The 56,568-nt window shown below is 61.0% G+C and carries 53 protein-coding genes (1 of these 53 only partly in view); 38 read left to right on the top strand and 15 right to left on the bottom strand.

Annotated features, from left to right (window positions below; all coding sequences use genetic code 11):
• From cobT to ACVWVP_RS15430, 6 genes are all read left to right on the top strand, one after another.
• Window positions 1–684, top strand: partial view of a nicotinate-nucleotide--dimethylbenzimidazole phosphoribosyltransferase gene (gene cobT, locus ACVWVP_RS15455; RefSeq protein WP_457406990.1) — the 3' portion only. It extends 372 nt beyond the left edge of the window; 684 of the gene's 1,056 nt are visible here — the last part of the coding sequence; its start codon lies beyond the left edge, outside the window; it ends in the stop codon at window positions 682–684.
• Entirely contained in the window at window positions 681–1,256 is a 576-nt protein-coding gene (gene cobC, locus ACVWVP_RS15450) for an alpha-ribazole phosphatase family protein (RefSeq protein ID WP_457406987.1), read from the top strand. Before cobT ends, cobC begins: the two co-directional genes overlap by 4 nt.
• Before the next feature lie 2 nt (window positions 1,257–1,258).
• Window positions 1,259–1,987, top strand: a complete 729-nt coding sequence (locus ACVWVP_RS15445) for an adenosylcobinamide-GDP ribazoletransferase (RefSeq protein WP_457406984.1) — start codon at window positions 1,259–1,261, stop codon at window positions 1,985–1,987.
• Between the two features lie 42 nt (window positions 1,988–2,029).
• Complete coding sequence (locus ACVWVP_RS15440; protein ID WP_178919822.1) at window positions 2,030–2,434, top strand: MarR family winged helix-turn-helix transcriptional regulator; 405 nt, start codon at window positions 2,030–2,032, stop codon at window positions 2,432–2,434.
• A gap of 53 nt (window positions 2,435–2,487) precedes the next feature.
• The gene (locus ACVWVP_RS15435) at window positions 2,488–3,696 is read left to right on the top strand and encodes an MFS transporter (protein WP_372339900.1); all 1,209 of its coding nucleotides are present in this window, start codon (window positions 2,488–2,490) and stop codon (window positions 3,694–3,696) included.
• A gap of 150 nt (window positions 3,697–3,846) precedes the next feature.
• Window positions 3,847–4,398 carry a glutathione peroxidase gene (locus ACVWVP_RS15430; RefSeq protein WP_457406979.1) on the top strand — a complete coding sequence of 184 codons (552 nt, stop codon included), beginning with the start codon at window positions 3,847–3,849 and terminating at the stop codon, window positions 4,396–4,398.
• Between the two features lie 65 nt (window positions 4,399–4,463).
• Here ACVWVP_RS15430 and ACVWVP_RS15425 read toward each other — a convergent pair whose 3' ends face one another.
• The 4 genes from ACVWVP_RS15425 to ACVWVP_RS15410 form a co-directional block, all read right to left on the bottom strand.
• Window positions 4,464–5,750, bottom strand: coding sequence for an OmpP1/FadL family transporter (locus ACVWVP_RS15425; protein WP_457406976.1), 1,287 nt, complete (start codon window positions 5,748–5,750; stop codon window positions 4,464–4,466).
• Between the two features lie 146 nt (window positions 5,751–5,896).
• Window positions 5,897–6,379 carry a hypothetical protein gene (locus ACVWVP_RS15420; protein ID WP_176996221.1) on the bottom strand — a complete coding sequence of 161 codons (483 nt, stop codon included), beginning with the start codon at window positions 6,377–6,379 and terminating at the stop codon, window positions 5,897–5,899.
• Window positions 6,380–6,655: 276 nt separating this feature from the next.
• Window positions 6,656–6,880 carry a hypothetical protein gene (locus tag ACVWVP_RS15415; RefSeq protein WP_005790139.1) on the bottom strand — a complete coding sequence of 75 codons (225 nt, stop codon included), beginning with the start codon at window positions 6,878–6,880 and terminating at the stop codon, window positions 6,656–6,658.
• A 444-nt stretch (window positions 6,881–7,324) separates the two neighbouring features.
• A complete protein-coding gene (locus ACVWVP_RS15410) occupies window positions 7,325–7,630 on the bottom strand; it encodes a hypothetical protein (RefSeq protein ID WP_178919818.1) in 306 nt (101 codons plus the stop codon).
• A gap of 454 nt (window positions 7,631–8,084) precedes the next feature.
• Between ACVWVP_RS15410 and ACVWVP_RS15405 the strand changes: the two genes are divergently transcribed.
• Both ACVWVP_RS15405 and rmuC read left to right on the top strand, forming a co-directional pair.
• Entirely contained in the window at window positions 8,085–8,408 is a 324-nt protein-coding gene (locus ACVWVP_RS15405; RefSeq protein WP_457406971.1) for a sel1 repeat family protein, read from the top strand.
• A 61-nt stretch (window positions 8,409–8,469) separates the two neighbouring features.
• Window positions 8,470–9,948, top strand: a complete 1,479-nt coding sequence (rmuC, locus tag ACVWVP_RS15400; protein ID WP_372339899.1) for a DNA recombination protein RmuC — start codon at window positions 8,470–8,472, stop codon at window positions 9,946–9,948.
• A gap of 105 nt (window positions 9,949–10,053) precedes the next feature.
• Here rmuC and ACVWVP_RS15395 read toward each other — a convergent pair whose 3' ends face one another.
• The 3 genes from ACVWVP_RS15395 to ACVWVP_RS15385 all read right to left on the bottom strand — a co-directional run bounded on the left by ACVWVP_RS15395 (window position 10,054) and on the right by ACVWVP_RS15385 (window position 14,658).
• A complete protein-coding gene (locus tag ACVWVP_RS15395) occupies window positions 10,054–13,524 on the bottom strand; it encodes a hybrid sensor histidine kinase/response regulator (RefSeq protein ID WP_178919817.1) in 3,471 nt (1,156 codons plus the stop codon).
• A gap of 136 nt (window positions 13,525–13,660) precedes the next feature.
• Window positions 13,661–14,050 carry a YbaN family protein gene (locus ACVWVP_RS15390; protein ID WP_178919816.1) on the bottom strand — a complete coding sequence of 130 codons (390 nt, stop codon included), beginning with the start codon at window positions 14,048–14,050 and terminating at the stop codon, window positions 13,661–13,663.
• Window positions 14,051–14,070: 20 nt separating this feature from the next.
• The gene (locus ACVWVP_RS15385; RefSeq protein WP_178919815.1) at window positions 14,071–14,658 is read right to left on the bottom strand and encodes a UPF0149 family protein; all 588 of its coding nucleotides are present in this window, start codon (window positions 14,656–14,658) and stop codon (window positions 14,071–14,073) included.
• A gap of 275 nt (window positions 14,659–14,933) precedes the next feature.
• Here ACVWVP_RS15385 and recQ point away from each other — a divergent pair, with 275 nt between their 5' ends.
• Window positions 14,934–17,060 carry a DNA helicase RecQ gene (recQ, locus tag ACVWVP_RS15380; protein ID WP_178919814.1) on the top strand — a complete coding sequence of 709 codons (2,127 nt, stop codon included), beginning with the start codon at window positions 14,934–14,936 and terminating at the stop codon, window positions 17,058–17,060.
• Between the two features lie 121 nt (window positions 17,061–17,181).
• A complete protein-coding gene (locus ACVWVP_RS15375; protein WP_457406966.1) occupies window positions 17,182–17,616 on the top strand; it encodes a MarR family transcriptional regulator in 435 nt (144 codons plus the stop codon).
• 135 nt (window positions 17,617–17,751) lie between these two features.
• On the opposite strand, the gene ACVWVP_RS15370 is transcribed toward ACVWVP_RS15375, so the two are convergent.
• Window positions 17,752–19,941, bottom strand: coding sequence for a patatin-like phospholipase family protein (locus ACVWVP_RS15370; RefSeq protein WP_178919812.1), 2,190 nt, complete (start codon window positions 19,939–19,941; stop codon window positions 17,752–17,754).
• An 84-nt stretch (window positions 19,942–20,025) separates the two neighbouring features.
• Here ACVWVP_RS15370 and ACVWVP_RS15365 point away from each other — a divergent pair, with 84 nt between their 5' ends.
• Window positions 20,026–20,313, top strand: a complete 288-nt coding sequence (locus ACVWVP_RS15365; RefSeq protein WP_176996213.1) for a SelT/SelW/SelH family protein — start codon at window positions 20,026–20,028, stop codon at window positions 20,311–20,313.
• A gap of 35 nt (window positions 20,314–20,348) precedes the next feature.
• On the opposite strand, the gene ACVWVP_RS15360 is transcribed toward ACVWVP_RS15365, so the two are convergent.
• The 3 genes from ACVWVP_RS15360 to ACVWVP_RS15350 form a co-directional block, all read right to left on the bottom strand.
• A complete protein-coding gene (locus ACVWVP_RS15360) occupies window positions 20,349–20,630 on the bottom strand; it encodes a hypothetical protein (protein ID WP_259172915.1) in 282 nt (93 codons plus the stop codon).
• A 127-nt stretch (window positions 20,631–20,757) separates the two neighbouring features.
• On the bottom strand, window positions 20,758–21,642 hold the full coding sequence (locus tag ACVWVP_RS15355; protein ID WP_178919810.1) for a DMT family transporter: 885 nt from the start codon (window positions 21,640–21,642) through the stop codon (window positions 20,758–20,760).
• A gap of 99 nt (window positions 21,643–21,741) precedes the next feature.
• Entirely contained in the window at window positions 21,742–22,491 is a 750-nt protein-coding gene (locus ACVWVP_RS15350) for an AraC family transcriptional regulator (RefSeq protein ID WP_457406960.1), read from the bottom strand.
• Between the two features lie 137 nt (window positions 22,492–22,628).
• On the opposite strand from ACVWVP_RS15350, the gene ACVWVP_RS15345 reads away from it, so the two are divergent.
• On the top strand, window positions 22,629–23,438 hold the full coding sequence (locus tag ACVWVP_RS15345) for a UDP-2,3-diacylglucosamine diphosphatase (RefSeq protein ID WP_178919808.1): 810 nt from the start codon (window positions 22,629–22,631) through the stop codon (window positions 23,436–23,438).
• A 126-nt stretch (window positions 23,439–23,564) separates the two neighbouring features.
• Here the strand turns inward: ACVWVP_RS15345 and ACVWVP_RS15340 are convergent, their stop codons facing one another.
• The 3 genes from ACVWVP_RS15340 to phhA all read right to left on the bottom strand — a co-directional run bounded on the left by ACVWVP_RS15340 (window position 23,565) and on the right by phhA (window position 26,003).
• Complete coding sequence (locus ACVWVP_RS15340; protein ID WP_259172914.1) at window positions 23,565–24,758, bottom strand: amino acid aminotransferase; 1,194 nt, start codon at window positions 24,756–24,758, stop codon at window positions 23,565–23,567.
• A complete protein-coding gene (locus ACVWVP_RS15335) occupies window positions 24,758–25,114 on the bottom strand; it encodes a 4a-hydroxytetrahydrobiopterin dehydratase (RefSeq protein WP_105523117.1) in 357 nt (118 codons plus the stop codon). The genes ACVWVP_RS15340 and ACVWVP_RS15335 overlap by 1 nt, the downstream gene beginning before the upstream one ends.
• Window positions 25,115–25,211: 97 nt before the next feature.
• Window positions 25,212–26,003 (bottom strand): phenylalanine 4-monooxygenase, encoded by a 792-nt coding sequence (phhA, locus tag ACVWVP_RS15330; protein WP_178919806.1) that lies wholly within the window; start codon window positions 26,001–26,003, stop codon window positions 25,212–25,214.
• Window positions 26,004–26,260: 257 nt separating this feature from the next.
• Between phhA and ACVWVP_RS15325 the strand changes: the two genes are divergently transcribed.
• The gene (locus ACVWVP_RS15325) at window positions 26,261–27,814 is read left to right on the top strand and encodes a sigma-54-dependent transcriptional regulator (protein WP_178919805.1); all 1,554 of its coding nucleotides are present in this window, start codon (window positions 26,261–26,263) and stop codon (window positions 27,812–27,814) included.
• Between the two features lie 72 nt (window positions 27,815–27,886).
• Here the strand turns inward: ACVWVP_RS15325 and ACVWVP_RS15320 are convergent, their stop codons facing one another.
• Window positions 27,887–28,921 carry a hypothetical protein gene (locus ACVWVP_RS15320; RefSeq protein ID WP_457406955.1) on the bottom strand — a complete coding sequence of 345 codons (1,035 nt, stop codon included), beginning with the start codon at window positions 28,919–28,921 and terminating at the stop codon, window positions 27,887–27,889.
• 596 nt (window positions 28,922–29,517) lie between these two features.
• On the opposite strand from ACVWVP_RS15320, the gene ACVWVP_RS15315 reads away from it, so the two are divergent.
• The 25 genes from ACVWVP_RS15315 (at window position 29,518) to ACVWVP_RS15195 (ending at window position 56,351) form a co-directional block, all read left to right on the top strand.
• Window positions 29,518–30,258, top strand: coding sequence for a flagellar basal body rod protein FlgF (locus tag ACVWVP_RS15315; protein ID WP_178919803.1), 741 nt, complete (start codon window positions 29,518–29,520; stop codon window positions 30,256–30,258).
• 68 nt (window positions 30,259–30,326) lie between these two features.
• Entirely contained in the window at window positions 30,327–31,112 is a 786-nt protein-coding gene (gene flgG, locus ACVWVP_RS15310) for a flagellar basal-body rod protein FlgG (protein WP_176996204.1), read from the top strand.
• 53 nt (window positions 31,113–31,165) lie between these two features.
• Window positions 31,166–31,861 (top strand): flagellar basal body L-ring protein FlgH, encoded by a 696-nt coding sequence (gene flgH, locus ACVWVP_RS15305; protein ID WP_176996203.1) that lies wholly within the window; start codon window positions 31,166–31,168, stop codon window positions 31,859–31,861.
• 27 nt (window positions 31,862–31,888) lie between these two features.
• The gene (locus ACVWVP_RS15300) at window positions 31,889–32,977 is read left to right on the top strand and encodes a flagellar basal body P-ring protein FlgI (protein ID WP_176996377.1); all 1,089 of its coding nucleotides are present in this window, start codon (window positions 31,889–31,891) and stop codon (window positions 32,975–32,977) included.
• Between the two features lie 4 nt (window positions 32,978–32,981).
• The gene (flgJ, locus tag ACVWVP_RS15295) at window positions 32,982–34,250 is read left to right on the top strand and encodes a flagellar assembly peptidoglycan hydrolase FlgJ (RefSeq protein WP_178919802.1); all 1,269 of its coding nucleotides are present in this window, start codon (window positions 32,982–32,984) and stop codon (window positions 34,248–34,250) included.
• Between the two features lie 10 nt (window positions 34,251–34,260).
• Window positions 34,261–36,297, top strand: coding sequence for a flagellar hook-associated protein FlgK (gene flgK / locus ACVWVP_RS15290; protein ID WP_178919801.1), 2,037 nt, complete (start codon window positions 34,261–34,263; stop codon window positions 36,295–36,297).
• 14 nt (window positions 36,298–36,311) lie between these two features.
• Entirely contained in the window at window positions 36,312–37,895 is a 1,584-nt protein-coding gene (locus tag ACVWVP_RS15285; RefSeq protein ID WP_178919800.1) for a flagellar hook-associated protein 3, read from the top strand.
• Between the two features lie 277 nt (window positions 37,896–38,172).
• Entirely contained in the window at window positions 38,173–39,102 is a 930-nt protein-coding gene (locus ACVWVP_RS15280; protein WP_178919799.1) for a ketoacyl-ACP synthase III, read from the top strand.
• A 267-nt stretch (window positions 39,103–39,369) separates the two neighbouring features.
• Window positions 39,370–40,815 carry a flagellin N-terminal helical domain-containing protein gene (locus tag ACVWVP_RS15275; RefSeq protein ID WP_176996198.1) on the top strand — a complete coding sequence of 482 codons (1,446 nt, stop codon included), beginning with the start codon at window positions 39,370–39,372 and terminating at the stop codon, window positions 40,813–40,815.
• 75 nt (window positions 40,816–40,890) lie between these two features.
• Window positions 40,891–41,250 (top strand): flagellar protein FlaG, encoded by a 360-nt coding sequence (locus ACVWVP_RS15270; RefSeq protein WP_178919798.1) that lies wholly within the window; start codon window positions 40,891–40,893, stop codon window positions 41,248–41,250.
• 81 nt (window positions 41,251–41,331) lie between these two features.
• A complete protein-coding gene (fliD, locus tag ACVWVP_RS15265; RefSeq protein WP_457406947.1) occupies window positions 41,332–42,735 on the top strand; it encodes a flagellar filament capping protein FliD in 1,404 nt (467 codons plus the stop codon).
• Between the two features lie 137 nt (window positions 42,736–42,872).
• Window positions 42,873–43,262: a flagellar export chaperone FliS gene (gene fliS / locus ACVWVP_RS15260; RefSeq protein ID WP_176996195.1), complete on the top strand. Its 390-nt coding sequence runs from the start codon at window positions 42,873–42,875 to the stop codon at window positions 43,260–43,262.
• 24 nt (window positions 43,263–43,286) lie between these two features.
• Entirely contained in the window at window positions 43,287–43,583 is a 297-nt protein-coding gene (locus ACVWVP_RS15255) for a flagellar protein FliT (protein WP_176996194.1), read from the top strand.
• Window positions 43,584–43,752: 169 nt separating this feature from the next.
• Window positions 43,753–45,228 (top strand): sigma-54 dependent transcriptional regulator, encoded by a 1,476-nt coding sequence (locus ACVWVP_RS15250; protein WP_135310053.1) that lies wholly within the window; start codon window positions 43,753–43,755, stop codon window positions 45,226–45,228.
• 110 nt (window positions 45,229–45,338) lie between these two features.
• A complete protein-coding gene (locus ACVWVP_RS15245; RefSeq protein ID WP_457407271.1) occupies window positions 45,339–46,550 on the top strand; it encodes a sensor histidine kinase in 1,212 nt (403 codons plus the stop codon).
• A gap of 6 nt (window positions 46,551–46,556) precedes the next feature.
• The gene (locus tag ACVWVP_RS15240; RefSeq protein WP_178919796.1) at window positions 46,557–47,933 is read left to right on the top strand and encodes a sigma-54-dependent transcriptional regulator; all 1,377 of its coding nucleotides are present in this window, start codon (window positions 46,557–46,559) and stop codon (window positions 47,931–47,933) included.
• Window positions 47,934–48,063: 130 nt separating this feature from the next.
• Window positions 48,064–48,393 (top strand): flagellar hook-basal body complex protein FliE, encoded by a 330-nt coding sequence (gene fliE / locus ACVWVP_RS15235; protein ID WP_017134937.1) that lies wholly within the window; start codon window positions 48,064–48,066, stop codon window positions 48,391–48,393.
• 16 nt (window positions 48,394–48,409) lie between these two features.
• Window positions 48,410–50,185 carry a flagellar basal-body MS-ring/collar protein FliF gene (gene fliF, locus ACVWVP_RS15230; RefSeq protein ID WP_178919795.1) on the top strand — a complete coding sequence of 592 codons (1,776 nt, stop codon included), beginning with the start codon at window positions 48,410–48,412 and terminating at the stop codon, window positions 50,183–50,185.
• Window positions 50,178–51,197 (top strand): flagellar motor switch protein FliG, encoded by a 1,020-nt coding sequence (gene fliG, locus ACVWVP_RS15225; RefSeq protein WP_016972027.1) that lies wholly within the window; start codon window positions 50,178–50,180, stop codon window positions 51,195–51,197. The genes fliF and fliG overlap by 8 nt, the downstream gene beginning before the upstream one ends.
• A gap of 10 nt (window positions 51,198–51,207) precedes the next feature.
• Window positions 51,208–51,972 (top strand): flagellar assembly protein FliH, encoded by a 765-nt coding sequence (gene fliH / locus ACVWVP_RS15220; protein WP_176996191.1) that lies wholly within the window; start codon window positions 51,208–51,210, stop codon window positions 51,970–51,972.
• The gene (fliI, locus tag ACVWVP_RS15215; RefSeq protein ID WP_178919793.1) at window positions 51,962–53,320 is read left to right on the top strand and encodes a flagellar protein export ATPase FliI; all 1,359 of its coding nucleotides are present in this window, start codon (window positions 51,962–51,964) and stop codon (window positions 53,318–53,320) included. Before fliH ends, fliI begins: the two co-directional genes overlap by 11 nt.
• A 3-nt stretch (window positions 53,321–53,323) precedes the next feature.
• Window positions 53,324–53,773, top strand: a complete 450-nt coding sequence (gene fliJ / locus ACVWVP_RS15210) for a flagellar export protein FliJ (RefSeq protein WP_065909807.1) — start codon at window positions 53,324–53,326, stop codon at window positions 53,771–53,773.
• A gap of 182 nt (window positions 53,774–53,955) precedes the next feature.
• The gene (locus ACVWVP_RS15205; RefSeq protein ID WP_178919792.1) at window positions 53,956–54,261 is read left to right on the top strand and encodes an STAS domain-containing protein; all 306 of its coding nucleotides are present in this window, start codon (window positions 53,956–53,958) and stop codon (window positions 54,259–54,261) included.
• Window positions 54,258–55,976, top strand: coding sequence for an ATP-binding SpoIIE family protein phosphatase (locus ACVWVP_RS15200; RefSeq protein WP_457406939.1), 1,719 nt, complete (start codon window positions 54,258–54,260; stop codon window positions 55,974–55,976). The genes ACVWVP_RS15205 and ACVWVP_RS15200 overlap by 4 nt, the downstream gene beginning before the upstream one ends.
• Window positions 55,977–56,006: 30 nt before the next feature.
• The gene (locus ACVWVP_RS15195) at window positions 56,007–56,351 is read left to right on the top strand and encodes an Hpt domain-containing protein (protein ID WP_259174303.1); all 345 of its coding nucleotides are present in this window, start codon (window positions 56,007–56,009) and stop codon (window positions 56,349–56,351) included.
• Window positions 56,352–56,568 lie beyond the last annotated feature (217 nt).

Below are 56,568 nucleotides of genomic sequence, written 5' to 3'. Positions count from 1 at the left end.
GTGCGCCACCTGAACATCGGTGCGGGCACTGCCAATTTCGTCAACGGCCCGGCAATGTCCGAGGCTCAGGGACGGCTCGCCCTGCAAGCCGGCCGCGACAGCGCACACCGTGCGCTGGAAAGCGGTGCCCAGCTGTTTATCGGCGGTGAGATGGGGATCGGCAACACCACGGCGGCAAGCGCGCTGGCGTGTGCGTTGCTGGCGTGCCAGGTCAGCGACCTGACAGGCCCAGGCACCGGCTTGAACGCCCAGGGTGTGAGCCACAAGGTGGCGGTGATCGAGCGTGCATTGGCCCTGCATGCGGGGCAGCGCGGCGATGCGTTGCAGACCCTCTTCAACCTGGGTGGTTTTGAAATCGCCGCGTTGGTTGGCGCTTACCTGGCCTGTGCCCAGGAAGGCATCGTGGTGCTGGTGGACGGGTTTATCTGCAGCGTGGCGGCGCTGGTCGCGACTCGCCTGAACCCCGCATGTCGCGAGTGGCTGGTGTTTGGCCATCGGGGTGCCGAACCGGGCCATCGTCATGTGCTGCAAACCCTTGAGGCGGCGCCACTGCTGGACCTGGGCCTGCGCCTGGGCGAAGGCAGCGGTGCGGCGCTGGCGGTGCCGTTGTTGCGCCTGGCGTGTGCGTTGCACGGGCAGATGGCGACCTTCGCCGAAGCCGCCGTGGCAGACCGCCCGGCATGACCTTGCACCTGGACCTGCTGCGTCACGGCGAAACCGAACTGGGCGGCGGCCTGCGCGGCAGCCTGGACGATGCGTTGACGGCCACCGGTTGGACGCAGATGCGTGCCGCCGTGTTGCAGCAAGGGCCGTGGGACCGTTTGGTCAGTTCGCCGCTGCAACGCTGTGCGCGTTTCGCCGAGGAATTGGGCGAACGCCTGAACCTGCCGGTGAGCCTGGAGCCAGACCTGCAAGAGCTGCACTTCGGCGCCTGGGAAGGGCTGAGTGCTGCGGCGCTGATGGACACGGATGCTGAAGGGCTTGGGCTGTTCTGGGCCGATCCTTATGGCTTCACGCCACCTGATGGGGAACCGGTGAGTGACTTTTCCCGCCGGGTCCTGGGCGCCGTCGCACGCTTGCATCAGGCCTATGCCGGGCAGCGGGTGTTGTTGATCAGCCACGGCGGGGTGATGCGTTTACTCCTGGCGCAGGCGCGGGGTTTGCCTCGTGAACAGTTGCTGAATGTCGAAGTCGGCCATGGCGGATTGTTCCGCCTGCAGGTCGCGGCAGGCGGCCAGCTCAAGGAAGTGGAGTAGACATGCTGCCGTTCTGGATCGCCTTGCAATTTCTCAGCAGCCTGCCGATTCGTCTGCCGGGCATGCCGCAGCCTCAGGAAATGGGGCGTTCACTGCTGTTTTATCCGGTGGTCGGCTTGCTGTTCGGCGTGCTGCTGTGGGGGCTGAATGCGGCGCTGATGGGCGCGCCACTGTTGTTGCACGCCGCGTTGTTGCTGACCGCCTGGGTCCTGCTCAGCGGCGGCCTGCACCTGGACGGTCTGGCCGATAGCGCCGACGCCTGGCTCGGCGGCTTTGGTGACCGCGAGCGCACGCTCACGATCATGAAAGACCCGCGCAGTGGCCCGATTGCCGTGGTTACCCTGGGGTTGGTGTTGCTGCTTAAGTTCACTGCGTTGGTGGCGTTGATCGAGCAGCATAACGGCGCGGCGTTGATCCTGGCTCCGTTGATCGGGCGTGCATCGCTGTTGGCGTTGTTCCTCACCACGCGTTACGTGCGGGCCGGCGGATTGGGTCAGGCGCTGTCGGATCATTTACCCAGGCTGGTCGGTCACCAGGTGCTGATTCTCAGCGGCCTGGCGTGCATCCTGATCGGTGGTTTCAGCGGCGGGATTGCCGTGCTGCTCGCTGCCCTCTGCTTCGTGGGGCTGCGCCAATTGATGGTCAATCGCCTCGGTGGCACCACCGGCGACACAGCCGGCGCGCTGCTGGAGCTACTGGAAGTGGCGGTGCTGGTCGGCTTGGCCCTGTAACACTTTCTTGCATTTCCTTAATCCCGGGTATATACACGCTCCATGCTTGCCTCCCAATGTTTATGCACAAACCTGCGTCGCGCCGCCCGTGGCGTCAGCAGGTATTACGACGGCGCTCTCGACGGCTTCGGGATCAACGTTGCCCAGTATTCTTTGCTGTGTAACTTGCAGCGTCTCGACCAGCCGAGTATTTCCAGCCTGGCCGAAGCCATGGGCCTGGACCGCAGCACCCTGGGTCGAAACCTGCGGGTGCTGGAAGGTGAGGGCCTGGTGCAGCTGGTTGAAGGCGATGATTTGCGCAACCGCCTGGTGCTGTTGACGGACGCCGGCATCGAACGGCTGGCGGCGGCATTGCCGGCGTGGGAAGCGGCGCAGCAGAAATTGATCGATCAACTGGGCGCGGAAAAACGCGAAACCCTGTTGGCCTTGCTGGACGAACTCGCTTGAAGGCGGGTTTGTTCGAACACAAGCGGGTATATACCCGCGGCGGAGAATAAGAAATGACCTCGATGTGGCGCACCAGTGGCTGGGTTCTTTTGGGGAGTGCGCTGATCCTGGCGTTGTCCTTGGGCGTGCGGCACGGCTTCGGCCTGTTCCTGGCACCGATGAGCAGCGAATTTGGCTGGGGTCGCGAAACCTTTGCTTTCGCCATCGCCTTGCAGAACCTGATCTGGGGCCTGGCGCAGCCGTTCACCGGTGCCCTGGCCGACCGATTCGGTGCGACCAAGGCGGTGTTTGTCGGGGGCGTGCTGTACGCCGCAGGCCTAGTGTTGATGGGCATGTCCGACTCGGCGTGGTCGTTGTCCTTGAGTGCTGGTTTGTTGATCGGTATCGGCCTTTCCGGCACATCGTTCTCGGTCATTCTGGGCGTGGTGGGGCGTGCCGTGCCACCGGAGAAGCGCAGCATGGCCATGGGCATTGCAAGCGCGGCCGGTTCTTTCGGCCAGTTCGCCATGGTGCCGGGCACCCTCGGTTTGATCGGCTGGCTGGGCTGGTCGGCGGCGCTGTTGGCGCTGGGCATGATGGTCGCGCTGATCCTGCCGCTGGTGGCCATGCTCAAGGACCGGCCGCTGCCCGTGGTGGTCGGTCAGCAGACGATGCGCGAAGCCTTGAAAGAGGCCTGCTCCCATTCCGGGTTCTGGCTGCTGGCCTTCGGCTTTTTCGTGTGTGGTTTCCAGGTGGTGTTTATCGGCGTGCACCTGCCGGCTTACCTGGTGGACCAGCACCTGCCGGCGACCGTCGGCACCACAGTGTTGGCGTTGATCGGCCTGTTCAACGTGTTTGGCACCTACACCGCGGGTTGGCTGGGCGGGCGCATGTCCAAGCCGCGCTTGCTGACCGCGTTGTACCTGCTGCGCGCGGTGGTGATCGTGTTGTTCCTGTGGGCGCCGGTGACCGAAGTTACGGCCTACCTGTTTGGCATGGCCATGGGCTTCTTGTGGCTGTCCACCGTGCCGCTGACCAACGGCACGGTTGCGACGTTGTTTGGTGTGCGAAACCTCTCGATGCTCGGTGGGATCGTGTTCCTGTTCCACCAGTTGGGTTCGTTTCTCGGCGGCTGGTTGGGCGGGGTGGTCTATGATCGAACCGGCAACTACGATTTGATCTGGCAGGTGGCGATCCTGCTGAGCCTGCTCGCTGCCGCGTTGAACTGGCCAGTGCGTGAGCGGCCAGTGGCGCGCTTGCAAACCCAACTGGAGGCGGCATGAGTGTAGCGTTGCGGTTTCTGCTGCCTGTGGCGGCCGTGCTGTTGCTGCTCCTCGCTTGGTGGGGTTGGCAGCACGGCGGGCTGGCGTTGATGCAACTGGGTATGTCGATCTGTTAAGTTCATTGCCTGAACTCTTGCAAGGACACTCCCCATGCTGAAGCGTTGGCTCGCTGTACCCGTCCTGATGGCTGCGTTTGGCGGCGTGGCCATGGCCGCCGATTGCCCGCCGTTGCTGGAAGGCCAACTGCCCAAGTTACGCGCCAAGGAATCTATCGACCTGTGCCAGCGCTTCGCCGGCAAGCCGCTGGTGATCGTCAATACCGCCAGCTTCTGTGGTTTTGCGCCGCAGTTCAAAGGCCTCGAAGCCCTGTACCAACGCTACAAGGGCCAGGGGTTGGAAGTGATTGGCGTGCCGTCCGATGACTTCAAGCAGGAAGCCAAGACCGGCGAAGAGACGGCCAAGGTGTGTTACGTGAACTACGGCGTGACCTTTACCATGACGGAGCCGCAGAAGGTCAAGGGGCCGGATGCGGTGCATCTGTTCAAGATCCTGGCGCAGCAGACCAGTGCGCCGAAGTGGAATTTTTACAAGTACGTGGTGGATCGCCAGGGTAAGGTGATTGCCAATTTCTCCAGCCTGACCAAGCCGGACAGTCCGGACCTGATACAGGCGGTGGAGCAGGCGTTGGCTTCAAAACCCTGATCATCGACCACTAAAAAGCCCCGCCTCCTTTGCAGGAGAGCGGGGCTTTTTTACACCGGTCTGAATCAGAAGGTGTAGGTCATGCCCAGGCCGAAACCGTTGGCACTGTTTTCGTATTTGGCGCGGTAGCTGGCGGTCGACGGAGCAGCAGCAGTCTGATTGACCTTGACGTCTTCTTCCTTCAGGTAGGAGTAGGCGAGGTCGATGGTCATGTTATCCATGACTTTGTAGCCCAGGCCCACGCTGAAGATTGTACGGTCACCGGTAGGAATGCGCGGCGAACGATCAGTGTTGTTGGTAGGCGATTGGTCGAAAGTCAGACCCGTACGCAGCACCACCTGTTTGGTCAACTGATACGAAGTACCCACGGCGTAGGCCCAGGTGTCGTGCCAGTCCTGTTTCTCGGTGATCGCGGTCAGCTGGCTTGGTGCCAGGCCACCGCCTGCAGCAGCGGTCACACCTTCGTTATTGACGGTGATTTCCTTCAGGCGGCTCCAGCGTGTCCAAGTGGCACCACCGTACAGTTTCCAGGCGTCGGTCAGGTCTTGAGTGACCGACAGATCGTAGGATTCAGGCGTTTCGATTTTCAGCGAAGCGTCGTAACGGTTGTTGCGCAGGAACGGCTGTGTAGCGGCCGGACCGCTGACGGTGGTGTGACCGTCCAGCTTGTAGTTGACCTTCGAGTGGTAGGTCAAGCCCACGCGTGTGGTATCGGTTGCTTGAACCAGCACGCCGACGTTGAAGCCCAGGGCGGTATCGTCACCCTTGATTTTGACATTGGTGTCGCTGACGGCCGGGTTGAGGGTCTTGTCCGACTCCAGCACGCCGGAAATCCGGTTGATGGTTGGGCCAAAGCCGATGGAAACCCGGTCGTTGAATGCATAGCTGACAGTCGGCTGGAAGGTGATGACCTTCACTTCGCTCTTGCTGCCGAAGCCACGGCCCTGGAAGCCGCTTTCATAGTCGGTCACCAGGCCGAACGGTGCGTAGACACCGAAGCCGATGGCCCACTGATCATTGAGTTTGTTGGTGTAGAAGCCAAATGGCACCGCGGTGAACGGAACCATGTCACCTTTGTTGGAACCGCGAGAGTTGCCGCCGGTGTCGCTGATGTCAGTCGAGGCATCGATGGCCGCAACACCGCCCGTGATCTGCTGGCCATTCAGGCGAGCCATACCGGCAGGGTTACCGTAAACAGTGCTTGCATCATCGGCAGAAGAAGAGCGACCTGCGAAACCCGTACCCATCCCGCTGACGCTCTGTTCGTTCAGTGCGAAACCGCTTGCGAACAGGTGGGAGGATGCCATGGCAACGGCGAGGCTAAGTGTGGTCTTGAGCATTACTTTTTTCATTATTAGAACTCCGTGGTGATCACCGCTGCGGAAAGTAACAATAAATTTAAGTTCGCGCTATAGGCTGTAATGCAGGAGATAGAGCGGTTTTGTAGGACAATCCGACCAAAATCAACGTTTTTAGCCGAATCTTGCAAAACGCCTGATCAACAAGTGACCTGATTCATGGGTGAAACACAGGTTTGCCAGGCTTGAGTGAAATCGCGCAGCCTTCCTTGTGGATGAAAAATTTCTTTCCAGATACGCGCCATCGCCAGAACATCGCCAGGTGCGGGCAATGCACGGGTGTGCTGTTCAACGAGCAGCCAGGCGATGGCGGTGGCGTAACGCAGGTTAACGGTGAGTTCAAGTTGGGGGGCGCTGAGAAATGCATGCTGGCTGGCCAGCCCCCGCACCAGGCTGGCGCGCTCGGGGTCCAGGGCCAGGTAGTCGTCCCAGAGTGCGCGGTGACGAGGTTCGGTGATGCTGTACAGGCCATGGCCGCGCCGATCGTGCAGGGCGGAACCCAGTTCCGATTGGCTGGCAGCAATGCCCAGCAGCAAGGATTCGGCCGCTTGATCATCCCGGCCCAGGTACTTCAGCGTGGGCCTGATCACATAACGACACAATTCACTGGCAGCGATACCCATACAAGCCTCAATCCGTGAAAGTGGTCGACGAAGCCTGAGAGGGGGCTTGGCAGCAGGGGATCGGATCTCAGGCTCGTCGCAAGCGGATCATGCCGCTTGAGTTGAAGTGTAGTGTCATATTTGTGATGTAAAGGACTGTTTTTAAAACATCTTCTTCATTTAGTTATAACGTTTATATCAATTTGGCCTTAGTACAAATGCTCAAACCTTGAATTTCGGGCAATAAAAAACCCTGCTTTTCAGGCAGGGTTTTTGTGTTTCAGCCACTCGGGTCGGTCAGGCAGTCAGGGCCTGACGGGTACGCTCGATCACGGCCTGCAGCGGTTCTGCGCTGGAGTATTGATCGGGGTACAGGCGTTCGCTGTGACGAGCGATGCCGTGTTCGTTGACCAGGGTGAAGCTGAAGCAGCCTTTGCGAGCGGCCATGATCAGGCAGTTCATTGGGGCAAAAGCGTTGGTGAGGGTGCGAATGGCATCCTGAGTGTGGATTTGAGCGTTCATGTTATGGGTGTTCCTACAAATGACACGGATTAAGAACCGTGCAACGTTAAAACGTTCCAGTAACGTTGATCACCATTGATCAAACGAAGAACCCGACTGGAACAAAGCAGCCAGTTTGAAGCGCTGATAAGTTAGGCGCGCTTGGGCTGGCAGGTAGGTACTTAGGAGGGCAGGCAACACAACAGGGGCAAAGGTTCTGGGCCCGGGGTGAAGATCCTGATCAATTTGCAGGTTGGTTCGGTCAGAGTATTGAGACTTCGCGACACCCTTTGCTTGTTCAAAGGCTGTGTCGTCGCAAGGAATACCTGGAAACCATCGAGGTGGTCGATCCCGTGTTGTTCAGGGGACTTGTTCGACCAGAATTGACTTTCAGCTTGGTACTAACGCGGCGGATAGTAACGGATTGAAACAAGGAAAGAAAGTGTGCTAGTCAAAATAATTTAATCAGGCGCCCAGTAACCCGCGATAGACCAGTACCGTGATCGCCGCTGCCAGCGAGCAGCCCAGCCCGTAGGCGGCCAGGGTCAGGCGCAAGGATTGGCCGGTCTCGACCACCTTCATCACGTCGCGCATGTCGTTGATTCGGCCGTCACCCAACTCGATGCACAGGCTCGCGGCGGTAAATGCGGCTGACAGCAGGATGGCAATCGCGAACAAGGCGCCATCGGGGGAGGGCAGCACGGCATTGATGCCCAGCGATATCGCGCAGACCGCCAGCAGCAACAGGGCGAATAACAGAATTCCTTTCATCGAGTCGCACAGGGTTGTGTGGGTGAAGCAGTGTGGCGAGCCGGCGCGGATTTGAAAAGCACCTCGGTTTGGCCCGCCGGTAACATTTTCCACCGTGTCGGATCAAAAAACGCCGACGATATAACCATCAGGTGGGTACTTGTGCACATTAGTTGCGGCGTGTGTAACCACGCTGTCAAGTACGATGAAGGGCCGCCAATTGCCTGCAAAGGAAATTTAAGTCAATGAAAAATCTCGCTTTTTTTTATTGGTGAAAAAATCGTCAGTTTGACTGCGGCCCCCATTCCATGGGCCTTTGCGAGAGTTAAAGGGGGGTTGTCCACTGAGTTATCCACAGCTTCTGTGGATTGTCCCGAGCGCTTGCTCTAGAACGGGCGTGCAGGGTTTTTTCAGCTTTACCTGTACGAAAAAAAGAGTAGAGTGGCGCGCCTTCCGTTCTGTCCCACAGTGCTTTATGAAGTTTCGCTCAGTATCACCTTCTGTTACCGACACTCCTCAAACTGTTACCGCACCCAAGCGTATCTCCTTGAAAGTTGCCTTGTGGTTGCTCGACAGCCCGCGCCTGGGCCATAACACCAACGTCAAACACTTCGCCGGGCGCTTGCTCAAGCAGCCGGCCCGTGAAGGTGTGGTAGCTGCCCAAAGCCGCCTGGGCCAGTTGATGTGCCGTGAATGCGGCAACGCCCGCGACCGCCGCATCGGTCACGACCTGCTGCGCCTGGCCGCCCGCGCCGGTGATCGCCGCGCCCAACGCGAGCTGGGCCAGGTCGAAGACTGAGCTGTCCTCTCGCCCCGCGCTTGGTTAACCTTGCACTTTTTCGGTAATGGCAGAAATGGCTATGGCTTTTGACTGGACCAGTATTGCCTTGGGTCTTGCTGGCGCAGCGGTGCCGTTGTTGGCCCTGTGCTGGCAGCTCCAGCAACGCCTGAGCGCGCGCATGAGCGGTTGGGAGTTGCTCGAAGAGCGCCTGGCCATGGCGCAAATGGCCCAGGAAGGGCTGGCGGCCCAGTTGGATGCCAGTCGTGACGAGATCAGCGACCTGAGCCAGGCCAACGCGGCCAAGCAGGCGGACCTGGCCGCTGTGCGCCGCGAGGTCGAGCTGTTGCAGATCGACCGCGACAACGCCCGCGACGCGGCGCATGCCTGGAACCTCGACCGCAGCGCCAAGGACACCGAACTGCGCCGCCTCGACGCGCTGGCGGCGGCCCTGAGCGCGGAGCTGCGTGAACAGCAGGAAAGCCATCAACAACGCCTCACCGACCTGCAAGGTTCACGGGACGAGCTGCGCGCGCAGTTCGCTGAACTGGCCGGCAAGATCTTCGATGAGCGCGAGCAGCGCTTCGCCGAAACCAGCCAGGAACGCCTCGGGCAGCTGTTGGACCCTCTGAAGGAGCGCATTCAATCCTTTGAAAAGCGCGTCGAAGAGAGCTACCAGAACGAAGCCCGCGAGCGCTTCTCCCTGGCCAAGGAACTCGAACGTCTGCAGCAACTGAACCTGCGCCTGTCGGACGAAGCCACCAACCTCACCCGTGCCCTCAAGGGCCAGAAAACCCAGGGCAACTGGGGCGAGCTGATCCTTGAGCGCGTGCTGGAACACGCCGGCCTGGAGAAGGGCCGCGAGTACCAGACCCAGGTCAGCCTCAAGGGCCCGGACGGCGAGCGTTTCCAACCGGACGTGCTGATCATGTTGCCGGGTGACAAGCAGGTGGTGGTCGACTCCAAGGTCAGCCTCACCGCCTATCAACAGTATGTGGGCGCGGATGATGAGGTGATTGGCCAGGCGGCGCTCAAGCAGCACGTCCTGTCCCTGCGCAATCACGTCAAAGGCCTGGCCGGCAAGGATTACAAACGCCTGGAAGGCCTGCACAGCCTGGATTTCGTGTTGCTGTTCGTCCCTATCGAGGCTGCATTCTCCGCTGCCTTGCAAGCCGAACCCAACCTGTTCCAGGAAGCGTTTGACCGCCATATCGTGATCGTCAGCCCTACCACCTTGCTCGCCACGCTGCGGGTGATCGACAGCCTGTGGAAGCAGGAGCGCCAGAGCCAGAACGCCCGGGAAATCGCCGAGCGTGCCGGCTGGCTGTATGACAAGTTCGTCCTGTTTATCCAGGACCTGGATGAAGTGGGCAACCGCCTGCAGCAGTTGGACAAGGCCTACAGCGCTGCGCGAAACAAGCTGACCGATGGGCGCGGAAACCTGGTCAGCCGTACCGAGCAACTGCGGCTGCTGGGTGCCCGCGCGAGCAAAAGCCTTCCTGCCGATCTGCTGGAGCGTGCCATGACCGACGCCGACGGCGTCGCCCATCTCCCCGAATAAACAATGCGGTCGATGTGGGAGCTGGCTTGCCTGCGATAGCGGTGGATCTGTCACGACCGCTATCGCAGGCAAGCCAGCTCCCACATTTGACCGAGTCGGACCGGCCTATAGGGGTAAATGCCGACTCAACAACGCACGCAACGCAGCGGGTTTGACGGGTTTGGCGAGGTAATCCAAACCTGCGGCGTGCACTTCAGCGACCATTTCCGGGCGGCCGTCAGCACTGATCACCACGCCCGGAATCGGCTCCGCCAGTTGCGCGCGCAGCCACCCCATCAGTTCAGTGCCGGTTTCACCCTGGTCCAGGTGGTAATCCACCAGCGCCAGTTGTGGGCGCATCCCCTCGGCCAACAGCGCAGCGCATTGCGCCTGGTCGGTGGCGGTCCAGACCTCGCAGCCCCAGCGGGTGAGCAGGCTGCGCATGCCAATCAGGATACTTTCTTCGTTATCCACGCACAGCACCTGTGCGCCGCTCAATGGCAGGCCGTTTTCCTGCGCCGCCTTGACCTGCAGATTCGCCTGGTTGCGCGCCAACGGTACGCGCACGCTGAACACGCTGCCTTTGCCCGGCCACGAACGTACGCTCAAGCGATGGCCGAGCACCCGGCACAGGCCGTCGGCAATCGCCAAACCCAGCCCCAGGCCTTTCTCGGCACGGGTCTGGTGGCTGTCCAGGCGCTTGAATTCTTCGAAGATCACCTTCTGTTTATCCAGCGGGATGCCAGGGCCACGGTCCCACACTTCCAGGCACAGTTCGCCCTTGCGTCGACGTACGCCGAGCAGTACCGGGCCGTCGGCATAGCGGAAGGCATTGGTGAGAAAATTCTGCAGGATCCGGCGCAACAACTTGATGTCACTGTCCACCCGCAAACGGCTGCCACGCAGGCGGAAGCGCAAGCCTTGCTCCTGGGCCAAGGCCTTGAACTCCGCGCCCAGGGTGTCGAACAGCTCGTTGAGCACAAAGGGTTGACGCTGCGGATTGATCTTGCCGTTCTCCAGGCGTGAAATGTCCAGCAGGTCGCTGATCAGGTCCTCGGCCGAGCGCAGCGAGCTGTCCAGGTGCTGTACCAGTTGCCGGGCCTCGCTGGACATCCCGTCGTTCTGGTGGGAGAGGGCGGCGGAGAACAACCGGGCCGCGTTCAACGGCTGCATTAAGTCATGGCTGACGGCGGCCAGAAAACGGGTCTTGGATTGGCTGGCGGACTCGGCCACGCCCTTGGCGTCAGTGAGTGCCACATTGAGCTGCGAAAGCTCGTGCGTGCGCTCGGTCACCCGTTGCTCAAGGCCTTCGTTGGCCTCGGTGAGTGCCTGCTCGGCTTCACGGAACGCGGTGATGTCGGTGAAGCTCATGACAAACCCGCCGCCCGGCATCGGGTTGCCAATCAGCTCGATCACCCGGCCATTGGGAAACAGACGCTCGGACGTATGCGCACGGCCCTGGCGCATCCAATGCAGGCGCCGCGCCACATGCACTTCGGCTTCGCCCGGCCCGCACAGGCCACGCTCAGCGTTGTAGCGAATGATGTCGGCAATCGGCCGGCCCACGCTGATCAGGCCTTCGGGGTAGTTGAACAGCTCCAGGTAACGGCGGTTCCACGCCACCAGCTTGAGCGACTGGTCGACCACGCTGATGCCCTGGGTGATGTTCTCGATGGCGCCTTGTAGCAGCGCCCGATTGAACTGCAGTACTTCCGACGCTTCGTCGGCAATGCGTACTACGTCTTCGAGCTGCATTTCCCGCCCTTCAATGGCGGCTTTCACCACTGCGCGGGTCGAGGACGCACCGAGCACACCTGCCAATAAGCGTTCGGTGTGGGCGATCCAATCGTTATCGGCATTCTGGTTGGGGTTGAAACCTTTGCCTTGGCGATAGGCGAACCGGATAAAGCTCTGTTGGGCGCGCTCCTCGCCAACGAACCGTGCAGCCAAACTGAGCAGGTCGCTGATTTGCACCGACAGCATCGAGCGGGCACTGGCACGCTGGCTGATTTCCTGGCCGATGAAGCGCCCGGCCTGCCAGTGTTCGGATACCCGCGTGCGCGACAGCATCGACACCCATACGAACAGTGTGAAGTTGCCTGCCAGGGAGAACACCGTGCCGAGGGTCAGTGAGGTGACGGACAAGCCCAGCGGGTGTGAGTGCATCCACGTCAGCCCTGGGAAAAGGCTCAGAGACCATCCCAGGCTTTTCGCCGTCACCGGTAGGACCAATGTGTAGAACCACAGGAATGTTCCCGCAGCCAACCCGGCAAACACACCGCGCCGGTTGGCCTGTTTCCAGTACAGTGCGCCGAGCATGGCCGGTGCCAGCTGGGTCACGGCGGCGAAGGCGATCTGGCCGATGGTTGCCAGGCTCGCGCTGGAGCCGAGCAAGCGGTAACTCACATAGGCCAGCAGCAGGATGATCACGATGCTGACCCGGCGTACCGACAGCATCCAGTGGCGGAATACCTCGAACGGCCGCTCGGCGCTGGAACGGCGCAGCAGCCACGGCAGCAGCATGTCGTTGGACACCATGGTGGACAAGGCGATGCTTGCCACGATCACCATGCCGGTGGCCGCCGAGGCGCCGCCGATAAACGCCAGCACCGCCAGTGCCGGGTGCGCTTCGGCCATGGGCAGGCTGATCACGTAGGAGTCCGGCAACACCGAGCCCGGCAGCATCATCTTGCCGCCGAGGGCGATGGGGATCACAAAGAGTGCGGCGAGGATCAGGTACGCCGGGAACACCCACTTGGCCAGGCGCAGGTCCTGCGGGTCGATGTTCTCGACCACCGTCACATGGAACTGCCGGGGCAGGCAGATGATCGCCATCATCGCCACGCCGGTCTGTACCACCATCGAGGGCCAGTTGATGGTTTCTTTCCAGTACTCCTCCAGCCGAGGCGCGAGCATGGCCTGGCTGAACAGGTCACCGAAACCGTCGTAGAGGCCGTAGGTCACAAACGCGCCGACGGCGAGAAACGCGAACAGCTTGACCAGGGATTCAAATGCGATGGCCAGTACCATGCCGCGGTGGTGTTCCGTGGCGTCGAGGTTGCGTGTACCGAACACTATGGTGAACAGCGCCAGCACCAGCGACACGATCAGCGCGGTGTCCTGGGCGCGAGTACCGGTGGTGTCGGGGCCGGAGCCGATCAGCAGGTTCACGCCCAGCACGATGCCTTTGAGCTGCAAGGCGATATAAGGGAGCACGCCGACCAGGCAGATCAGCGCCACCACCACAGCCAAGGATTGGGACTTGCCGTAGCGCGCGGCGATAAAGTCGGCGATGGAGGTGATGTTTTCCTGCTTGCTGATCAGAATCATCTTCTGCAGCACCCAGGGCGCCAACACCAGCAACAGCACGGGGCCGAGGTAGATCGGTAAAAACGCCCACAGCTGTTCGGCGGCCTGGCCTACGGCGCCGAAGAAGGTCCAGCTGGTGCAGTAGACCGCCAGCGACAGGCTGTACACCCAGGCACGCATACGCGGTGGCAGCGGCGCACGGCGGCGGTCACCGTAGAAGGCGATGGCAAACATAATGGCCATATAGGCCAGGGCAACGGCGGCGATCAGCCCGCTGGACAGCGTCATGGTAACTCCGAGCATAAAAACACCCAGGCATTCCAGGCCCGGTTGCACAGTCTCGCATGATGCTTGGGGTTAGTCAGTGTCGACCAAGGTCGTGTGCAGGGCTTGTGTGGGGACTGGTTCCTGCAAAAGCCGGTGTCTACCGTGGGCGGGGTGGCAGGGTTTTCTGGCGCAGGATGTAGATCGTCACCAGCACCGCACTGGTCAGCATGAAGCCCCGGGCCCAGGGCAGTGGCACCAGGTAGCAGGACAGGCCGATGCTCAGCCACATCAAGCCGATGGCGTAGACCTTGCCTTTGAGCGGGATGCCGTTGCCGTCCAGGTAATCACGGATCCACGGCCCCAGGCGCGGGTGTTCCACCAGCCAGTGGTAGAAGCGCGGAGAGCTTCGGGCGAAGCAGGCGGCGGCAAGCAGCAGGAAGGGCGTGGTCGGCAATACCGGTAGGAAAATGCCGATCACTCCCAGCGCCACGCTCAGCCAGCCGATGGCCAGCAGGGCGTAACGCAGGAGCAGAGGACGGTTGCCCATGGGTGTCACGGGCAAGCGACTCAGTGGTGACGGGGCTTGAGGATCGCCGGTTTTTCGTCAGGGGCGTTGCACAGCAGGTACAGGGCGGTCAGGGCTTCCGGGATCTGAACGATCATGTCGTCCATCAGATTGGCGTCGGCCGCGATGTCGGAGAACTCCGGCTGGTCGTCGAACAGGCCCGAACCCACCATGATCGGCAGCAGCATTTCGCTGACTTCTTCCTCGGCGGTTTCGAACCAGGCGGCTTCGCGCAGGAACACACCTTCCATGAAGCCGATGCACCAGCCGCGCAGGTCGGAATCATCGGGCTCGTCACCCAGGTCCAGCTCGCATGGCAGCTCGAACTCCTCGTCGGAAGCCAGCTGGCGACCGATGTGGGCCTTGAGGGCCAGCAGGGTGGATTCGATTTCTTCACGCTGGGCAGCGTCGGTGTAGTGCGGTTCTTCGGCGAACAGCGCGTCGATCCATTCGCGGTCGGGCACGACTTCGGAGCAGATCGACAGGGCGGTCAGGTAGCCATGGGCGGCCACGTAGTCCAGCGCCTCGTCATGCAGCTCATCGGCGTCGAGGAAGGCTTGCAGGCGGGTTAGTTGCTCAGCGAAGGACATTGAAGGACTACCTTGGGAATAAACGATGCTGAATTCTAGGCCTTCTTGAGCGCCCAGGCCAGCCGCACTGCATATTTGCCAGGTTTTAGAGAGTGGTCGCTATTCGTCAGCGGCGCCCTTTGCCGGGTGTCGCTCGGGTATACTGCCGCGTTTTGTGATGCCCCGGCAGGCCAAGGCCAATCCGAGAAAACTTCGCTTACGGATTATTTGCCGTGCAGACGCGTTTTCTCAGCCAGCCTGTACAGTGGGATTTCGGCACCATTTTGGAGTTTTACATGCTCGAGCAGGCTCAACGCGTCCTCAAGGACATCTTCGGCTACGACAGTTTTCGTGGCCGCCAGGGTGCGATCATTGAGCGCGTGGCCAGTGGCGGCGATGCCCTGGTACTGATGCCTACCGGTGGCGGCAAGTCCTTGTGTTTCCAGGTGCCGGCCCTGCTGCGCAACGGCCTGGCCGTGGTGGTGTCGCCGCTGATCGCGTTGATGGACGACCAGGTGGCCACCCTTGAAGAACTCGGCGTCGCTGCGGCCTCGCTGAACTCCACCCTCAGCCCCGAACAACAGCGCGACCTGGCCGCGCGGATCAAGCGCGGTGAAGTGAAGATGTTGTACCTGGCTCCCGAACGCCTGGTGCAGCCACGCATGCTGGCGTTCCTGCAGAGCCTGGAAATCGCCCTGTTCGCCATCGACGAGGCTCACTGTGTCTCGCAATGGGGCCATGACTTCCGTCGCGAATACCTGCAACTGGGGCAGTTGGCGGAGCTGTTTCCCGATGTGCCGCGCATCGCCCTGACCGCCACCGCCGACAAGCGTACCCGCGAAGAAATCGTCGAGCGCCTGCATTTGCAGAATGCCGAGCGCTTCCTGTCGAGCTTCGACCGGCCGAACATCTTCTACCGCATCGTGCCCAAGGAGCAGCCACGCAAACAGTTGCTGGCGTTCCTGTCCGAACGGCGCAGCGATGCAGGTATCGTCTACTGCCTGTCACGCAAAAAGGTCGATGAAGTGGCAGCCTTCCTCTGCGAGCAGGGCTACCCGGCGTTGCCGTATCACGCGGGGTTGCCGAATGACCTGCGGGCCTACCATCAGAAGCGTTTCCTCAACGAGGAAGGCCTGATCATGGTTGCCACCATTGCGTTTGGCATGGGGATCGACAAGTCCAACGTGCGTTTTGTGGCCCACATGGACCTGCCCAAGTCCCTTGAGGCCTACTACCAGGAAACCGGTCGCGCCGGCCGTGACGGCCTGCCGGCCGATGCCTGGATGGTCTACGGCCTGCAGGACGTGGTGATGCTCAAGCAGATGCTGCAGAACTCCGAAGGCGACGAGCGCCACAAGCGCCTGGAGCAGCACAAGCTCGATGCCATGCTGTCGTTGTGTGAAGAGACCCGCTGCCGTCGCCAGACCTTGCTGGCGTATTTCGACGAAGACATGCCCGAGCCCTGTGGGCATTGCGACAACTGCATCGATGGCGTGCAGACCTGGGACGCCACCGAACCGGCGCGCCAGGCGTTGTCGACCATTCACCGCACCGGCCAACGCTATGGGGTGGGCCATCTGGTGGATGTGTTGCTGGGCAAGGACAACGAAAAAATTCGCAGTTTTGGCCACGAAAAACTTTCGGTCTATGGCATTGGCAAAGCCCGTGCGGAAGGCGAGTGGCGTTCGTTGTTCCGGCAGATGGTTGCACGCAATCTGGTCGACATTGACATCGAAGGTTATGGCGGGCTGCGCTTGAACGACAATTGCCGGCCGTTGCTCAAGGGTGAAGTGAGTCTTGAACTGCGCCGCGACCTCAAGCCGCAAACCACCGTCAAGAGCAGCACCAGCCAGGCTAGCCAGTTGGTACGAGGCGAAGAGCGCGAACAGTGGGAAGCCTTGCGTACCCTGCGGCGCAAACTGGCGCAGGAACACAGCGTGCCGCCCTACGTTATTTTCCCGGACTCCACCTTGCTCGAAATGCTGCGCGAACAGCCCACCACCATGGCCGAGATGGCCCGGGTCAGCGGCGTGGGTGCACGCAAGCTGGAGCGCTACGGCCAGGCGTTCCTGGAAGTGCTCGGCGGGCAGGCCGAAGCACCGAAGGAAGTCGCCGATATCCGCCACGAGCTGATCAGCCTGGCACGCGCCGGCATGACCCCGATCCAGATCGCCGGCCAGTTGCAATGCTCGGAAAAAAACGTCTACACCCTGTTGGCCGAATCCATCGGCAAGCAGCAGCTCTCCCTGGAGCAGGCCCTTGATTTGCCGGAGGATTTGCTCGGTGAAATCCAGGACGCTTTCCTTGACGGAGAAGGCGAATTGCCACCTGTCGCGGAGGTTGCGCCACTGTTTACGGGTCGTGTTCCTGAGGGCGTTTTGTACTGTGTACGGGCGGCTTTACAGTCTGAATTCGAAATTTAGTGCGCCAATTACGACAATGTAACGAATCAGTACATAGCAACTCTTGCCTACTGGCATGGCTCATGCTTAGCTGACTAATAATTAGCCACACTTTATTTTCAGTCTAAACCATGAGTTTTTTATGCCGTTAACCGATCAACACCGCTTTGGCATGCAGTTGGCGCAAATGTCCCGAGGTTGGCGTGCCGAACTGGACCGCCGTTTGGCGGGGCTGGGTTTGTCCCAGGCACGTTGGCTGGTGCTGTTGCACCTGGCCCGTTTCGAAGATGCCCCCACCCAGCGGGAACTGGCACAGAGTGTCGGTGTAGAAGGGCCGACCTTGGCGCGGCTGCTCGACAGCCTCGAAGGCCAGGGCCTGGTGCAACGCCAGGCGGTGGTGGAAGACCGCCGTGCCAAGCGCATCCTGCTGTGTGACACAGCCCGTCCGTTGATCGAACAGATCGAAACCATTGCCACGGCCCTGCGTCATGAACTGTTTGTGGGGGTGGACGAAGCCGATTTGAGCGTGTGCATGCGCGTGCATGCGCATATCCTGGCGAACCTGGAAAAGTCCTGACCCCTGATTCAGTGAAGATCAAAATGTGGGAGCGGGCTTGCTCGCGAATGCGGAGTATCAGTTACCTTTTCAGTCGCTGACACACCGCATTCGCGAGCAAGCCCGCTCCCACATTTGGTTTGGTGTTCGGCTTTTCTAGAACGTCTGGCCCAGGTTCAGGTACACCGCCTGCTGGTTGTCATCGTTGAAGCCATAGCTGAAGTTCAGCGGCCCCAGCGGCGTATCGAACCCCAGGAAAATACTCGCGGCGTTGATATACCCGCTGTCGAACTCATTGTCGTTGTTCCACGCCCGGCCCCGTTCCAGCGATGCCCCGAGGTACAGCGGGAAGTCCAGCGGTAAATAAGAACGCGGCGTGAGGCGACGGTAGTACACCGCGCGCATCAGGCTGATGTTCTGGCCCGAGATCGCATCCTCGCGAAAGCCTGACAACTGCCGCGCCCCGCCGAGCAGGAAGCTGGAAATCACCACGTCGGATTTATCCAGCGTGCGCCCGTAGCGCCCGCCCAGCACCAGGGTGTCCGGGCCATTGCTCATGGCCTTGTCCAGCTTGAACTCCCACTGGCGGTAGCGTTGGTCCGAACCCAGCCCCGGTTCGAACTCCCGGTAGGCCAGGCCAATGTCTTCGCCGGCATGGGGGAAGTACACGTTGTCCAGGGAGTCGAACGAGTACTTCAGCTCATAGAAGCCCTCACTGAAGCTCACGCTTGGCGAGTCGCGGTCGCCGATACGCACGTCGGCCTTGCCCCAGGCCTCGCCGACGCCGAAGCGGATCTCGCCACTGTTGCCGATCTGGCGCCCCACGTTCAGGCCGAAGCCGTAGCGTTCCAGGCGGTATTCGGAGATGGGGTCGTTGTCCAGAATCAGTTCAACGTTCTGCGCCTGGGCACTGATATAGGGCGCGACGAAGTAGCGTGAGCCGGTGTCCATCGGCTGGTAGAACTCGCTGTACAGTTCTTGGCGATCACCGATCTGCACCCGCGTCAGCCATTCCGCGCCAAGGCGGTTGATACCGTTGATGCGGTAGCTGGCGCCGAGGTTGAAGGCGCTGTCGCCGCGCATGTCATCCGACAGGTTCAGGCCCAGGCGCAGGTAATCGGTGCCGGCGCGTTTGCCGCGTGCGCTGATCACCAGGGTGTTGTCCTGGCCCTTCTTCACCACGCGGTATTGCACCTGCTCGAAGTAGTCCAGGCCGTACAACGTGCCCATGTCGGTCTGCAGGCGCCCCAGGTTCAGCGGTTCACCCAAGGGTTGGCGGATGTAGTAGCGGATCACGTCTTCGCTGACTTTCGAATCGTTCTCCACCTTGATCGCGGTGATCACCGGGGTGCGTTCACCTGCAGTGCGCGCGGCCACCAGTTGTGGGTCCACAGGCTCGGTGGGGCGTAAATGGGCCAGGCGCACGTCGAGGGCGCGGGTGGCGCGGTAGCCGGCGTCGATCATGTCTTTGGCGCGGCCGAAATCCGTCACGCCGTAGGCGGCCAGGGGCGGTTGGATCAGCACGTCCTTGGGGTGCAGGGCCTTGAGTTGTTCCTCGGAATTGCGTCGGGTCATCAGGGTGATGGACTGGTTGAGCACATCGACCACCGTGGCCAGTTGCTTGCGCGAGCGCAACGGGGTGCCGATGTCGACCACAATGGCAATATCCACGCCCATCTCCCGCGCCACATCCAACGGGATGTTGTCGGTCATGCCGCCGTCCACCAGCAGGCGGCCATCGATCTCCACCGGCGCGAAGACGGCTGGGATCGACATGCTGGCACGAATCACCTGAGGCAGGTGCCCCTTGCTGAACACCACTTTCTCACCGGTGGTGATGTCGGTGGCCACGGCCCGAAACGGGATGGGCAACTTGTCGAAATTACGCGTGTTGCTGTTGTGGGCGAACATGCTTTCCAGCAACAGCGCGAGGTTCTGGCCCTGGATCACGCCCAGTGGCAGGCCCAGGCTGCCGTCGTCGCGGAAGCTGAGTTTCTGTTTGACCAGGAAGTCCCGGTCATCCTGCTTGCGTCGAAACGGCACGTCCTCCCGGGGCGGCGCATCGGACAGGGCCTGTTGCCAGTCGATATTCAGCGCCAGCTTTTCCAGTTCATCGATCCTGTAGCCCGAGGCATACAGCCCGCCGATCACCGCGCCCATGCTGGTGCCGGCGATGGCGTCGATGTGGATGCCTTGTTCTTCCAGCGCCTTGAGCACGCCGATATGGGCCAAACCCCGGGCGGCGCCGCCGGAGAGTACCAGGCCGACTTTGGGCCGTGGAGGCTCGACGGCGTCGGCAAGCAGGGGGACAAGGCACAGGAACAGGCAGGACAGCAGGCGGCGCATCATCAATCTCGAGGCTGGGCGGTAAAGGCCGGTATTATAGCCACCCGATCCTCCGAGCCCGTTACGCCAGGAACCTCTCAAATTATGTCCACGAACAAACCCGAGATCGTCATTACCTATTGCACCCAGTGCCAATGGTTGCTGCGTGCCGCGTGGCTAGCCCAGGAGTTGTTGAGTACGTTCTGCGACGACCTGGGGCGCGTGGCATTGGAACCGGCTACCGGCGGGGCGTTTCGCATCACCTGCGATGGCGTGCAAATCTGGGAGCGCAAGGCCGATGGCGGTTTTCCGGAAGCCAAGGTGCTCAAGCAACGTGTGCGCGACCAGATCGACCCAGCACGCGACCTGGGCCACAACGATCGTACGCAATGACGGTCACCGCCGCAGAGCAGCGGTGACCGTTAAGGCTATTTGGCCGCCAGCTTTTGTTTGATGAACCCGACCACCCAAGTCAGCACCAGGCCGCCAACGCCGCCGCCCACGATATTGCTGCCGACTGCCGCCACATCCAGCGCTTCACCGCCGGACGTTCCAGTGAACTGCGAGACAACCTGGCCCAGGACCAGGCCGCCAATACCGCCGAGAAGCGTATTGAGCCCAGTCCCCAGGCTCTGCTTGGTCATGCCGGCGACGTTTCCGCCGACGGCACCGCTGATGATTTGAACCAGCAAGCTGATGAGCATTTCCATGATGAAACCCCTGCATAGCGTTATGGGAGTGACCACTCGCTTGCAGCAACATCAAAGGGCAGGGCTGTCGTCGAGAGGCCTTATCCGTTGAACGACGACAGACTGTTGCGGATGCGCAAAGTATAGATCAAGCCGCCGCCGCAGGCTGTTTGGCCTGGCTGGCGCTGCCCATCAGGCCGGACAGCACGATGGCGATGATGATCAAGACGCCGCCCAGCAACATACGCAAGGTCGGGGTTTCGGCAAACAACAGCCAGGCCACGGTGATGCCGTAGACCGGCTCCATGGCAAATACCACTGAGGCGGTGCGCGCCTTGATCACCGCCAGACTGGCCACGAACAGGCTGTGGGCCAGTCCAGTGCAGAACACGCCGAGCAGGCCAATCCACAGCCAGTCAATGGCACGCACATCGGCCAAACCAGGCGCCGCCACCGGTAGCAGGCATGCCGCAACCACGACGTTCTGGCACAGCGCCGCCTGCACGGCCGGGATGCGCCCGGAGCTGGCGCGGTTGTTCAGGGACAACAACGAAAACAGCAGCCCCGAGGCGATGCCCCACAGCAAGCCGCCCGTGGCTTCGCTCGCCAAATTGAAATCGGGTGTCACCAGCACCAGGCCGACACTGACCAGCGCCACCAGCACCACTTCATTGGCGCGGATACGCTCGCGGAAGATCAACCCTTCAAGGATCACGGTAAAGGCCGGGAACGCGGTGAACCCCAGGGTCGCCACGGCCACGCCGGCCACTTTGACCGCAATGAAGAAGGTCACCCAGTGCGCAGCGAGCAGCACGCCGCTGATGAGCAGCCGGCGCCAGTCACGCAGTTCAAGGGTTTTCCAGGTGGTGTTGCTGGCAAAGCGCGCGAACACCGCGAGGGCCAGTACAGCGAAGGCGGCGCGGCCAAACACGATGATGGCGGGCGAGGCGGCTGCCAGCTTGCCGAACACGCCGGTGAGGCCAAACATCAATGCGCCGATATGCAGGGCGCCGAGGGCTGAGCGGGGAGTCATTGCGATCCTTGAACCATCAGGTTTATCGAGGCGCAGTGTAGAGGGTTGCAAACGAGCGTGTCTGTCGTCCGACTCGCGCCCGTTGTCGCGAGACTCTTCCTACAGTGAGCGGCGCAACGCCCCCGGTGATGCGCCGAACTCCCGCAGCATCGCCGCTGCGAACGCACTCTGTGAGCTGTACCCGACGCGGTCGGCGACTTCACCGATGGGCAACGGCGTCTCGCGCAGCAGCTTCAAGGCCATCTGCAGCCGACGGCTGCGGATATAGTCCATCGGCGTCTGCCCGCATTCGACGATAAAACGTGCGTGCAGGCGTGCGACCGACAGGTCGGCGATGCGCGCCAGGTCAGCCACTTGCAGCGGGTGCGCGACATGCCGCTCGATGTAGGCGTTGAACGCGGTGTAGGGCAAGCGTTTGCCAGGCACGGGTTGGGCCTGGGGGTGATTGAGGCTGGCGAGCAGCAGCACCGCACCTTGCTGGACGATCAGCGGGTCATCCACCGGGCTGTGGGCCAGCCATTGCACCAGTTGGCTTTGCCGGGTGTCGAGGGTCAGGCGCGCGGGTTCGTCGAGCAGGCGGCGGCTGGCATCGGCGTGTTCGCCCAGCGATTGCACTACCCAGTGTTCGCTGGGCACATCCAGCACCAGGCAACGGCTGCCATCGCGGCTGCCGCAGGCATGGTGGGCCGAGAACGGCAGCACCATCACGCTGCTTTCATGCACCTGGCTGCCTCGGCCATCCACTTCAAGGTCCAGGTGGCCGGACAGGCCGAACACCAGCTGCGCATGGTCATGGCTGTGGGCGAGGGGGGCTTCGATGTAGTGGCGTAGTGTGAGCGTCGGTCCCATCACGGTCTCCTGGGCAGCATCTGCGCAGTCTACAACGCTTCGCGGGCACCGGGCGCTGTCATCAGACTGACGCACAGTTGTCATGGGCTATTAATCGCCGTGGCGCAAGCTCGCGAAAACACCGTCGAGGGATGCCCATGACCAGTGCCGAGTTCGCCAAGCCCAGCCGCAAGCAACGGGTTCGTACCCTGTGGATTTCCGACGTGCACCTGGGCACCCGGGATTGCCAGGCCGAACATCTGTCGCATTTCCTCAAGGGCTACCACGCCGATAAGGTCTACCTGGTGGGCGACATCATCGACGGCTGGAAAATGCGCGGCGGCATGTATTGGCCCCAGGCCCATACCAACGTGATCCGGCGCCTGCTGACCATGGCCAAGCGCGGTACCGAAGTGATCTACGTCACTGGCAACCATGACGAATTCCTGCGCCGTTACTCCAAGCTGATCCTGGGCAATATCCAGTTGGTGGACGAAGCGGTGCATGTGACTGCCGATGGCCGGCATCTGTTGGTGATCCACGGTGACCAGTTTGATGTCATCACGCGCTACCACCGTTGGCTCGCGTTCCTCGGTGACTCGGCCTACGAATTCACCCTCACGCTCAATCGCTGGCTCAATCACTGGCGCGCACGCTATGGCTACGGTTACTGGTCGCTGTCGGCTTACCTCAAGCACAAGGTCAAGACGGCGGTGAGTTTTATCAGCGACTTCGAAGAAGCCATCGCCCACGAAGTGACCAAGCGTGAACTGCATGGCGTGGTGTGCGGGCATATTCACCATGCGGAGATTCGCAAGGTGGGCGAGGTGGATTACCTCAATTGCGGGGATTGGGTGGAGTCGTGCACGGCGTTGATCGAACACTGGGATGGCAGCATCGAGTTGTATCGGTTGGCGGATGCCCAGGCGAAAGAAGCACAGCTCAAAGCCGAGATGGTGGCGGGCTGAAGGATTCACACGGACAAAAATGTGGGAGCTGGCTTGCCTGCGATAGCGATGTTTCAGTCGACATCTCTATTGGATGTGACACCGTTATCGCAGGCAAGCCAGCTCCCACATTTAGATTGAGTTTCGTCAGTTGCAGACGTCAGCAATGGCCTCGGCCAGCAACGCCAGCCGCGTGGCATCAGCCCCCGCCACGTTGGCCCGGCCCGAACTCACCATGTACACGCTGTGCTTCTCGCGCAGTTGCTTGACCTGTTCGGCGCTCAGGCCGGTATAGGAAAACATCCCGCGTTGCGCGCCAATGTGTGCGAACTGCTCGGCCAGCCCGTGTGGCGCCAGCGCCTCCACCAGCCCGGAACGCAACTGCGCGATCCGCGAACGCATGGCTTCGACTTCACCGCTCCACAACGCCTTGAGCTCGGCATCGCCGAGGATGGTCGCGACCACGGCTGCGCCATGGTCCGGCGGCGTCGACCACAGGTTGCGTGCGATATTCGCCAGTTGGCTGCGCACATCCGTCAGCTTCTCGGCATCCGCCGCGCACACGATCAACGCGCCGACACGGTCGCTGTACAGCCCGAAATTCTTCGAGCACGAACTGGTGACCAGCAGTTCCGGCAACTCAGCCGCGAACAGACGCACCGCCCAGGCATCCTGCTCCAGGCCGTCGCCAAAGCCTTGGTAGGCAAAGTCGATCAGCGGCAGCAGCCGGCGCTCGCGCACGATCTGCAGCACCTGGCGCCAGTCGTCCTGGGACAGGTCGAAACCGGTTGGGTTGTGGCAGCAGGCGTGCAGCAGCACCACATCGCCCTCTGGCACCTTGGACAGCGTGGCCAGCATCGCCTGCACATCCAGGCGGTTGTCAGTGCCCACGTAGGGGTAATGGCTGACCTTGAGCCCGGCCTTGGCAAAGATGGTTTCGTGGATCGGCCAGGTCGGGTTGCTCAACCACACGCCACGGCCCGGCAGATGCTGGGCGATGAAGTCGGCGCTCAGGCGCAGAGCCCCGGTGCCGCCCGGGGTCTGGCTGGCGCCGGCACGGCGTTCGCGAATCAGCGGCGAGTCGGCGCCCAGCACCAATTGGCTGATCAGTGTGCCGAAGGCGGCATTGCCGTGGCCGCCGATGTAGGTCTTGGTGGTTTGCGTGTCCACCAGGCGCTGCTCGGCGAGCTTCACCGAGTGGGGGATAGGTGTCAGGCCCTGGTCGTCCTTGTAGACGCCCACGCCCAGGTCGAACTTGTTCGGGTTGCTGTCCTGGGCATACAGGTCCATCAAACCCAGGATCGGGTCGCCGGGCACACGGCCAATGGCATCAAAATGCATTACTTGCGGCCCTCGGCGTCCTTGGCCACGTCGTCGGTGCGCGCGGCCATGATGAAGTCATTGCGGTGCAGGCCCTTGATGGAGTGGCTCCACCAGGTCACGGTGACTTTGCCCCATTCGGTGAGCAGGCCTGGGTGATGGCCTTCGGCTTCGGAGATCTCGCCCATGGCGTTGGTGAAGGCCAGGGCAAACTTGAAGTTCTTGAACAGGAAAACCTTTTCCAGCTGCATCACGCCATCGCGTACTTCGATGTTCCAGTCGGGGATCTGCTTGATCAGTACCGGCAACTCTTCATCGCTGACTTGAGGGGCGTCGGCGCGGCAGGCTTCGCAGTGGGCTTGGTTCAAGGTGGTCATGTAGGTGTCCTGAATTCGAATGTATGAAGATCAGTAGCGTCACCCTAAAGCAACGCGCGGCCAGGGAACAGGTTCACCTGGCTTCAAAACGTAAGGTTCACGCAGCTTTGGGCTTGGGTGGGAATTTTGGCGCGTGCAAACCGAGCTGCATGCCGCGCTCCACCATGCCCATGATGTCTTCCTGCGCCACGTCGAACAGGCGCTTGAGTTCAGGCAGGACAAAGTACAGCGGTTGCAGGATGTCGATGCGATACGGTGTGCGCATCGCTTCCAGCGGGTCGAAGGTTTGGTGCTCGGGCTCGGACGACAGGCTGTACACCGTCTCCTTGGGCGACGACAGAATACCGCCCCCATAGATGCGCCGGCCCTGCGGTGTGTCCACCAGGCCAAACTCGATGGTCATCCAGTACAGGCGCGCCAGGTACACCCGTTGCTCCTTGGTGGCCGCCAGGCCGAGCTTGCCGTAGGTGTGGGTGAATTCGGCGAACCAGGGGTTGGTCAGCAGCGGGCAGTGACCAAAGATCTCGTGGAAAATGTCCGGCTCTTGCAGGTAGTCCAATTCTTCGCGGGTGCGAATAAAGGTCGCGACCGGAAACTGCTTGCTGGCGAGCAATTCGAAGAAGGTCTGGAAGGGGATCAGTGCCGGCACGCGGGCCACTTGCCAACCAGTGGTCTCGGCCAGCACTTTGTTGATTTCACCCAGTTGCGGGATACGATCCAGGGGCAGGCCAAGCTTGTCGATGCCGTCCAGGTATTCCTGGCAGGCGCGCCCCTCGATCACTTTCAACTGGCGAGTGATCAGGGTGTTCCACACCGCATGTTCTTCCGGCGGGTAGTGGATAAAACCTTGCGCATCGGGCTCGCGGGCCACGTACTGCGTCTGCTTCATACGGCTCTCCTGCTAGGCATTCGTTCTTGTTATGTCCTGCTATGAGCCTATTGATACCCCTTGGTGGGAGAGATTCCATCTACCTGCCGCGTGTATCCGTAGGAAAAGTTACCGATATTCGTAAAGTTTTCGTTACGTTTGTGGCGCTCGTCGTTGGATTGGGCTGGGAAAAGCACACAAGCTGTCACATAATCTTGACGACTATCTGCGCCCAGCGGCAAAAAGACGCGGCGCCTTCCCACTTTTCGGGCCTTTTCATGCGTATCAAAGTGCACTGCCAGAACCGCATCGGCATCCTGCGGGACATCCTCAACCTGTTGGTGGAGTACGGCGTCAACGTCGCCAAGGGGGAGGTCGGTGGCGAACACGGCAATGCCATCTACCTGTTCTGCCCGAACCTGGTGAACATGCAATTCCAGGCGTTGCGCCCGCAATTCGAAGCGATCGCCGGGGTGTTCGGCGTCAAGCGGGTAGGGCTGATGCCCAGCGAGCGGCGCCACATGGAACTCAATGCGTTGCTCGGTGCCCTGGAGTTTCCGGTGCTGTCCATCGACATGGGTGGCTCCATCGTCGCCGCCAACCGTGCAGCGGCACAGTTGCTCGGCGTGCGGGTTGATGAGGTGCCGGGCATTCCATTGTCGCGCTATGCCGAGGATTTCGACCTGCCCGAGTTGGTACGTGCAAGCAAATCACGCATCAATGGCCTGCGAGTCAAGGTCAAGGGTGACGTCTTCCTGGCGGATATCGCGCCGCTGCAATCCTCCGAACACGATGACAGTGAAGCCATGGCGGGCGCCGTGCTGACCCTGCACCGTGCCGACCGCGTGGGGGAGCGTATCTACAATGTGCGCAAGCAGGAACTGCGCGGCTTCGACAGTATTTTCCAGAGCTCCAAGGTCATGGCGGCCGTGGTGCGCGAAGCGCGGCGCATGGCACCGCTGGACGCGCCTCTATTAATAGAAGGCGAGACGGGCACCGGCAAGGAACTGCTGGCGCGGGCGTGCCACCTGGCCAGCCCGCGCGGACAGTCGCCGCTGATGGCCCTCAACTGCGCAGGCCTGCCGGAGTCGATGGCCGAGACCGAGCTGTTCGGCTACGGCCCGGGTGCGTTTGAAGGTGCACGGGCCGAAGGCAAGCTCGGGCTGTTGGAGCTGACGGCGGGCGGTACGTTGTTTCTCGATGGCGTTGGGGAAATGAGCGCGCGTTTGCAGGTGAAGTTGCTGCGTTTTCTGCAGGACGGTTGCTTCAGGCGCGTCGGCAGTGATGAAGAGGTGTACCTGGATGTGCGGGTGATCTGTGCGACCCAGGTGGATTTGTCTGAGCTATGCGCGCGTGGTGAGTTTCGCCAGGATCTGTATCACCGCCTGAATGTGCTGTCGTTGCACATCCCGCCGCTGCGCGAGTGCCTTGATGGCCTGGCGCCGCTGGTTGAGCACTTCCTCGATCAGGCCAGCCGCCAGATCGGCTGCCCGTTGCCCAAGCTAGCCCCGGCGGCGATGGAACGTCTCAGTCACTACCATTGGCCGGGCAACGTGCGGCAGTTGGAAAACGTGCTGTTCCAGGCGGTGTCGTTGTGTGACGGCGGTACGGTCAAAGCTGAGCACATTCGCCTGCCGGATTATGGCGTGCGTCAACCGCTTGGCGACTTTTCCCTGGAGGGTGGTTTGGAAGAGATTGTCGGGCGGTTTGAGAAGGCGGTGCTGGAAGTGCTGTACGCAGAACACCCCAGCAGTCGGCAACTGGGTAAGCGGCTAGGGGTTTCGCATACTACGATTGCCAACAAGTTGCGGGACCACCATGTGACCAAGTAATTGCTCCATAGAGTTGCGCGCTGAACACTGCGCAGGGGGGCGCAGTGTTCGAAGTAGCATGCGTGGGCGGTATCAGTGCGGGCGGTCTTCTACAAGACCAATAGGCACATAGTTGTGTCGATTGTCTTTGTCTTCCCATATGAGCAGGGGAATGCCATTCCCCATGTAATCAGGGAGTGAGACCAATGAATAGTTTTTGTCGTGCGGCAGCTGGTCAAGGCTCTTCTTTATTTCTGGAGAAAGTGCGCCGTGTGCGCCTTTTTTTAAGTCATCTGAAGTAACGCCAAGGTTGATGGAGTTTGCTTGGGTTTTAATTATTTCTGGTAAGCCCCATATGGGGTGGTGGTTGTTTTTCGTTAAAACTGGGTCGTCGTTCAGCGGTTGGGTCAAGGTAGGTTTGTTTCCGTCAGTGGGTATCCAGGCAGACTCCCAACTTTTTTCGCTACTTAGAATGACCAGCCGGTAGTTTTGGTCTTTGTCCAGCTTTTCAAGCTCCTTCATTGTCTTTGGTGGGAGCGCTCCATACTTGCCAGCCCGGATGTCATCGGACGTAATGCCGTGGTCGATCTCTGCTTTTCGATTGGGTATACGGTCGAGCAATTGATCTATTGCCTCAATGGTCCGGGTGGTTTGAGACGTGTCGAGCCTAGGGCGCACGTCCCAGTCGCGACGAGAGTCGGACAGTCGACGGTCAGGGCGGTAGTCCCGGTCATGAAGGGTTTCAGGCAGTCGCCGGTCAGGGCGGTAGTCCCGGTCATGACGGGTTTCGGGCAGTCGCCGGTCAGGGCGGTAGTCCCGGTCATGACGGGTTTCGGGCAGTCGCCGGTCGGGGCGGTAGTCCCGGTCATGACGGGTTTCGGGCAGGTGACGGTCGAAGCGGTGATCTCGGTCACGATAGGGGGCGGGGCGTTCACGGTCGTGGCGGTACCCGCGATCCGGTCCGAACTCCGGACGATCCCAGTTTGCATTGTGGTCGCGATCGCGGCGGTGGTAATGGGGTTCGGCAAGCGGGCGGTGAGTATCGTGCCGGCCGTAGTGCTGGTCGCGGTTGTTTGGGAAGTAAGGCTCCCTGAAATAGGTTGAGGGGGTGTCGTTGACTCTAAACATATTGTGGGCCTTGTGTAAGAGGATAAGTGTGTGTTGCGAAGTGAGCGGGTTGTTATTGGGTACCGCCGGTTAGGTGGCGAGCAAAAGTTACGCCGGGCGAGTAAGTGCAACAAGGGGGCTTTTTTGAGGAATTGTAAGTGTGTGTCGGGTGCGCCTGGGAAATGTTGAACTTTATAAGTGATTTGCGGATTACAAGTTAAAACACATGCTTTAACTATTTGCGCGAGTGTGGGTTGAGGGTAGTTTTAGCCGGGCGTGTAGTTTTTGAAATGATAAATACAGCGTGCTTGAAATTTATATCAATAAGTCTCGCTTGCGTTGAATCAATCAAGCCATTTTTTTTGCGGGGCGGGCTTGATGTGTGCTGGGGCGGCGAACTCTTTTTTGCGGGGATGGTCCTTGGCGCCGGTTTTTGCCGTTAGCGGCATAACTCCGCCGTTTTTTCGACTCGCCTGGCGGGCACGATCCTTGAGCAAAATCCGGAAACCCCTGTGTTCATTGGGTTTTTACGCCGTTTTGAAAGTTGGTTCGCAAATTGCTTAAGCCTCCTCAGTACAGCGGTGGGCGGCAAGCGTCCGTCAGAAAGAGGAAAGAGCGTGGACAAGTACCTTTATGTGGCAATGACCGGCGCCAGCCAGAATGCTCTGGCGCAAAAGGCCCATGCCAACAACCTGGCGAACATTTCCACCAACGGTTTTCAACGTGACCTGGAACAGGCGCGTTCGATGCCGGTGTTCGGTGACAGCTTTCCGGCGCGGGCGTTTGCCATGACCGAACGGCCGGCCACCGACTTTGCTCCTGGCGCGATGATCGAGACCGGCCGCGACCTGGATGTGGCGGTCAACGGCGATGGCTGGATGGCGGTACAAACCCCCGACGGCGGCGAAGCCTACGTGCGCAGTGCCAGCATGAACGTGGATGCGTTGGGTGTGCTGCGGGCCGGCAACGGCATGCCGGTCATGGGCAACGGTGGCCCGATTGCCGTGCCGCCCCAGCAGAAAATCGAAGTGGGCGCCGACGGTACCGTCAGCATTCGCGCCATGGGTGAAGGCCCGCGGGTGATGGCTGAGGTTGACCGTATCAAGCTGGTCCAGCCCGACCCCAAGAATCTGAACAAGGGCCTGGACGGCACCATCCACACCAAGGATGGCCAGCCTGCCCAAGCCGACGCGAACGTGCGGTTGACCTCGGGTTTCCTGCAGGCGAGCAACGTGAACGCGGTTGAAGAAATGACGGCGGTACTGGCGCTTTCCAAGCAATTCGAGCTGCACATCAAGATGATGAACAGCGCTAAAGAAGACGACCAGGCCATGACCCGCGTTCTGTCGATGAGCTGATTGCGGCCTCGTTGAACCACTAATTTTGCAGCGCAGCGCCAACAAACAGGCGCACGAAGGAGAACAGCATGCTTCCGGCTCTATGGGTTGCCAAAACCGGTCTGTCCGCCCAGGACACCAACCTGACCACCATTTCCAACAACTTGGCGAACGTGTCCACCACGGGCTTCAAACGTGACCGTGCCGAGTTCCAGGACTTGCTTTATCAGATCAAGAAGCAGCCGGGCGCCCAGTCGACCCAGGACAGCGAGCTGCCGTCGGGCCTGCAATTGGGTACCGGTGTGCAGATCGTCGGCACCCAGAAGAACTTCAGCGCCGGTAACCTGCAACAGACCGGCCAGCCGCTGGACATGGCCATCAACGGCAAGGGCTTCTTCCAGATCCTTCAGCCAGACGGCACCACCACTTACACCCGTGACGGCACCTTCCACCTGGACGCCAACGGCCAGGTCGTGACCGCCAACGGTTTTGCCCTGGAGCCGGCCATCGTCGTGCCGAACAACGCCCAGACTTTCACCGTCGGCAACGACGGCACCGTGTCCATCACCGTTGCTGGCAACCCGGCCTCGCAAGTGATCGGCAACCTGCAGACCGCCGACTTCATCAACCCGGCCGGCCTGCAAGCTATCGGTAACAACCTGTTCCTCGAAACCGCTTCCAGCGGCGCGCCGCAAATCGGCACCCCGGGCCTGAACGGTTTCGGCACCACCCTGCAAAGCACCCTGGAAACCTCCAACGTGAGCACGGTTGAGGAGATGGTCAACATGATCACCACCCAGCGCGCCTACGAGATGAACTCCAAGGTGATTTCCACCGCCGACCAGATGCTTTCGTTCGTAACGCAGAATCTGTAATCAAGTCTATGGGGCGCCTTTTCTGGCGCCTGCAACACCGTGAGGTAAGGGTCATGAATCGCTATGTTTCTGTTCTGGCATTGAGTGGGATCGCCGTGCTCGCGGGCTGTGTCGCCCCGACGCCGAAACCCAATGACCCGTACTACGCACCGGTGTTGCCACGCACGCCGTTGCCGGCAGCGGCCAACAATGGCTCGATCTACCAGGCCGGTTTCGAACAGAACCTGTACAGCGACCGCAAGGCATTCCGGGTGGGTGACATCATCACCATCACCCTGAACGAGAAGACCCAGGCCAGCAAGAACGCCAACTCGCAGATCGACAAGACCAGCAAGACCGGCATTGGCCTGACCTCGCTGTTTGGCGCCGTGCCCAATACCAACAACCCGTTGGGCAGCGGTGACCTGAGCCTGAGCGCCGGCTACAGCGGCGACCGTGCCACCAACGGCAAGAGCGCGGCGGCGCAGGGCAACACCTTGACCGGTTCGATCACCGTGACCGTGGCCGATGTATTGCCCAACGGCATCATCGCGGTGCGCGGGGAAAAGTGGATGACCCTCAACACCGGCGACGAGCTGGTGCGCATCGCCGGCATGGTCCGCGCCGATGACATCGCCACCGACAACACCGTGCCGTCCACGCGGATTGCCGATGCGCGCATTACCTACTCGGGTACGGGTTCGTTTGCAGATGCGAGTCAGCCGGGCTGGTTCGACCGTTTCTTCCTTAGCCCGCTGTTCCCTTTCTAGGTGATCATCTTGAACCTCAAACAGCTGATGGCAGCGGCATTGCTGTTGTCCCTGAGCGCAGTCGCCCAGGCCGAGCGCCTGAAAGACATCGCCAGCATCTCGGGCGTGCGCTCCAACCAGTTGATCGGCTACGGCCTGGTGGTGGGGCTCAACGGTACGGGTGACCAAACCACCCAGACCCCGTTCACCTTGCAGACCTTCAACAACATGTTGTCGCAGTTCGGTATCAAGGTGCCGCCAGGTTCGGGCAACGTGCAGTTGAAAAACGTCGCCGCCGTGTCGATCAGTGCCGACCTGCCTGCGTTCTCCAAACCGGGGCAGGTGGTGGACATTACCGTGTCGTCCATCGGTAACTCCAAGAGCCTGCGTGGCGGCACCTTGCTGATGACGCCGCTCAAGGGTATCGACGGCAACGTCTATGCCATTGCCCAGGGCAACCTGGTGGTGGGGGGCTTTGACGCCGAGGGCCGTGACGGCTCGAAGATCACCGTCAACGTGCCGTCGGCCGGTCGTATTCCGGGCGGCGCCACCGTTGAGCGCACCGTGCCGAGCGGATTCAACCAGGGCAACAGCCTGACCCTGAACCTCAACCGTTCGGACTTCACCACCGCCAAGCGTGTGGTCGACAAGATCAACGACATGCTCGGCCCTGGCGTGGCGCAAGCCATCGACGGCGGTTCGATCCGCGTGACAGCGCCGTTGGACCCAAGCCAGCGTGTCGACTACCTGTCGATCCTGGAAAACCTTGAGGTCGACCCGGGCCAGGCAGTGGCCAAGGTCATTATCAACTCGCGTACCGGCACCATCGTGATCGGCCAGAACGTCAAGGTATCGCCGGCGGCGGTGACCCACGGCAGCCTGACGGTGACCATCACCGAAGACCCGATCGTCAGCCAGCCTGGCCCATTGTCCAACGGCCAGACTGCTGTAGTACCGCGTTCGCGGGTCAACGCCCAGCAAGAAGCCAAGCCGATGTTCAAGTTCGGCCCCGGCACCACCCTGGATGAGATTGTCCGTGCGGTGAACCAGGTGGGCGCAGCGCCCGGCGACTTGATGGCGATCCTTGAAGCCTTGAAACAGGCCGGCGCCCTGCAAGCCGACCTGATCGTGATCTAAGGCCATGGCTATGGATATGCGCAAAAGCGGGCTGACCAGCACGGCGGACTCGGGGTCTTACTCAGACCTGAACCGGTTGAACCAGCTCAAGGTCGGTGCCGACAAGAACAGCGATGCGAACATGCGCAAGGTGGCGCAGGAGTTCGAATCGTTGTTCTTGAGCGAGATGCTCAAGTCAGCGCGCTCGGCCACCGAAGCGCTGGGCAAGGACAACCCGCTGAACACCCCGGCGGCCAAGCAGTACCAGGAAATGTACGACCAGCAACTGGCGGTCTCGATGTCACGCGAAGGCGGCGGCATCGGCCTGGCTGACGTGCTGATGCGCCAGATGCAGAAGAACAAGCCGGTGGACCCTCAAGCGGCCACCTTGCAGGGCCCCGCAGCGGCGGAGCCGGCGAAGAAAGTCGATGTGCCGACCGCGATTGCGGCGGGCACCCAAGCCGAGGGCCCACTGGGCCGCTCCAACGGCCAGCGCCCGCTGTGGGCTTACCGCGTGGCGGTGCCCGAGGGTGGCGTGTCCCATTCCAACGATGTGGCGCTGATGAACCAGCGGCGTATCTCCTTGCCGAGCAAGCTGACCGATCGGCTGTTGGCCGGCATCGTGCCGAACACTGACGCCACCACGGTCAACAACGCCGCGCCGCTGCGTAACAGTGCGGCAGCCGACAACGTGATCAACAGTGCCGCGCGCGGGTTTGCCGTCGCGCCAAAAGGCCAGATGCAGGTCTACGGCCGCGCCATTGCCCAGCCACCGCTGGCGCCGGCGAAGAAGGCGTTCAGTTCGCAGGACGAATTCGTCGCCACCATGTTGCCGATGGCCAAGGCCGCGGCGGCGCGTATCGGCGTCGATCCGAAGTACCTGGTGGCCCAGGCGGCCCTGGAAACCGGTTGGGGTAAATCGGTGATGCGTGCCGAAGATGGCAGCAGCAGCCACAACCTGTTCGGCATCAAGGCCGGGCAGAGCTGGCAGGGCGGTCAGGCGCGTGCGATCACCAGCGAGTTTCGCGATGGGGCGATGGTCAAGGAGACGGCGCAGTTCCGTTCCTACAACTCCTATCAGGACAGCTTCCACGACTTGGTGACGTTGCTGCAAAGCAATGATCGCTATAAAGAAGTTGTGAAATCGGCCGACAACCCGGAACAGTTTGTACGCGAGTTGCAAAAAGCCGGTTATGCAACCGACCCGGACTACGCCAGCAAGATTTCGCAGATCGCAAAAACGATGAACAGCTACCAGAACTACGCTGCCGCGGGCGCATCCACTCATTTATAAGGTCTGAATCATGAGTTTGCTCAATATCGGGATGTCGGGGCTCAACGCCGCTCAAGGATCGCTGTCGGTCCTGAGTAACAACATTGCCAACGTCAACACCCCGGGATACTCGCGTCAGCAGACCACCCAGAACACCAGTGCGTCGAACCAGTACGGCGGTGTCTACATCGGCAGCGGTACGACCCTGGCGGACGTGCGCCGCATTTATAACGATTTCCTCGGCGCTGCCTACCAGAGCAGCACCGCGCTCAACAGCGACGCCACCGCTTATGCGGGCCAGGCCGCTGCGGTCGACAAGACCCTGTCGGACAAGTCCACCGGCATGTCCCCGGCCCTCAGTGCGTTTTTCTCGGCGCTGCAAACGTCCGCCGCCAACCCTTCGGACATTTCCGCCCGGCAATTGCTGTTGACCAGCGCGCAGACCTTGAGCAACCGTTTTAACTCGATTTCCACGCAGTTGACCCAGCAGAAAGAAACGATCAACAGCCAACTCAAGACCATGAGCGATCAGGTCAACTCGCTGACGTCGTCGATTGCCTCGCTGAACAACCAGATTGCTCAGGCGAGCGGCACCTCCAACAGTGCGCCGAACAACTTGCTGGATGCGCGCAACGAAGCGGTGCGCTCGCTCAATGAGTTGATCGGCGTGACAGCCACCGAGAAAAACGGCCAACTGAGCATCACCACCGGTACCGGTCAGTCGCTGGTCGAGGGTGGCATTTCCAACCCGATTTCGGCGGTTCCGAGCAAGACCGACAACAGCCAGTACACCATTCAGCTGAACATGGGCGACACCGCAATGGACATCGGTTCGGTGGTCACCGGTGGCAGCATTGGCGGCCTGTTGCGTTATCGCAGTGACGTGCTGATGCCGGCGATCAACGACTTGGGCCGCATCGCCATTGCCACTGCTGACACCGTCAACCGCCAACTGGGCCAGGGCCTGGACCTGAACAGTGACTTCGGCAGTTCGCTGTTCGGTGATATCAACAGTGCGGCAGCGATCTCCCAGCGCAGCCAGGCGGCCGCGGGTAACAGCGCAGGCTCCGGCAACCTGAATGTGACGATTGCCGACAGCAGCAAGCTGTCGACCTTTGACTACAAGGTCACCTTCACCAGCGCCAACCAGTACAACGTCGTGCGTTCCGACGGCAAGGCCATGGGCTCGTTCGACACCACCACCACGCCGCCACCGGTGATTGACGGTTTCACCCTGGCGCTCAACAGCGGCGGGCCTGTGGCGGCCGGTGACAGCTTCAAGGTCAGTCCGACGGCCACCGGGGCCAGCAATATCAGCGTTGAGCTCAAGGACCCGAACAAAATCGCGTACGCCGGGGCACTGGCCGGCAACGCCAGCAAGACCAACACCGGCACGGGCACGTTCACGCCGCCGACCTTGACGCTGCCGATCGATATCAACGGTGGCGCTGATACCGCGCAGTTGCGCACCGGGATCGAAAACTCGATGCCGGTGAAGATGGTCTACGGCGACGTGGCTGCCGATGGTACGCAGTCGTACAAGATCAGCGACGCCCAGGGCAACCCGATCGGTACCGGCAGCATCATCCCGGGGCAGGCCAACAAGATCACCATCAACGTGCCGATGCGTGATGCGTCCGGCGCGCTGATCCCGGGCAAGAGCTTCAGTTTCGATACCTCGGTGGGCGGTTCGCCGGCCAAGGACGACAGCACCACCTTCTCGTTCAACAGCGGCGCCACGTCCGATGGCCGTAACGCCCAGGAGTTGCTGGGGTTGCAGACCAAGGCGACCGTGGGCGCAGTGGATGGCAATGCGGGCATGAGCCTCGTCAGCGCCAACAGCCGACTGGTGTCGCAGGTGGGCTCCAAGGCGGCCCAGGCCAACACCGACAGCACGGCCACCGGCGCGTTGCTGGCGGCGAACAAGGCGGCCAGCAACTCCGTATCCCAGGTGAACCTGGATGAGGAGGCGGGCGACATGATCAAGTTCCAGCAGTACTACACCGCGTCGTCGCAGATCATCAAAGCCGCGCAAGAAACCTTCAGCACACTGATCAACGCCCTTTAAAGGAGTCTGGAACGATGCGTATCTCTACAGAGCAATATTTCAGCACCAGCTCCAGCGATTATCAGAAGAACTATTCTGGCGTGGTCGCGGCCCAGAACCAGGCGACGACCGGCGTGCGTGTACAGACCGCCGCGGACGATCCTGTGGCGGCCGCTCAGTTGCTGTTGCTGCAGCAGCAAAAAGACATGTTGGGCCAGTACACCGGCAACATCACCAGCCTGCAAAACTCGCTGACCAACGAAGAGAGCGTGCTGCAGAGCATCAATACCGCCATGCAGACTGCGCAGGGCCTGGCGTTGCAAGCCGGTAACATGCAGCTCAGCAATGATGACCGCAAGGCAATCGCCGCCCAGGTCGGCGCGATTGAGGATCAGGTGTTGGGCTTGCTCAACTCCAAGGATTCCAACGGCAACTACATGTTCTCGGGCACGAAGACCGATACGCCGCCGTACACCCGCAACAATGACGGCACCTACAGCTATCAGGGTGATGAGACGCCGCTGAGCCTGCAAGTGGGCAGCAACCTGTCGATCACCGCAGGCGACACCGGCAAGACGTTGCTGGAGAGTTCTACCAACGCCGGTCGCACCCAGGCGACGGTGATTCCGCCCACGGTCAATGACGGCAAGGTCTCGATCTCGGCGGGCCTGGTCACCTCCGGCACGGCCTACACCAAGAATTTTGCCGATGGCCAGCCTTACAAGCTGACCTTCGCCAGCAGCACCCAATACAGCGTCACCGACAAAGACGGCAACGACGTGACCTCCGAGATCACCGGCAACGGTACGTTCGATGCCACCAAAGAGGGCGCTTCCAGCGTCAACCTGCGTGGGGTCAAGTTCGATATCACCCTGAACCTGGGGTCGAATGTCTCGACGGGCGCGCCTTCCGATGCCTTGGTGGCGGGCAGGGAATTCACGCTGGAAAGCAAGCCGGACAGCTTCAGCGTCTCGCGCACGGCCAGCAATGCGTCGACGGCGCAGTTGACCGGTGGCAGCGTCACGGACCAGGCGGCGTACTCCAGCACCTTCCCGAACTCGGGCGCGGTCATCAAGTTCACCAGCGGCACCGATTACCAGGTGTTCGCCCAGCCCTACAGCGCCAACAGCAAAGCGATTGCCAGCGGCACCATCGCGGCGGGCGCGACGTCGATCACCACGGCCGGCGTCACCTTCGGCATCAGCGGCACGCCGGGGGCGGGCGACCAATTCTCGGTCAGCGCCACCAGCAACAAGAACATGAATGCCCTGGATACCCTGGGCAATTTGCGCAAAGCCCTGCTGACACCGGCCGATGGCGATCAGGTTGCCAAGAACAACCTCAAGGATGTGTTGAACACCTCCGTCGCCAACCTGGGTAACGCCACGGCGCAGATCGACCAGGTACGCGGCTCGATCGGGGCGCGGCAGAACGCCCTGGATGTCCAAAGCCAGGAGAACACCAGCCTGGGTCTGGCCAACACCTCCACCATGTCGTCACTGGCGAACGTGGACATGGGGCAGGCGGCTATCGACCTGACCTTGCAGCAAACCATGCTGCAAGCCTCGCAACTGGCCTTTGTGAAAATCTCCCAGCTGAGCCTGTTCAGCCGCATGTAAAGGGCGCAAAACCAAACGGCCCACCCTGGCGACAGGGTGGGCCGTTGTCGTTTCTGGCGCCAGGAATGTTGCAGGGTTTTGCATAAAGCGCACAAAATTGAGTGACCTGTGAGTCATAAAGCGCATCTTCACTGTATCGTGTGAAAAGGATAAGTCGTCACAGGGTCCTTGCGGGGCGGCTTTCAGCGAGATTTTTACGGGGTTATCCCCTTTATTGTCAGCATCCCCGGCGTAGCCCGAGGGGTGTTCTCCAGCTATTTAGTATTGGGAAGCCACAATGATTGGCATAAAAAGCATCGCCAGTTACGTGCCGGCAGACGGGGTCGACAACTACGCCCAGGGTGCCAAATTCGCCAAGGATGAAGAATTCATCATCGGCAAGATCGGTTCGGCGTTCCTGCCGCGCAAGGATGCTGCGCAGGAAACCTCCGATCTGTGCGTCGAGGCGGTCAACGCCTTGTTTGCCAACAACCCGGAGTTGAAGCGCGAGTCCATCGACGCCGTGATCGTCGTGACCCAGAACGGTGATGAAGAAGGCTTGCCGCATACCGCTGCCATCGTTCAGGACAAGCTGGGCCTGCCGACCCACGTGGCCGCGTTCGATATCTCCCTGGGCTGCTCCGGCTACGTCTACGGGATCTACGCGATGAAGGGCTTCATGGAAGCCACCGGCCTGAAAAACGGCCTGCTGATCACCGCAGACCCGTACTCCAAGATCGTCGATCCGGAAGACCGCAACACCACCATGCTCTTTGGCGATGCCGCCACCGCCACCTGGATGGGCGAAGACGCGCCGTGGTTGCTCGGCAAATCGAAGTTTGGCACCGACGGTTCCGGCGCGCCGCACTTGAAGGTCAGCGATGGTGTGTTTTTCATGAACGGCCGCCAGGTGTTCAACTTTGCCTTGCTCAAGGTGCCGGCACATTTGCACGAGCTGCTCAATGAGTCGGACCTCAAGGCTGATGAGATCGACGCGTTCTGCATCCACCAGGGCAGTGCGGCGATTGTCGACGCCGTGGCCCGACGTTTTGAAGAAGCGCCGGTGGAGAAGTTCATCAAGGACATGGTCGAGACCGGCAACACCGTGTCGTCGAGCATTCCACTGCTGCTGGAAAAGCACATGATGGACGCCGACTGGAAGCGCGTGGCAATCAGCGGATTTGGCGTGGGCCTGTCGTGGGGTTCGGCGATTCTCTATCGCCCGTGATGCCCAAAGCGTGCCGCATACAAAAACGCCCATGATTGAAAAATCATGGGCGTTTTTTATTTGGCGCCAGAAAACCCAGCAATTGCGGGGGTTTGGGCTATCGTAAATGCTTGAATTACAAGGGGTGGCACGGTGCTAGTAAAAATATTCAAAAAAGTCCTCAAGCAACGTGCATTCACGACGATAACTATTACGAAGGTTCTCTAGGCCACACCCGGCGGTTGCCAGGGCCGGAAGCCGCAGTACACCACCCACGAGGATTTCGTCATGGCATTAACAGTAAACACTAACCTTGCTTCGTTGACCGTTCAGAACAACCTGAACAAGGCCTCCGGCGCACTGCAAACTTCCATGCAGCGTCTGTCTTCCGGCCTGCGTATCAACAGCGCCAAAGACGATGCGGCCGGCCTGCAAATCTCCAACCGTCTGACCAGCCAGATCAACGGCCTGGGCGTTGCGATCAAAAACGCCAACGACGGTAGCTCGATTGCTCAGACCGCTGAAGGCGCCATGCAGCAGTCCACCAACATCCTGCAAAGCATGCGTACCCTGGCTCTGCAATCGGCCAACGGCTCGCCAAGCGCTGAAGACCGTAAGTCGAACCAAGCTCAATACGCAGCACTGACTGCTGAATTGACCCGTATCGCTACCACCACCACCTTCGGTGGCAAGAACCTGCTGGACGGTTCTTTCGGTACTACTTCCTTCCAGGTCGGCGCCAACGCCAACCAGACTATCGACATGAGCATCGGTAACGTTGCAGCCAACAACATTGGTTCGCAGCAACTGAAGAGCCAAGGCCTTACTCCAAGCGCAACGGGCGTTGCTGGCGGCGCGATCGCTGTTACCGGCGGTGGCCAATCGAAGAGCGTGACCATCGCTGCTGGCGCTTCGGCCAAGCAGATCGCTGCTCAGATGAACGGCGCTGTAGGCGGCCTGGCTGCTACTGCCAGCACCACTGCTCAGTTCACCGTTGACTCGGCTGCCATCGCTGCTGCAACCCCAGCAAGCGCCAACTTCACCCTGCAAGTCGGCAGCGGTACCGCAGTGCAGTTCACCGGCGTGACCAGCACTTCGGACCTGGCTGACCAGCTGAAGTCCAACGCTGCCAAACTGGGCATCAGCGTTAACTACGATTCGACCACTCAAGCGCTGTCGGTCAAGTCCGACACCGGTGAGAACCTGACCTTCAACGCTGGCGACGCCGGTGCTATCGCAGGCGTCAAGGTTGCTACTCTGGACGGTACTGGTACCGCGGGTACTGCTGTTGCTCTGGCTGCTACTGCCATCATCGCTACCGGTGCAGTTTCCCTGAACTCCTCCAGCAGCTACTCCCTGAGCGGCGCCGGTGTGACGGGCCTGTTCGCAGCAACTGGTACTGCTGCCAACTCCACCAAAACCACCGTTAACAACACCGACATCACCACTGCTGCCAACGCACAGAACTCGATCGACGTGATCACTCAAGCGATCTCCGACATCGACTCCCAGCGTGCTGGCCTGGGTGCTGTTCAAAACCGTTTCGACAACACCGTTGCCAACCTGCAGAGCATTGCAGACAACTCCAGCGCCGCTCGCGGTCAGATCCAGGACGTTGACTACGCTGCTGAAACTGCTCAGCTGACCAAGCAACAAACCCTGCAACAGGCTTCCACTGCGATCCTGTCCCAGGCCAACCAACTGCCGTCCGCTGTACTGAAGCTGCTTCAGTAATAGCCATCGGTAGATGAATGACGGAAGGGCGCGTTTACGTGCCCTTTTGTCTTTTGCGTGATGAGGAGATTGGACATGGACATGAGTGTGAAGTTGAACCTGTCTTATCCTGCAGTGGCGCCGCAGAGCGCACCTGCTCCCGTGAGCAATGACCCGCAGAAGGCCAAGGTCGATCCTGTGCCTGTGGCGGCTCAAACCCAGCAAGACTCGAAACCGTCCGACCTTGAACAGGCGGTCACGGATATTCGCAAATTCGTTCAGGCTGCCCAGCGCAACCTGGACTTTTCGATTGATGACTCCACCCATCAGGTGGTGGTCAAGGTGATTGCGACCGAAAGCGGCGAGGTGATCCGTCAGATCCCTTCGGAAACCGCCTTGAAACTCGCACAAAGCCTTCATGATGCCAGCAGCTTGTTATTTGACGCCAAAGTCTGAGCTGGCATGAATTTTGTTGCTGTAGCTGCTTTAGGCGTCGTTCGTCAATAAAGCGCCAGCCCCGGATCAGGAGAAAACATCATGGGTGACATATCCATCAGCGGCCCGGTAACGGGCATTGATACCCAGTCGATCGTGACCGCCTTGGTGAACGCTGAGCAGGCGCCGAAGCAATCGCAGATCAACAAGCAGACGCAGACGCAGACCGCCCAGCTATCCTCGATCGGAAAGATTCAAGCGGCACTCGATGCGTTCCGCGGCGCCATGGACAACATGGCCAAGGACGCCAGTATTGGCGGCCTGACGGCGACGACTTCGGATAACAACGTTTCCACGGTTACTCTGGGCGCCGGCGCTTCGGCCGGTAGCTACCTGTTGGTCGTGAATCAGTTGGCAACGGCCTCAAAGATCTCCACGCAGAATTATGCCGCTGGGGCCAAGAGTGTCGTCAACAGCGGTACTACCGCAACGACCCTGGAAATTTCCCAGTCGGGTAAAAGCTACGGGGTCAGTGTTGCGCCGGGTGCCACGCTGCAACAGGTGCGTGACTCGATCAACGCGCAGTACAGCAGCGCAGGCCTGAGTGCCAACATCCTGACTGACTCCAACGGTTCACGTCTGGTTGTGACGTCGACCAACACCGGTGCCGGTACAGACATTACCCTGGGCGGCAACAGCGGCCTTCAAGCCAATACCTCGGTCGTCGGCGGCCCGCCGGTCAATGCCAAGTACACCATTGACGGTGCGGCGCAGGAATCCAAGAGTAATACCCTGAGCGACGCGATCTCCGGCGTGAGTATCAAGCTGACGGCGTTGTCGCCGTTGCCGTCGGGCGTTAATGACCCAAGTGCTGCTCGTACGGCCTCAACCATCACCGTCACCCGCAGTAACGACACGCTCAAAAGCTCGGTAAAAGGTTTTGTCGACACCTATAACGCCTTGATGACGGCGATCGGGACCGAGACCAAAGTCACCACAAACGCGGACGGCAGCACGACGCCCTCTGCACTGACCGGCGACGCCACCATGCGCTCGTTGCAGCAGGCGCTGCGCAGTGAGCTGAACGCAATGGGTGGTTCGGGCACGTTGAAGTCCCTGGCTCAATTTGGTGTGAACACCGACTCGACCACCGGCAAGCTGAGCATCGACGACAAAATATTTGGTGCCGCCATTCTCACCAACCCCACCGACATCGGCGGGATCTTCAACGGTGACACGGGCCTGTTGGCGCGCATGAAGTCGGCGACCGACAGCTACGCGTTGAGCAACACCGGCGTGCTGGCTTCGCGCTCGACGACGCTGACCAACAACCTCAAGGATCTGCAAACCCAGCAGGACGACCTGACCGCGCGCATGGCTGCTCTGAAAACCAGCCTGACCGCCAAATACACCACGATGAACAACCTGGTGGCTCAGCTCACCAACCAGCGCTCCAGCGTCATGACCACGCTCAACGCGCTGAACAAGAGCAATTCGGACAGTTGATCCGCCATGAAGCCGCCCGGTGATTCTGCGCCGGGCGCGGCCTTCAGCAGATCGACGGGTTAAAGTTTTTTGTGAGCCCGTCGACATATTAGTCAGAGCCCATCCAATTTTGCTGTTGCCTGTCACGAGGTAGAAACATGAATCCCATGCGAGCCCTTCGCCAATACCAGAAGGTCAATTCCCACGCCCAGGTCTCCGAGGCGAGCCCGCACCGTCTGGTCCAGATGTTGATGGAAGGTGCACTGGATCGCATGGCGCAGGCCAAGGGTGCCATGGCTCGTGGTGATATCGCGCAAAAGGGTCTGCTGCTGGGCAAGGCGATCGACATCCTGATCGGCCTGCGTGACGGCCTCAACCCGGAAAAGACCGATGATCCGGCGGCGTTGCAGCAGTTGGATAACCTGTATGCCTACATGACCACGCGCCTGCTGGAAGCCAACAGCAAAAGCGATGTTGCCATGATTGACGAAGTTGCCGGCCTGATGATTACGCTCAAGGAAGGCTGGGACGGTATTGCACCACTGTAGGCCTGTCGGCCTGAGGATCATGTTATGAGCCACGCCCTGCAACGGATTGACGAGACCCGCGAAGCGTTGGTCGACGCCTTGGCCCAACGTAACTGGGATGCGATCGGCGAACTGGATATGGGCTGTCGTGCAGTGATCGACGAAGCACTGGCCAATGCGCCGGTGGACGAGGATGCCCTGCGGGAAAAGCTGGAAAGCCTGCTGGCGGTTTATCAGCAGTTGCTTGAAGTGACGACCGGCGAGCGCCAGGCGATTTTCGAAGAGATGTCGCAGATCAATCGAGCGGAAAGTGCGTCAAAGGTTTACCATCTGTTCGGCTGAACTGGCTCAGTTAATCCGAATGCGCGTCATAAATTTGACTGCGAGCGATTTTTTGACTTAACTAGTGCTGTTTTCAGATTTCAGACGGTTGTAACGCAGAAAATGCCTACGGCCATCTAGATTGCCCCTACTCGAGGGCATTTGAGTTAACTAGGGAAGTTGCTATTGCATGTGGCGTGAAACCAAAATTCTGCTGATTGATGACGATAGCGTCCGCCGCCGCGATTTAGCGGTGATTTTAAATTTTCTCGGTGAAGAAAATTTACCCTGCGGTAGCCATGATTGGCAGCAGGCGGTCAGCTCATTGTCGTCGAGCCGTGAAATCATTTGTGTGCTGATCGGGACGGTAAACGCTCCTGGCGCAGTTCTGGGCCTGTTAAAGACACTGTCGACCTGGGATGAGTTCCTTCCGGTGTTGCTGATGGGCGATATTTCTTCCATCGACCTGCCGGAAGACCAGCGCCGCCGCGTGCTTTCCACCCTGGAAATGCCGCCCAGCTACAGCAAATTGCTCGACTCCCTGCACCGTGCCCAGGTCTATCGCGAGATGTACGACCAGGCCCGCGAGCGTGGACGTCACCGCGAACCCAACCTGTTCCGCAGCCTTGTCGGCACCAGCCGTGCGATCCAGCACGTGCGCCAGATGATGCAGCAAGTGGCCGACACCGACGCCAGCGTGCTGATCCTCGGCGAGTCTGGCACCGGCAAGGAAGTGGTTGCGCGCAACCTGCACTACCACTCCAAGCGTCGCGACGGGCCTTTTGTGCCGGTCAACTGCGGCGCGATCCCGGCGGAGCTGCTCGAAAGCGAACTGTTCGGCCACGAGAAGGGCGCCTTCACCGGGGCGATCACCAGCCGTGCCGGGCGTTTCGAGCTGGCCAACGGCGGCACGCTGTTCCTTGATGAAATCGGCGACATGCCGCTGCCGATGCAGGTCAAGCTGTTGCGCGTGCTGCAAGAGCGTACCTTCGAGCGCGTGGGCAGCAACAAGACCCAGAGCGTCGACGTGCGCATCATCGCGGCCACCCACAAGAACCTCGAAAGCATGATCGAGGTGGGCAGTTTCCGCGAAGATCTGTACTACCGCCTCAACGTGTTCCCGATCGAAATGGCGCCGCTGCGTGAACGTGTCGAAGACATCCCGCTGCTGATGAACGAACTGATCTCGCGCATGGAACACGAAAAGCGCGGTTCGATCCGTTTCAACTCCGCCGCCATCATGTCCCTGTGCCGTCACGGCTGGCCGGGCAACGTCCGCGAGCTGGCCAACCTGGTGGAGCGCATGGCGATCATGCACCCCTACGGTGTGATCGGCGTGGTCGAGTTGCCGAAGAAATTCCGTTACGTCGACGACGAAGACGAGCAACTGGTCGACAGCCTGCGCAGCGACATGGAAGAGCGCGTGGCCATCAACGGCCATACGCCGGACTTCGGTTCCACCGCCATGCTGCCGCCCGAAGGCCTGGACCTGAAGGACTACCTCGGCAACCTGGAACAAGGCCTGATTCAACAGGCCCTGGACGACGCCAACGGCATTGTCGCCCGTGCCGCCGAGCGCCTGCGCATCCGTCGAACCACCTTGGTGGAGAAGATGCGCAAGTACGGCATGAGCCGCAAAGAAGGTGATGAACAGGCGGATGATTGACGCCTGTTTTCCAAGCCGCTGATTCGTCAGCGGTTTTTTTTCGGCACAAGTATTGCTACAGCCCTCGCAACGTTCCGTTTAACTGACGGTCAGCCAAGCGAGAGAGCATGATGCCCCACGCCGCCCAACACTCTTCCAGCCCTGCTATCGCGGGGCTCGTTCCGTCCGTAGAGCAGCAAAGCCGGCAAGGCCTGGAACAGGCCTTTTCGCTGTTCAACCAGATGTCGAGCCAATTGACTGACTCCTACAGCCTGTTGGAAGCCCGGGTTTCCGAGCTCAAGGGTGAACTGGCGGTGGTCAGCGCCCAGCGCATGGAAGAGCTGGCCGAGAAAGAGCGCCTGGCCAACCGTCTGCAGAACCTGTTGTCGTTGTTGCCCGGTGGCGTGATTGTCATCGACGACCAAGGCCGTGTACGCGAAGCCAACCCGGCCGCCTGCGACATGCTTGGCCTGCCGCTGGAAGGCGAGCTGTGGCGCCACGTGATCGCACGCTGCTTTGCCCCGCGCGAAGACGACGGCCATGAAATCTCCCTCAAGGACGGGCGCCGCCTGTCTATAGCCACCCGTTCCCTGGACGCCGAGCCTGGCCAACTGGTGTTGCTCAACGACCTGACTGAAACCCGTCACCTCCAGGACCAGCTGGCGCGCCATGAGCGCTTGTCGTCGCTGGGCCGGATGGTCGCTTCTTTGGCGCATCAGATCCGCACGCCGCTGTCGGCCGCGTTGATCTACGCCAGTCATTTGACTGATGAGCAACTGCCGCCCGCCACCCACCAGCGCTTTGCCGGCCGCCTCAAGGAGCGCCTGCATGAGTTGGAGCATCAGGTGCGCGACATGCTGGTGTTTGCCCGAGGCGAATTGCCGCTGACCGACCGTGTCACTCCAGTCGAATTGATGCAGTCGTTGCAGGCCGCCGCCGCCACCCACATCCAGGAGGTCAGCGTGCGTTGGCAGTGCGACAGCCACCTCGGCGAACTGCTGTGCAATCGCGACACGTTGGTCGGCGCGCTGCTCAACCTGATCGAAAACGCCACCCAGGCCAGCGGCCCGGGCGCGCGCCTCAAGGTGCACCTGTATACCCGCGAGCAAACGCTGCGCCTGTGCATCAGTGACAGCGGCAGCGGCATTGACCCGGTGGTCCTGCAGCGCTTGGGCGAACCGTTTTTCACCACCAAGACCAACGGCACCGGCCTCGGCCTGACCGTGGTCAAGGCGGTGGCGCGTGCCCATCAGGGAGAATTGCAGCTGCATTCCCGATTGGGGCGTGGCACCTGTGCATTGATGACCTTGCCGCTGTTTTCAGGCGCGGCAAGCGCGGAGTAAAGGAATATGGCTATCAAGGTTTTGTTGGTGGAAGATGATCGCGCCCTGCGTGAAGCATTGGCTGACACGCTGCTGTTGGCGGGCCATGACTACCGGGCGGTCGGTTCTGCCGAAGAAGCCTTGGAGGCTGTCGAGCAAGAGTCCTTCAGCTTGGTGGTCAGCGACGTGAACATGCCGGGCATGGACGGTCACCAGTTGCTCGGCCTGTTGCGGGCGCGCCAGCCACAGCTGCCGGTGTTGCTGATGACCGCCCACGGTGCGGTGGAGCGGGCAGTGGACGCCATGCGCCAAGGCGCCGCCGATTACCTGGTCAAGCCGTTCGAGCCCAAAGCCTTGATCGAGCTGGTAGCCCGCCACGCGCTCGGCGTGGTGCCGGCCGTCGAGGGCGAAGGCCCGATTGCTTTCGAACCGGCCAGTGCGCAACTGCTGGAGCTGGCGGCCCGCGTGGCCCGCAGTGATTCCACCGTGCTGATTTCCGGTGAGTCCGGCACCGGCAAGGAAGTGCTGGCGCGTTATATCCACCAGCAGTCCAGCCGCGCCAAACAACCGTTCATCGCGATCAACTGCGCGGCCATCCCCGACAACATGCTCGAAGCCACGCTATTCGGTCACGAGAAGGGCTCGTTCACCGGCGCCATCGCGGCCCAGGCCGGCAAGTTCGAACAGGCCGACGGCGGCACCATCCTGCTCGACGAAATTTCTGAAATGCCCCTGGGTCTGCAAGCCAAGCTGCTGCGCGTGTTGCAAGAGCGTGAAGTGGAGCGTGTGGGCGCGCGCAAGCCGATCCAGTTGGACATCCGCGTGGTCGCCACCACCAACCGCGATCTGGCGGGGGAAGTGGCGGCGGGGCGCTTCCGCGAAGATTTGTTCTACCGCCTCTCGGTATTTCCCCTGGCCTGGCGCCCGTTGCGCGAGCGTCCGGCCGATATCATTCCGTTGGCCGAGCGCCTGCTGAACAACCACGTCAAAAAAATGAAGCACGCCCAGGCGCGGCTGTCGGCCGAAGCCCAGGCATGCCTGATCGGCTACCCGTGGCCGGGCAACGTGCGCGAACTGGACAATGCGATCCAGCGCGCACTGATTCTGCAGCAGGGCGGGTTGATCCAGCCCCAGGACTTCTGCCTGGCCATGGGCAGTGGCGCTGCACCGTTGCCGAGCCTGGCGCCTGCGCCGGTCGTCGCCGAAGCCGAGTCTGCCGGTGCCTTGGGGGATGACCTGCGGCGCCGTGAATTCCAGATGATCATCGACACCCTGCGTTCCGAGCGCGGCCGCCGTAAAGAAGCGGCCGAACGCCTGGGCATCAGCCCGCGCACCTTGCGCTACAAGCTGGCGCAGATGCGCGATGCGGGGATGGACGTGGAAGCCTACCTTTTCGCCACCTGACAAAAAGTTAGGCCGACAGGGTTTGTCGCCTTTTCTTACGAGTCGCCACGGATCTGGCACCCTTGTTGCTACCACCCCAGTAACCGCTGCGTAGTGTCAAAAAATTGCGGGTCGTCGGAGAGAGAAGGTCATGAGCCAGGGTATTGAGTTCAATCGGTTGATGTTGGATATGCGCTCCATGCAAATGGATGCCATGGCTCAACCGAAATCCGTCGCGCCAGCGCCGGAATTGGGCCAAAGCAGTTTTGCCGACATGCTCGGTCAGGCAATCAACAAAGTCAGTGACACCCAGCAAGCTTCCAGTCAGTTGGCCACCGCCTTCGAGATCGGCAAGAGCGGCGTGGACCTCACCGATGTGATGGTCGCTTCGCAAAAGGCCAGCGTCTCTTTCCAGGCGTTGACGCAAGTGCGTAACAAGCTGGTTCAGGCTTATCAAGACATCATGCAGATGCCGGTTTAAGGACGAGATTTAAGTCATGGCAGAAGCAGTCGTGGACAACGCACCCGCCAAGGCAGACGGCAAGCCGCCGCTGTTTGGCCTGTCGTTCCTGGAAAACCTCTCCGAAATGACCATGTTGCGTCAGGTGGGCCTGATGGTCGGCCTGGCAGCCAGCGTGGCGATTGGTTTTGCCGTGGTGTTGTGGTCGCAACAACCCGATTACCGGCCGCTGTACGGCAGCCTGGCGGGCATGGATTCCAAGCAGATCATGGAAACCCTCGCCGCCGCCGACATCGCCTACACCGTAGAACCCAATTCTGGCGCGTTGCTGGTCAAGGCCGACGACGTGGCCCGTGCGCGCATGAAGCTGGCCGCTGCGGGCGTGACACCGTCCGATGCCAACATCGGCTTTGAAATCCTCGACAAGGACCAGGGCCTGGGGACCAGCCAGTTCATGGAAGCCACACGCTACCGTCGTGGCCTGGAAGGCGAACTGGCGCGCACCATCTCCAGCCTCAACAACGTCAAGGGCGCCCGCGTGCACCTGGCGATTCCGAAAAGCTCGGTGTTCGTGCGTGACGAACGCAAGCCAAGCGCCTCGGTGTTGGTCGAGCTGTTTGCCGGCCGCTCCCTGGAGCCTGGCCAGGTCCTGGCGATCATCAACCTGGTCGCCACCAGCGTACCGGAGTTGAGCAAGTCGCAAATTACCGTGGTGGACCAGAAGGGCAACCTGCTGTCCGACCAGGCCGAGAACTCTGCACTGACCCAGGCCGGCAAGCAGTTCGACTACAGCCGCCGCATGGAAAGCATGCTCACCCAGCGTGTGCACAACATCCTGCAACCGGTGCTGGGCAATGACCGCTACAAAGCCGAAGTGTCCGCCGACGTGGACTTCAGCGCGGTCGAGTCGACCTCTGAACAGTTCAACCCCGACCAGCCAGCCCTGCGCAGCGAGCAGTCGACCAACGAACAACGCACCGCCAGCAATGGCCCGCAAGGTGTGCCGGGCGCCCTGAGCAACCAGCCGCCGTCGCCGGCTTCGGCGCCGCAGACTACCGGTGGCGCCACCGCTTCGGCCGGTGCGGTACAGCCTGGCCAGCCACTGCTGGACGCCAACGGTCAGCAGATCATGGACCCGGCCACCGGCCAGCCAATGCTCGCGCCGTACCCGTCGGACAAGCGTAACCAGTCGACCAAGAACTTCGAACTCGACCGTTCCATCAGCCACACCAAGCAGCAACAGGGCCGTATCAATCGCCTATCGGTGTCGGTGGTGGTCGATGACCAGGTCAAGGTCAACCCGGCTGACGGCGCTGTTACCCGTGCGCCGTGGAGTGCCGATGAATTGGCGCGCTTCACCCGCCTGGTGCAGGACGCCGTCGGTTTCGACGCCAGCCGTGGTGACAGCGTCAGCGTAATCAACATGCCGTTCTCCGCCGAGCGTGGCGAAGTGATCGCCGACCCGGCGTTTTACACCCAGCCGTGGTTCTGGGACATCGTCAAGCAAGTGCTGGGTGTGTTGTTCATCCTGGTGCTGGTGTTCGGTGTGCTGCGCCCGGTGCTCAACAACATCACCGGCAATGGCAAGAAACAGCTTGCCCTGGCAGGTGGCGACGTTGAGTTGGGTGGCATGGGCGGCCTGGATGGCGAACTGGCCAACGATCGCGTCAGCCTCGGCGGCCCGCAAAGCATCCTGTTGCCAAGCCCGAGCGAAGGCTATGACGCTCAGCTGAACGCAATCAAGAGTCTGGTGGCAGAAGACCCGGGCCGTGTGGCCCAGGTCGTGAAAGAGTGGATCAACGCAGATGAGTGATAATCGAGCCGCTGTTGCCAAGCTCACCAAGGTCGACAAAGCCGCTGTATTGCTGCTGTCCCTGGGTGAAACCGACGCCGCCCAAGTGCTGCGCCACATGGGCCCCAAAGAGGTTCAACGGGTGGGCGTGGCCATGGCGCAGATGCGCAATGTGCACCGCGAGCAAGTCGAGCAGGTGATGAGCGAGTTCGTCGAGATCGTCGGCGACCAGACCAGCCTGGGCGTCGGCTCCGACAGCTACATCCGCAAGATGCTCACCTCGGCCCTGGGTGAAGACAAGGCCAACGGCCTGATCGACCGCATTCTGCTGGGTGGCAACACCAGCGGCCTGGACAGCCTCAAGTGGATGGAACCGCGCGCCGTGGCCGACGTGATCCGCTACGAGCACCCGCAGATCCAGGCCATCGTGGTGGCATACCTCGACCCGGACCAGGCCGGCGAAGTGCTCGGCCATTTCGACCACAAGGTGCGCCTGGACATCATCCTGCGCGTCTCGTCGTTGAACACCGTGCAACCGGCGGCGCTGAAAGAACTGAACACGATTCTGGAGAAGCAGTTCTCCGGCAACTCGAACGCGTCGCGCACCACCTTGGGCGGTATCAAGCGTGCGGCCGACATCATGAACTTCCTCGACAGCTCGGTCGAAGGCCAGTTGATGGACTCGATCCGCGAGATCGACGACACCTTGTCCACCCAGATCGAAGACCTCATGTTCGTGTTCAACAACCTCTCCGACGTCGACGACCGTGGTATCCAGGCGCTGCTGCGCGAGGTGTCCTCGGACGTGCTGGTGCTGGCCCTCAAGGGTTCGGACGAAAACGTCAAAGAGAAGATCTTCAAGAACATGTCCAAGCGTGCCTCGGAACTGTTGCGTGACGACCTGGAAGCCAAAGGCCCGGTGCGCGTCAGCGACGTGGAAACCGCGCAGAAAGAAATCCTCACCATTGCCCGCCGTATGGCCGAAGCCGGAGAAATCGTTCTCGGCGGGAAGGGCGGCGAAGAAATGATCTAAGGCGCCCCTGATGTCGAACAAAGATGAGGCGCCCAGCGATCTGATTCGCGCGCGGGATGTCGGCGGGTTCGACATCTGGTCGTTGCCCAGCTTCGATCCCCATGTGCCGGAACCCGAGCCGGAACCCGAGCCCGAGCTGCCGGCGGAGTCCGAGGAAGTGCCGCTGGACGAAGTCCAGCCACTGACCCTCGAAGAGGTGGAGGCCATCCGTCAGGAGGCCTACAACGAAGGCTTCGCTGCCGGTGAAAAGGACGGCTTTCGCAGCACCACCCTCAAGGTCCGCCAGGAAGCCGAGGCCGCGCTGAGCGTCAAGCTGGCCAGCCTGGAGCGCTTGATGGGCACGCTGTTCGACCCGATTGCCGAGCAGGATTCGCAGATCGAAAAAGCCATGGTCGGCTTGGTGGAGCATATTGCCCGCCAAGTCATCCAGCGCGAACTGGTGCTGGATTCCAGCCATATCGAAAGCGTGATGCGCGAAGCCCTCAAGCTGCTGCCCCTGGGGGTCGGCAATGTGCGCTTGTACATCAACCCCCAGGATTTCGAACAGGTCAAAGCCCTGCGCGAGCGCCATGAAGAAACCTGGCGCATCGTCGAAGACGCCTCGCTGCAGCCCGGTGGTTGCCGCGTCGAGACCGAGCACAGCCGCATCGATGCCACGGTGGAAACCCGCATCAGCCAGATCATGGCCAAGCTGTTCGATCAACTTCACGAACAGGCCCTGCACCCGGCCGAGCCTGACCTGAGCGTTGAGCTGGACGCCCCCGATGCGCCTTGATCGCACCAGTTTCGCCAAGCGCCTGGGCGGTTATGCCGAGGCCACCGAGCTGCCCGGCCAGCCGATCCTCGAAGGGCGCCTGTTGCGCATGGTCGGCCTGACCCTCGAAGCCGAGGGCCTGCGCGCCGCCATGGGCAGCCGCTGCATGGTGATCAACGACGACAGCTATCACCCGGTGCAAGTCGAAGCCGAGGTGATGGGTTTTTCCGGCAGCAAGATTTTCCTGATGCCCGTGGGCAGCCTGGCGGGCATTGCTCCCGGTGCGCGCGTGGTGCCCTTGGCTGACACCGGCCGCCTGCCCATGGGCATGAGCATGCTCGGCCGCGTGCTTGATGGCGCTGGCCGTGCGCTGGACGGCAAGGGCGGTATGAAGGCCGAAGACTGGGTGCCGATGGACGGCCCCACCATTAACCCGCTCAACCGCAACCCCATCAGCGTGCCGCTGGACGTGGGCATCCGCAGCATCAACGGATTGTTGACGGTCGGCCGTGGCCAGCGTTTGGGTCTGTTCGCCGGTACCGGCGTGGGTAAGTCGGTGTTGCTGGGCATGATGACCCGCTTTACCGAGGCCGACATCATTGTGGTGGGGCTGATCGGCGAGCGGGGTCGTGAGGTGAAGGAGTTCATCGAGCACAGCCTGGGTGAAGAAGGCCTCAAGCGCTCGGTGGTCGTGGCCTCACCAGCGGACGATGCGCCGCTGATGCGTCTGCGCGCGGCCATGTACTGCACGCGCATCGCCGAATATTTTCGCGACAAGGGCAAGAACGTCCTGTTGCTGATGGACTCGCTCACCCGTTTCGCCCAGGCCCAGCGGGAAATCGCCTTGGCCATCGGCGAGCCGCCTGCTACCAAGGGCTATCCACCGTCGGTCTTCGCCAAGCTGCCCAAGCTGGTGGAACGTGCCGGTAATGCCGAGGCCGGGGGCGGCTCGATCACCGCGTTCTATACCGTATTGTCTGAAGGCGACGACCAGCAGGACCCGATTGCCGACTCGGCGCGGGGCGTGTTGGACGGCCATATCGTGCTGTCGCGGCGCCTGGCTGAAGAAGGGCACTACCCGGCCATCGATATCGAAGCCTCCATCAGCCGGGTGATGCCGGCCGTGGTTACGCCGGAACACATGACCCGTGCCCAGCACTTCAAGCAATTGTGGTCGCGTTACCAGCAGAGCCGCGACTTGATCAGCGTCGGCGCCTACGTGGCCGGGGGGGATCGCGAGACCGACTTGGCGATTGCCCTGCAACCGCAGTTGGTGACCTACTTGCGCCAAGGCCTCAACGACAAGATCAGCATGGGCGAGAGCGAAGCGCACCTGGGTACCATCTTCGCCCCGGCGCCCGGCGGCTAAGCCATGGCCAGCACCCGTTCGTCGCGTCTGGCCCCGGTGGTGGACATGGCCGAAAAGGCCGAGAAAACCGCTGTGCAACGCCTGGGGTATTTCCAGGGGCAGGTCCGCCTGGCCGAAAGCAAGTTGGGCGACCTGGAGCGTTTTCGCAGCGAATACCAGCAGCAATGGATCGAGCGCGGCAGTAAGGGGGTGTCCGGCCAGTGGTTGATGGGCTACCAGGGCTTTCTCAACCAGCTGGAAACCGCCGTCGGCCAGCAGCGCCAAAGCCTGGCCTGGCACCAGAACAACCTCGATAAAGCCCGTGAAAGCTGGCAAGCCGCGTTCGCCCGCGTCGAGGGCCTGCGCAAATTGGTGCAGCGCTACATCGACGAAGCCCGCGCCATCGAAGACAAGCGCGAGCAGAAGCTGCTCGACGAACTCTCCCAGCGCCTCCCGCGCCAATCCCAATTCTGAACTCCACCCCCGCATAACTGTAGGCGCCGGCTTGCCGGCGATAACGGTTTACCAGGCGCTGATGAGCCCGCCGATAGGCCGCCATCGCCGGTAAGCCGGCGCCTACAGTTGAGGTGGGGTGTTGCTCAGATGCGGTTCGCCTGCTAAACCTTGTGTCATTGCCAATGACAAGGAGCAGTCGCATGTCAGTCGAATCAGAAGTATCCCTGGACGGGAAGAAGTTGACGATCGCGATCAAGGGGCGGTTCGATTTCGGCAGCCACCAGACGTTTCGGGATGCCTACGAGCGCTTCTACAAAGTGCCGGAGCTGTACGTCGTCGACTTGAAAGAAACCACCTACATGGACAGCTCCGCGCTGGGCATGCTCCTGCTGCTGCGTGATCACGCGGGTGGGGATGAGTCGGAAGTGCGGGTGGTCAACAGCAATTCCGATGTGCGCAAGATCCTCGCCATTTCCAACTTCGACAAGCTGTTCGACATCAGTTGAGCGCCCTGGCCCCCGTCCCGGAACCGCTCACGATCCTGATCGCCGAAGACAGCGCCACCGATCTGCTGTTGCTGTCGACGATTGTGCGGCGCCAGGGCCACCAGGTGCTCACGGCCACCAATGGCGCTGAAGCCGTCGAGGTCTTCACCCGTGAGCGCCCGCAACTGGTGTTGATGGATGCGCTGATGCCGGTGATGGACGGCTTCGAGGCGGCGCGCCGGATCAAGCAGTTGGCAGGCGAAGAGTTGGTGCCGCTGATTTTCCTGACCTCCCTGCGCGAAAGCGAAGCCCTGGCCCGTTGCCTGGATGCGGGGGGTGATGACTTCCTGCCCAAACCCTATAACCAGCTGATTCTCGCCGCGAAGATCAACGCCATGGACCGCCTGCGGCGGTTGCAAGCCACGGTCCTGCAGCAGCGCGACCTGATCGCCAAGCACCATGACTATCTCCTGCACGAGCAGCGGGTGGCCAAGGCGGTGTTCGACAAGGTGGCGCACTCGGGCTGCATCAATGCCGCGCCCAACATCCGCTACCTGCAATCGCCCTATGCGCTGTTCAACGGTGATCTGTTGCTGGCGGCCTACACGCCGTCCGGTGACATGCACGTATTGCTCGGCGACTTCACCGGCCACGGCTTGCCAGCAGCCGTCGGCGCCATGCCCTTGGCTGAAGTGTTCTACGGCATGACGGCCAAGGGTTACGGCCTGGCGCAGACCTTGCGGGAGATGAACGCCAAGCTCAAGCGCATCCTGCCGGTGGACATGTTCTGCTGCGCCACGCTGTTATGCCTGAGCACCCAGCGGCGGGTGGTGGAGGTATGGAACGGCGGCATGCCCGAAGGCTATGTGCATGAAGTCGCCACCGGCAAGCGTACGCCGCTTGAATCGCGGCATTTGCCGTTGGGGGTGTTGTCGGCGCAAGCGTTTGATGACAGCACCGAGGTGTGGCCCATGGCGTTGGGCGACCGGGTGTTTTTGCTGTCTGACGGCGTGCTGGATACCGCTGACGCCAATGACCAACTGTTTGGCGTCGAGCGCCTGCAACAGGTATTTGCCGCCAACCGCGAGCCCGACCGGTTGTTCGAGGACATCGAGCAGGCGTTGGCCGCGTTTCGCGGTGAAGTGCGCGATGACGTCAGTCTGGTCGAGATCACCTTGCAGCCCGGCCAGTCGTTGCGCACAGCGCAACCGCTGTATGCCGACAGCGGCCAGTCGTGCCCGCTGGACTGGTCGGTCAGTTTCGAATTCCGTGGGCAGACCCTCAAAAGCTACAACCCGTTGCCGTATTTGCTGCAACTGTTACTGGAGATTCATGGCTTGCGTGAGCAGAGCGGGGCGCTCTACAGCGTCATGGCCGAGCTGTACTCCAACGCGCTGGAGCATGGCGTGCTGGGCCTGGATTCGCGGCTCAAGCGTGATGCCGAGGGGTTCGCCCACTACTATCGCCAGCGCAACGAACGGCTGGCGCAACTGAGCAGCGGTTATGTGCGCGTGCATGTGCAGGTGGTGCCGACCGACACCGGTGGCAAGATGTTGTTGCGCCTCGAAGACAGCGGCCCCGGGTTCGACGTGGAACAGATGCTGGCCCGGCCGTTGGACGTTGACCGTCTGTCTGGCCGGGGGTTGAGCCTGGTGCGTCAATTGAGCAGCAATGTACGCTGGTCTGACGGTGGGCGCAGTGTGTGCGTGGAGTTTTGCTGGGGGGCTCTGGCATAATCCGCCGATTCTTGATCAAGGAGCGAGCAAGTGGCTGAGATTCATCTGGACCCGGACGTGCTCTCGGGTTTGCAGGAAGTCATGGAAGGCGAGTACCCCAAGTTGCTCGATACCTTTCTCGATGATTCGCAAAAACGTGTCGAAGCGCTGCGCAAGGCGCGCGACGATGCCAAGGCGTTGGGGCGGATTGCCCATAGCTTCAAAGGCAGCAGCGGCAACCTTGGGGCGGTGCGGTTGGCGCAGTTGTGCCAGCGGCTGGAGGTTGAGTCGGCGGGGGCTGCGGCGGACCTTGGGGATTTGGTGGATCAGATTGATCATGAGTTTGCTTTGGTTCGGCCGCTTTATGAGTCGGAGCGGGGGCGGTTTGGGGTTTGACTCTGTGTGTATATCCATTTCTTCGGTAACGGCTGAAATTGGTTCCGCTCTTACAGCGGGTCACTTTCGAAAAGCGCGAAAGTAACCAAAGCGCTCTTGCCCCAACACTCGGCACCTCGCCTAGGCTCGGTGTGCCCTCACTCCGGCTTTGGAGCGTGGGCCGCCGCGATGGGCCATCCTTGGCCCAGCGCGGCTAACCCGGCGTCCTGCCGGGTTA

It is taken from the genome of Pseudomonas sp. TE24901 (assembly GCF_054058375.1).
Note: the sequence above shows the minus strand (reverse complement) of the source record. Positions and strands in the feature narration are given on the sequence as shown.

Bases quoted from the DNA above. Each gene is read 5' to 3' on its own strand.
- flgJ (WP_178919802.1), top strand. From the start codon at position 32,982: ATGGCTATGGATATGCGCAAAAGCGGGCTGACCAGCACGGCGGACTCG.
- fliI (WP_178919793.1), top strand. From the start codon at position 51,962: ATGCGCCTTGATCGCACCAGTTTCGCCAAGCGCCTGGGCGGTTATGCC.
- ACVWVP_RS15245 (WP_457407271.1), top strand. From the start codon at position 45,339: ATGCCCCACGCCGCCCAACACTCTTCCAGCCCTGCTATCGCGGGGCTC.
- ACVWVP_RS15205 (WP_178919792.1), top strand. From the start codon at position 53,956: ATGTCAGTCGAATCAGAAGTATCCCTGGACGGGAAGAAGTTGACGATC.
- ACVWVP_RS15370 (WP_178919812.1), bottom strand. From the start codon at position 19,941: ATGCGCCGCCTGCTGTCCTGCCTGTTCCTGTGCCTTGTCCCCCTGCTT.
- ACVWVP_RS15280 (WP_178919799.1), top strand. From the start codon at position 38,173: ATGATTGGCATAAAAAGCATCGCCAGTTACGTGCCGGCAGACGGGGTC.
- ACVWVP_RS15405 (WP_457406971.1), top strand. From the start codon at position 8,085: ATGAAGTTTCGCTCAGTATCACCTTCTGTTACCGACACTCCTCAAACT.
- fliF (WP_178919795.1), top strand. From the start codon at position 48,410: ATGGCAGAAGCAGTCGTGGACAACGCACCCGCCAAGGCAGACGGCAAG.
- fliE (WP_017134937.1), top strand. From the start codon at position 48,064: ATGAGCCAGGGTATTGAGTTCAATCGGTTGATGTTGGATATGCGCTCC.
- ACVWVP_RS15240 (WP_178919796.1), top strand. From the start codon at position 46,557: ATGGCTATCAAGGTTTTGTTGGTGGAAGATGATCGCGCCCTGCGTGAA.
- ACVWVP_RS15350 (WP_457406960.1), bottom strand. From the start codon at position 22,491: ATGGGACCGACGCTCACACTACGCCACTACATCGAAGCCCCCCTCGCC.
- ACVWVP_RS15430 (WP_457406979.1), top strand. From the start codon at position 3,847: ATGCTGAAGCGTTGGCTCGCTGTACCCGTCCTGATGGCTGCGTTTGGC.
- ACVWVP_RS15285 (WP_178919800.1), top strand. From the start codon at position 36,312: ATGCGTATCTCTACAGAGCAATATTTCAGCACCAGCTCCAGCGATTAT.
- ACVWVP_RS15270 (WP_178919798.1), top strand. From the start codon at position 40,891: ATGGACATGAGTGTGAAGTTGAACCTGTCTTATCCTGCAGTGGCGCCG.
- ACVWVP_RS15410 (WP_178919818.1), bottom strand. From the start codon at position 7,630: ATGAAAGGAATTCTGTTATTCGCCCTGTTGCTGCTGGCGGTCTGCGCG.
- fliG (WP_016972027.1), top strand. From the start codon at position 50,178: ATGAGTGATAATCGAGCCGCTGTTGCCAAGCTCACCAAGGTCGACAAA.
- ACVWVP_RS15415 (WP_005790139.1), bottom strand. From the start codon at position 6,880: ATGAACGCTCAAATCCACACTCAGGATGCCATTCGCACCCTCACCAAC.
- ACVWVP_RS15420 (WP_176996221.1), bottom strand. From the start codon at position 6,379: ATGGGTATCGCTGCCAGTGAATTGTGTCGTTATGTGATCAGGCCCACG.
- ACVWVP_RS15375 (WP_457406966.1), top strand. From the start codon at position 17,182: ATGCCGTTAACCGATCAACACCGCTTTGGCATGCAGTTGGCGCAAATG.
- ACVWVP_RS15395 (WP_178919817.1), bottom strand. From the start codon at position 13,524: ATGACGCTGTCCAGCGGGCTGATCGCCGCCGTTGCCCTGGCCTATATG.
- fliD (WP_457406947.1), top strand. From the start codon at position 41,332: ATGGGTGACATATCCATCAGCGGCCCGGTAACGGGCATTGATACCCAG.
- ACVWVP_RS15365 (WP_176996213.1), top strand. From the start codon at position 20,026: ATGTCCACGAACAAACCCGAGATCGTCATTACCTATTGCACCCAGTGC.
- recQ (WP_178919814.1), top strand. From the start codon at position 14,934: ATGCTCGAGCAGGCTCAACGCGTCCTCAAGGACATCTTCGGCTACGAC.
- fliJ (WP_065909807.1), top strand. From the start codon at position 53,324: ATGGCCAGCACCCGTTCGTCGCGTCTGGCCCCGGTGGTGGACATGGCC.
- ACVWVP_RS15445 (WP_457406984.1), top strand. From the start codon at position 1,259: ATGCTGCCGTTCTGGATCGCCTTGCAATTTCTCAGCAGCCTGCCGATT.
- fliH (WP_176996191.1), top strand. From the start codon at position 51,208: ATGTCGAACAAAGATGAGGCGCCCAGCGATCTGATTCGCGCGCGGGAT.
- flgH (WP_176996203.1), top strand. From the start codon at position 31,166: ATGAATCGCTATGTTTCTGTTCTGGCATTGAGTGGGATCGCCGTGCTC.
- phhA (WP_178919806.1), bottom strand. From the start codon at position 26,003: ATGAAGCAGACGCAGTACGTGGCCCGCGAGCCCGATGCGCAAGGTTTT.
- ACVWVP_RS15340 (WP_259172914.1), bottom strand. From the start codon at position 24,758: ATGCATTTTGATGCCATTGGCCGTGTGCCCGGCGACCCGATCCTGGGT.
- ACVWVP_RS15345 (WP_178919808.1), top strand. From the start codon at position 22,629: ATGACCAGTGCCGAGTTCGCCAAGCCCAGCCGCAAGCAACGGGTTCGT.
- ACVWVP_RS15335 (WP_105523117.1), bottom strand. From the start codon at position 25,114: ATGACCACCTTGAACCAAGCCCACTGCGAAGCCTGCCGCGCCGACGCC.
- ACVWVP_RS15360 (WP_259172915.1), bottom strand. From the start codon at position 20,630: ATGGAAATGCTCATCAGCTTGCTGGTTCAAATCATCAGCGGTGCCGTC.
- rmuC (WP_372339899.1), top strand. From the start codon at position 8,470: ATGGCTTTTGACTGGACCAGTATTGCCTTGGGTCTTGCTGGCGCAGCG.
- ACVWVP_RS15385 (WP_178919815.1), bottom strand. From the start codon at position 14,658: ATGTCCTTCGCTGAGCAACTAACCCGCCTGCAAGCCTTCCTCGACGCC.
- ACVWVP_RS15425 (WP_457406976.1), bottom strand. From the start codon at position 5,750: ATGAAAAAAGTAATGCTCAAGACCACACTTAGCCTCGCCGTTGCCATG.
- ACVWVP_RS15250 (WP_135310053.1), top strand. From the start codon at position 43,753: ATGTGGCGTGAAACCAAAATTCTGCTGATTGATGACGATAGCGTCCGC.
- ACVWVP_RS15255 (WP_176996194.1), top strand. From the start codon at position 43,287: ATGAGCCACGCCCTGCAACGGATTGACGAGACCCGCGAAGCGTTGGTC.
- flgK (WP_178919801.1), top strand. From the start codon at position 34,261: ATGAGTTTGCTCAATATCGGGATGTCGGGGCTCAACGCCGCTCAAGGA.
- ACVWVP_RS15320 (WP_457406955.1), bottom strand. From the start codon at position 28,921: ATGTTTAGAGTCAACGACACCCCCTCAACCTATTTCAGGGAGCCTTAC.
- fliS (WP_176996195.1), top strand. From the start codon at position 42,873: ATGAATCCCATGCGAGCCCTTCGCCAATACCAGAAGGTCAATTCCCAC.
- ACVWVP_RS15355 (WP_178919810.1), bottom strand. From the start codon at position 21,642: ATGACTCCCCGCTCAGCCCTCGGCGCCCTGCATATCGGCGCATTGATG.
- ACVWVP_RS15325 (WP_178919805.1), top strand. From the start codon at position 26,261: ATGCGTATCAAAGTGCACTGCCAGAACCGCATCGGCATCCTGCGGGAC.
- ACVWVP_RS15390 (WP_178919816.1), bottom strand. From the start codon at position 14,050: ATGGGCAACCGTCCTCTGCTCCTGCGTTACGCCCTGCTGGCCATCGGC.
- ACVWVP_RS15440 (WP_178919822.1), top strand. From the start codon at position 2,030: ATGCTTGCCTCCCAATGTTTATGCACAAACCTGCGTCGCGCCGCCCGT.
- ACVWVP_RS15300 (WP_176996377.1), top strand. From the start codon at position 31,889: ATGGCAGCGGCATTGCTGTTGTCCCTGAGCGCAGTCGCCCAGGCCGAG.
- flgG (WP_176996204.1), top strand. From the start codon at position 30,327: ATGCTTCCGGCTCTATGGGTTGCCAAAACCGGTCTGTCCGCCCAGGAC.
- cobC (WP_457406987.1), top strand. From the start codon at position 681: ATGACCTTGCACCTGGACCTGCTGCGTCACGGCGAAACCGAACTGGGC.
- ACVWVP_RS15275 (WP_176996198.1), top strand. From the start codon at position 39,370: ATGGCATTAACAGTAAACACTAACCTTGCTTCGTTGACCGTTCAGAAC.
- ACVWVP_RS15435 (WP_372339900.1), top strand. From the start codon at position 2,488: ATGACCTCGATGTGGCGCACCAGTGGCTGGGTTCTTTTGGGGAGTGCG.